Genomic DNA, 57671 nt, shown 5'->3' on the forward strand with positions numbered 1-57671 from the left:
ATGGCGTTTCTTGATTTTTTTAAATCGAAACAAAAACCGGTACGGAGCTACAACCTTGAAATCGAAATTCCTCGATACCCCCCTTTTGCTGAAGGCCTCCCGTATGCAACCGGTATTGAACTCTTAGCGACACAAAAAGAGTTAATAAACAAAATCAAACAAACAATCGGCCTGAATGATAAAGAATTCGCGACGGTTGTTGAGCCCGTTCTCTTACGTTACGCCGAGTATGTGCATTTGCTGCCCGCGAGTGAGAACCACCATCATCGCGGAGCTGGCGGCCTACTTCATCACGGACTTGAAGTCGCTTATTACTCTGCCAAGGCCGCGTTAGGAGTATTGTTCACCCAAGAAGGTACACCGCGGCAACGTAGAAATGGTGAACCTCGATGGCGCGTCGCTGCGTGTTTTGGCGGTTTATTCCATGACATCGGCAAGCCAATCACAGACGTTACTGTGACTGACCGTAACGGTACCAAAATTTGGAATCCACACACCGACACGTTATGCGAATGGCTGCAGAAGAACGAAATTGATCGATATTTTCTTCATTGGTCGAATGGTCGACATAAGCGCCATGAACGCTTTGCTATGCAAGCTATTGATAAGCTTCTCCCCAAAAAAACTAAGGAGTACTTGTTTGTCGATGGCCGCAAAGAAATTTACGAAGAAATGTGTGATGCAATTCTTGATGTTGCCGTCAATCCCCGTGGCGTAATAGGCAAAATCGTTGGGACCGCGGATTCGGCTAGCACGCAAAAAGATCTCAAGCAGAATCGCATTTCGACTGAATCGTCTGGATTGGGCGTACCGGTGGAGCGATACATTATTGATGCTATGCAACGCTTGGTAAAATCTAAATGGAAGTCCTTTAATACGCTTGAATCACCAGTTTGGATTCTCGACTCTGGAGTGTTTATCCAATGGCAAAAAGCCGTCACCGACATCAACGAACTTCTTGCCAAGGATGCTATTGCAGGTGTTCCGAAGGTACCTAATGCACTTGCAGACATTCTGATTGAAAGAGGGTTTGCACTTCATCGCGTGGAAACAAAGGACGGTGCCGTCAGAGAACACCGGTACTGGCAACTGGAAATTGATTTAGCTCAAGCTGACGTTAAATCAGTATTCAGTGGTATTAAGCAATTAGAAACCCTCCGCCTTGAGACAATGGAGATTCTTTACATCGAAGAACCGCCGATTTGCGGTTTTGCTAAGGTACTTGGCGAAGTGACTGTCTCGTTAAATATCGATGAAGAGACAGATACTGTCACTATGACAATGAGTCAGCAGGAGACGGCTTGCAATGGTCAATCGGTACAAATTGAGCCTGAGTCGTCAGCTTTACCTTTTGTAGTTATTGAAGATATCGACTCGACGTTTAATTCGGGGCATTCAGCAGGTGAAGCGAAACCTGACACAGCAAATCAGGGTACCAGCACCCAGGCCGATGGTGCCTTTGTTTTGAACCAAGAAGTTTCATCGCCTGGTGAAGCTCTGGATACGTTGTTGTCTGGATCGGAAATGGACGGTCCATTCTCGTTATCAGGCCCTATAGAAACTCAGCTACCAACAGTTCAGACTGCTACCAGCCAGGTTGCACAAGATTCGGTTGCCACCACGACCAAGGCATTGAAGGAAGAAGAATCGGACGAACTAACAAGTGGCGCAGCTGGTTCAGTGTCTTTTAATTTTGATGAACTACTACCAACAGCAACGACGGCGAATAAAAAAGACGGAAAGAACGTTGGAAAAAAAGTAAATGATCACAGTGCACAAACTAACTTTGAGGCTTTATTGCCGAAAAATATTGGCTCGGAGAAAGGGCAAACAGACACAGCGAAGGCCAAGTCAGAAAATCCGGCCGGTATTTCAATTGATTTCTCTTCCTTTCTTCCCGAGCAAAGTTTGAATATCGATCTGTTAAGCGGTGTAACTGAGACAACTGAAGCAACAGACAACCAATTAGTCGGAGAGGCACACAAAGCATCAAAGTCACAGGCTGACAGTAGTACCAAACGTAACACCAAAGCGCTGAAATGGCCCCGCTATAAGGAAGTAAGCAGCAACCTAGAGGCACTGTTCGAGGATATAGAAAAGGGAAATATTCAACTTGGCGATGGTGTCCAATTTATCAATGGTCAATTGGCCGTATCAGCCGATAGTGTTAGTCAATTGCTTCAAGTCGATGCCAAGCGGCTTTATGAACTAGCCGTGTGTATTCCTAACCAACATGGCCTCCCAGAGCATGAAGTAGAAGGCAGCAAGTTTGTCTTTCTTAATGAGGAAATTACCCGGTACGCCAAGTCCAAGTTGATGATCGACGAGTCATTGTCATTTGATGACAACACAGATTATGAAATCGAAAGTGGACCTATACAAGCTGGCCGTAAGCTCAACGACCAATTAAACAAAGAACAGGAGGCGTTTCCTGAAATCGACAAATTCCCGGAGCGAAAACCAGGAGACGTAATTGCTGATCTTAAGCAGCAACTGTTAGCTGGTTCTGGACCTTACATTAATCATCCGATCGAAGCTGTTCCTAATGGCCTACGAACGCATATTAAAACCATCGACGCGCTGTGCCTCCAACACCCACACATAACAAGGATGCAGTTCATTACGCAAATTGCGTTTAGTGATGATTGGCAAGTTGATCTAGACAGCTTACTTCTAAAGGTGAAGTCATGAAATATGATTCCATGGCGTATGAGATGCCTTGGCGCCCCAATTATGAGTTTTATAGCGTTTGTGGCTGGATGTCAGGTGCTGTTGGCAGTTACGCCATCCAATACTACACACATATGCCAGCAGACCCGTTTTATTGGATGAGCTCAATTAGCCTGGGTATGGGATTGACCCAATTGCCGTACTCCTACCGGCTATACCGATTGCATAAAAATCTTAAAGGGCGGCCACTAACGTTTATTTCTCAAGATAAGTTAAAGAAGACGATGAATAGCCTTGAGAATAGTTACTGGCTGGGGATGGGTTTTGCGTGGGAAAAACGTCATGCACAACGTTTATTTGAAATTACAAAACGTGATTGGTCTTCTTTTCAACCTCAGCCTTCTCTTTGGGAAACGCTTCGATCCAGAGTGACAGGAAAAAGAATATTCCCTCCGATGGGGGCAAAGTTCATACACGGCGTTGAGCCCGACGAACACTTGTTAGAGTTTCCGCTGGAGCATTCTGAAGGCCATTTGCTGATCATAGGCTCAACCGGGTCGGGTAAAACCCGTATGTTTGATTTGCTCATATCGCAAGCCATAGCAAGAAACGAAGCCGTAATTATCGTAGACCCGAAATCTGATAAAGAGCTCAGGGATAACGCATATCGCGCATGCAAGGCGATGGGAAAAGAGGACAAATTTGTCTATTTCCATCCAGCACACCCAGAATTGTCCTGGCGTATAGACTGTTTACGTAACTGCAACCGTCTAACCGAGCTTGCATCACGGATATCGGCATTGATACCGTCTGAAACCGGCTCTGACCCCTTTACTGCATTTAGTTGGCAGGCAGTGAACAATATTATTCAAGGAGTAGCAATAATTCATGTTCGCCCCACATTGATCCTGATAAAGCGCTATCTAGAGGGCGGTACGGCAAATCTCGTTGAAAAAGCTGTTGAAGCGTATGCAGCTAAAGTCCTGCCAGATTGGGAATCGAAAGCGGAGTCATACCGCACCGGCACTACAATCATGAAACGAGCTTATGGCATGGTCAATTTCTACTACCATGAGGTGCAACATCTCAAACCGAATCCGGACTTGGAATCCTTACTATCTATGTTCCAGCACGATGGTACCCACTTTAGCAAGATGGTGGCATCTCTGCTCCCGATAATGAATATGCTGACTTCAGGTGATTTAGGAGCAATGTTGTCGCCGGATCCGAATGATTTTACAGATGAACGTCCAATAACTGATAGCGCCAAAATTATAAATAACGGAATGGTCGCTGTTATTGGGCTCGATTCATTACCGGACTCGATGGTTGGATCGTGTATTGGTTCATTGCTATTAAGTGATTTCACGGCTGTAGCTGGTGACCGCTACAACTTTAATCTTGAAATGAATCGAGTAAATATTTTTGTTGATGAATGTGCTGAGGTCATTAATAACCCATTGATTCAGTTGTTAAACAAAGGTCGAGGGGCTCGAATCACACTGGCAATTGCGACACAAACAATAGCGGACTTTACGGCCCGCCTGGGGAGCAAAGATAAAGCAGTCCAAGTCCTCGGTAACGTGAATAACCTCATCGCACTTCGTGTCAAAGACAACGAAACGCAACAGTATATTTGCGAAAACTTGCCTCAAACTCGTATCAATTATGTGATGAGGACGCAAGGGGGGAACTCTGCCAGTGATGAGCCGATTCTACACGGTGGCAACCAAGGTGAGCGTTTAATGGAAGAAGAATTCCCACTCATTGCCCCCCAAATGTTGGGTATGTTACCCAACCTCGAATTTATAGCCAATATAAGTGGCGGAAGAATCTTAAAAGGCCGTCTACCAATTCTAATAGGTTAAGGAAAACTCATATGCTGAATGATGAACGAATCCGCCGTGATATTTTTAACCAAGTGAGCAAGCACAGGTCAAATCACAGTACCGTGCTCCTGAAGCTGTTAAAAGAAGATTGGCCGTCCTCAGAAGACATTATTGTACAAGTCTACAAGTTACTTTATGCCGCTGATGAGAGTGCAGCAAGTGACTTAATGCTGACGCTTATTGATGATTTTTTGGAAGCTTACCGTACAGCTGTGAACCCACCACAATCGTTTAAACATGATGATCCATACCGTTTAGCTGTGTTCATAAGAAGCGTCGTAGATAGCCTTGAAGACCTAATGGGAAGAAGAACCTGTTCTTCGCCTGATGTCCTGTCAGTTTGGGGGGACAGGGAGCGGGTTTACAAAAGAATAGCGTCGAGAAGAATTCAAAATATTATCAGGAGCAACAGTTATGAAATCGCCATTTTGGATCGTTGTGTTGATCTTCGTCCTTGAGGTTTGCATCATTCTCATTTTGATACCTGGTGATTACACAAAGCAAATGATTGTGGACGAATCTGCTCTGATTCAAAAAAATTTAGGTACAGAATCTCAGCGCTGGATTTATAAGCGAGCCAACGAATACTACCAAGCCTCAATTCTTGATTCGGGTTTTTATGAAGCAACACACCAATTACTTATCCCCACATATGAAGAACGGATGAAGTCTAAAGGGATGGAAACGATGGGGGCAGATTGGTTTATTTGGGTCGAATCCCGGTTAGATGCAAGCATGAATGTGGTGTACCAGTTCTATTCACGTGTAGCGATATTACAATTGTGGGCACCTTACATGCTTTTTCTCTTTATACCTGCGATTTGGGATGGGGTAATGACCTGGAACATCAAAAGGACAAACTTTCAGTATGCATCGCCATTTTTACATCGGTATAGCATGCGCTCGATGTGGTTAGTGGTCATCGGTACATTCATCGTTTTCTGCTCGCCTTTCACGATGCACCCGACGTTTATTCCATTGATGCTTATGCTCTTGGCTGTATCAGTAGGGGTGAATATAAGTAACATGCAGAAACGCTTTTAGTTAATGGTTCGACCAATCCTGTCCCAATTTCTTGACGCTTAACTACCTCAACTTTATCTCAACTCAGGGTGGTTGAGCGTCATGTCGGGAATACCGATTCTTGCTTGCACCTGTGATTTTGAAAAAAAACTCACCATTTAACCAAAATCGACAAAAGCACATCGAACATCTTGGACGCCCACGGCTAGGCTTAGCGATGTTATGAAATTGGGCTTAAAAATCATCAATGAAATGTTTTAACGCACCTCAGGTAATACCTGCCACCAACGCAATCAGTTATAAAGCATTGGCGTCGAATTTATTGAAAATATTTGGGCCATCGCTGTGGTGGGTAACCTGGTTTGTAATAGGTTTCGTCATGTTTATGAAGATGTTTATGCCCGAAATGTACTAGCCAACGTGTCTGATGTCTTTACGCTTTCTCGCGTGTCGCTAAGTTAGCCTCTTTTGGTTAATTTTAGCGACTTTTTTGTGTTAAATACGCCGTGGTCTCATGGTGACATCTCCATTAATAGCTATATTTTCCTGTTTTGGGCGGGTTCCGTCAATTACTCGCGCCCCATTTCATAGAAACTATTCAATATCAAAAAACTGCTTAGGAGTGCGTGTCCATGAAGCCTGTCGAAATACCGAGGCGAATTGACGATCCAATTCATGCCTTGTTATGGAGCTTGGACGAACTGTTGCCAATATCCATCGGAATGGTAGTTGGAGTAATGCTGGGGAAAGCCGCGATTTGTACACTTATCGGATTCGGTATTACCAATCTTTATAAACGCTTTCGTGATAACCACCCTGATGGCTACATGTTTCACTCGTTGTACTGGTTTGGAGTGATGGGGGGCAGTCGTTCGATGATTAACCCTTATATTCGGAGACTGTACCCATGAAATGGAAAGACTATTTAAAGACGTGGGAAGGTACCCAAAAGGAAAATATTTTTAATCGTTTCGTAATCCTTGCGCTGTCTATCGCGTTGGTTATCGCGATTATGGTCATGTCTTCAAAACGTCCTGTCGCAATCGTGCAACCTTTTACTTTAAAACAAGAAGCGTGGGTGGCTGAATCGAGTGCGAGCCAGAATTATATGGAGGCCATGGGACTTGCGTTTTCTTTGCTATTGGGGAATGTCACACCTGGCAGCTTGGATTTTATTAAGGAACGTATTGAACCATTTTTGTCACCAGAGATTTATTTTGATGTGGTGAACATCATTGACGACACTGCCACCCAAATTCGTGCCGATCGTATCGTCACTCGTTTCGAACCCCGCCAAGTGCTTTTTGAAGAAGAAACATTGAAAGTCTTCATTAACGGCAATTCTTTCATCCGTTCAAACAACTCGGACGAAAAGCGGGTTGAGCGGTCATATGAGTTTCACATCGAGGTAAATAACTACGTACCGATGATAATGCATATGGACACGTATACCGGTGGGCCGCGCACAACGAAAGTTCTGAACCGAATGAAGAACAAAGGTAAGGAGGAAAAATGAGACACGTACTGACTTACTTAATGTTCAGTTTGGTAAGTGCCGGGATCATTGCTGATGACAAGATGCCATCTGTACCTCTGCATGTTATGGCATCTAATTCTGGTTCAGCCTCGCCTTTGTCTGCAAACATTGCATCTAGTGCAGTAGTAAGTACGGATACCTCAATGACTATGCAGCCAGGGGTCAACAAGCTTGCAGCAATAGCATTGGGCCATCCAAACCGGATTGTTACACCATTTTCGACACCCGAAGTTACTTCCACCACTCTCGTGGCAGGTGAAAATGGAGAATGCGGGGAACTTTGTATCAAAGACAACGTGATATATGTAGCCACTGACAAAGAACACCCAGTGACTATGTTCATTACCGAAAAAGGATCAGAAGCTAATGCGCTGAGTCTAACATTGGTACCTCGCCGCATCCCGCCGAAGGAAATCAAACTCACTTTGAGTGGAAGCTATGCCGGCTCATTCACGGTTCCAAGCAAAAAGGCCCAGATGTGGGAAGAAAGCCAGCCTTATGTTGATACCATTCGCGATATTATGCGGGCTGCGGCACTTGGCGATACGCCACAAGGCTATACGCTGGGTACACCCGTACCAGGCATGACGTTGCCACGGTGTCTGCAGCCGGGATTAACCGTTGATTTCGCACGTGGCCAAGTGATGACAGGTCACAACTTCACCTTATACGTTGGCCTCGGGACCAATATCACCAATAAAGAAATCGAATTTGCAGAAAAAACATGTGGGAATTGGAATGTTGCCGCTGTTTCTTCATTCCCTAACTTTGTTCTGCAGCCTGGACAGCAGACCGAAGTATTTGTGTTAGTTAAGAAGGCCTCGAAATCTACACAGCGTTCCACTCGTCGCCCTTCTCTGATGACGGGGATACATAAATAATGCAATTGTTTAATAATCTTTGGGCGCGGCTAAACCCAAAACAAAAGAAACTCCTTGCCCTATCTGGTGCCATTGTCCTTGTCGTTGGGGTGATGAGTTTAACCTCTGGGGCGGATTCCAGCTCACAAACCTCAAATGCAAACAAATCATCGATTAGGCATGTGCTGACGGACTCGAACACACGTGAGGTCAGTATGGATGCCTTAAGCGCTAAGCAAAGGACGCAAGAACGTGATTTGGAAAATTTGCGCCGTGAGGTTTCTAGTCTGAAAAGCCGGGATTCAGGGAGGATGAACCCGAGCAGTGCCACGGACTATGAATTGGAGAAAAAATTTGACGAAAAACTAAAAGTCATTCAGAAAAAATTTGATGATGAACTTGAGAGGATTAAGAAAGAAAGTCAGCAGGATGACGGTAACTCAGTGGTGAAACGCCCTGGAACACCGGACGAAGGTCAGCAAGCGGATGATTATATTGAATCGGCTTCAACCACTAAACTTGCTAACAATCAGAGAGTGCCAAGAACAGCCGAAGAATACTTTGCTGATGCACCTTTACCGAGCAATAAGCAAATCCATCAGGCTCCACCAACCGACCCAGGTGTTAAGCCAGCAACCGCACCTGCGAATAAGTTAACGATTCGCACTTTCTCTCAAGCTAGTAATGAGGGTGATGCGGCCGGCACTGATACCAGCGAGGATAATGCCGTACATATACCCGCCGGTTCAATTTTAACAGGGGTTCTTCTTAATGGTATGGATGCCCCAACTGGCGTTAATGCGCAGAAACACCCATTCCCGTCAACTTTACGCATTCAGCATGAGGCGATATTGCCAAACCGCCATAGGGCTGACATAAGAGAATGTTTTTTGATTCTTGCTGGTTACGGTGACCTATCTTCAGAACGTGCATATTTAAGGGCTGAAACATTGTCGTGTATCACTGACGATGGCGGCGTCATTGAAGAATCTATTGATGCTTATGCTGTAGGGGAGGACGGTAAAGCCGGTATTCGAGGCCGTCTTGTGAGTAAACAAGGCCAATTGATCGCACGTTCTATGGTCGCTGGGTTCATGAATGCTGCCTCCAAGGCTTTCGATGTTAACCCAGTACCGGTAGTTAGTACTAATCCCGGCGATTCGGCACAGTATCAATACAACTTTGGCTCGGGTGCGTTGCAAGGCGCTGCGGTTAAGGGGGCCGGTGAAGCACTTGACCGGGTCGCAAAATTTTATGTCGAAATGGCCGAAAATATATTTCCAGTTATTGAAATTGACGCGGGCCGCCAAGTCGAACTCATTATCAAAAAAGGCGTGAAACTCACCGTCAAATAAGGGAATTCATAATGAAACGTCTATTTGCAGTTATTGCTATGACCCAATTGATTACTGGTTGCGCCGGGTTTTTTAACATCGGTGAAGAGGAATACGGATGCAGCGGGTTACCTGACGGGGTTAAATGTATGTCGACCCGCGATGTCTATGAGACGACGAACGATGGTAAATTACCAACTGCGTCGGGAGCTCCGCAGTCAACCGGTATTCCAAATGCCAATGATGGATTTGGCGAAATCAATGATCCTGTTATCAATACGTATGTTGCCCCGAATTTACCGGACAGGCCAATACCAATACGCACCCCTGCGCAAGTTATGAGAATTTGGGTAAACAACTGGGAAGATAAGGTCGGTGACCTGATGTACAGTGGTCATGTCTATACTGAAATTCAGCCAAGACGATGGGTGGTGGCTGAGCAACCAGCTACTACCCAAACATCCTTTGAGCCGTTGAAAAGCACAAAGCCTTATAGCAAATAACCACAATCGCAACGTCCATGAGCAGTCATTCTCCCAATACTGAGTAACCTATCTGTGGTTATAACCACGGAGAAATACAATGAGAAGATGGCGTAACGGGGGATTGGCGATAGCAATAGCGCTTGCTGTTGCCAATTCCGCCCATGCAGAGCTATTACAGTTGGATTACATCGGTGCTGATGGTAAACAACATTCACAACCACCAACAAATTTAATCTTCAATCCGCAAGGACAGATACAATTTGCCCTCAGTGCAGGCATAGACCGCAAAGTACGAGTGACACTTGTAGGCCAAGACGGTGAAGAAATTGAATCAGCGACCAGTAAGCTTCTGGGCTCGTCAGATCGCATCACCATAGAAGGTAAAAGCTACTATGGTTCATTTTTGAATCTCGGTAGCCCTGTTGATGGCACTTACTACTTTAAAGCTGAGATATTATCCGCCTCAGGTACAGTGGTACAGTCAGATTTATATCCTGTCGAAGTAGATACGGTGCGGCCCGTTATTGATAGCGAAATCAAATGGGTCAAAAACGGTTACGAGTACGGTTCGGTCGATTTGTTTACAAACGGCCACTCAGGTAAAGAACTACGTCTTGAACATGTTTATGACGCGAATGGACTGAAAGACGCTACCTTCTTTACGGTAGATGCTAATGGCGTACGTAGGGAAGCCCCAGCGCGGCTCGATCCCAAAGAGGGAACGGTCACGATTGATTTAAGTATTGCTGGCGGTGAGGCTGTAATGCCTCATGACCGAAGTGAATACACGATCGGATTCAAGGTGACTGACACGGCTGGGAACAGTCAGGAACGAACGCATGTATCGCAGGTTGATAGGGTACTTCCGGAAGTATGGCTGGATGTATATGACACTGAGAAACAGGCCTGGACTCCGTACGAAAGTGGCATGGTTGTTTATTCCAACCCTGTAAAACTAAGGTACAAAAGAAAAAAAGCTGATCACGTCGAATTTAATGGAAGCGATTTTGGGTGGATCGGTAACTACACAACCTACGATGATGAATATACTTACACCCCCAAGGATGTGTTGTTCCCTCAAGTGCGCTCCTATTTTCACTTTCACACCAAAGCTGGGCATTATTCAACACACCGCTACCCTGCTCTCCAATTCACCTATGCTGACTCGTTTGAAAAAGCGTCAACACCTACCGCGATTCACTACAAGTTAGCAGGTACTGATAACTGGGTAGAACATTCGACACCAAGATACAACAAGCCTTACGTTATTGAAAAAGTCCGGATGTTTGCGGAAGCGCGACCATTTCGACAACGTGCATGGATTAGTGTTAACGACGGTGAATGCTATATCGAAGTTGGCCAAACGTCGTGTGAAGCAGACGTAACTATCGAACGTTCAAGCGGGCGGGGTTATTCACCATATCCTTTTTACGTGGGACGTGAAAACAAATCTGACGGCGTGCATGGTGGATATTTGTATGTATATCATGATTTTACACCACCAAACATTGAATCGGTAATTATCGATTCTGAAAAATCAGTCCTTACAGGGCGTGTGGTAGATAACGATACTATGAATAACTGGCAAGCTTCGATGTGGCACACATCGAAGTTCAGTGCGTCGGCATTTGACCAAACTACGCAAAAGACTGTGAATCTGGAACAGCGTGATTTGATAAGTTCAGATTACCGGACAAAGTACGTTAGTTATGATCTGTCTGGCTTGGAAGATGGGAATTATCGGTTCACCTTCTCTGCCACTGACTCTTATGGCAATCAATCTGTAGAAACCTACCCCGAGATGGTGACGATAGATAAGACAATGCCTGAGTTAATGGTGCATGCCCCGAGTACGATCAGTTCACTCGATGATATCACCATCACCCTGAGTGACGGGGTTGACCCAGCCCCACAACTTACGGCGATCCGTCTTGCTGGTGGCCCCTCACTGGATGATGTCCAGTTGTCCTGGCGTAGTACCGGTACCAACACTTACATGCTGGAGTATCCGGTACTTTTCCCCAGCCTCAAAACGGGCCAGGAATATCAGCTGACGGCACTGGCCAGTGATGCCCAGGGGAACATCGCCGAGCAGAAGGTGACGTTCGATTATTCCCCGCCACGGGTTGAGCTGAGTTACGGGGTCGATGGCAAAGTCCTGATCCCTGCTGTAGCGCAGGCGGTCCGGCGGAATGACGGCACCAAGGTGATCACGTCGGAGCCATACCAAATCGGGTCAACCACCATCGGTGGTACCTACCCGATCACCGCGACCCTCTCCAGCGACACGGAAATCCCGCTGACCATCAACGGTGTCACTCTCTATCCGGGCGATACCCACACGGTTGACCCGGCCTACAACTTCGGCCGCAATGCTGGACGGCTGTCATTGGATGTCGCCCCGGTTGAGGGCGAACAGATGCTGGGACAAGCCAATATATTGTTCACCACCACGGCCCCGAACGCGCCGGTACTGGTGGCTAACGTCCAGACTTGGAAACCGGCCATTGAGGTGGCCACCAACAGCGACCAGATCCGGCAGGGAATAGATCCGGTGACCCTCACAGCTCGCGCCCTGCCAGCCAGCCAGTGTCGGGTGACCGGTGATCCGGCGGTGGCCATGAAGAGTGATGTCCTGCTCAGGCCTGTGTGTCTGGTGAAGTGGGTGAACCTGCCGCACGGCATGGCAGCCGACGCCAGCAAGGCCGAAGCCCACGGCAAGCTGGTACGTGCCGACGCCCATGACCTGATGCACGAGGTGTACCTGCTGTCGGGCAACGGCGATGAAATCCTGCTGGACAGCCAGCTGCACACTCTGCAGGCGCAGCCTGCCGACAACAGCGTAGTGATGGCTCCGGCCAGCCCCGAGCAGCTGGAGAAAGTGAACATGGTGATTCAGGATATTCTGTTTACCAACAAGGTCACCAGCGACGGGGCACGCTGCCGGATCACCTTCGATCAAACTGAAGCGGTCAGTGCGGCCCCGAACAGCCACACCGACAACCGCATCTGCCTGTTTGAATGGACCGCGATCCCCGATGGGCTGACCCAGGTTGATGACGTGCCGAGGCCTGAGCTGGAAGGCCGGATTACCGAGGCCGGCGTGTATCCGGTGTCGTGGCAGCTGACCCTGTTTGCCGACGCGCAGACCCCGGTGATGGTTGCCAAGCAGACGTTTGACCTGACGGTGGTCGAGCCGCCACTACCCAACATCGGCGTTAAAGGGGTTTTTCCGCCGGTAAACGAGGAAGAAGGGATATACCTGATGGAGATGGCCGGCGGCAAGTTTGCTGATGTGCTGATCGACATTGTGGGCAGTGCTTTTGACCTGTCCGTGCAGGTTGGCAACGAGCCGGCAGTGGTCGAGTCGTTCCCGCCGTCAACGGGTACCCGGGCCGTGTCCCGCCGGATAGACCTGCCGGAAGGCAAGCTGTGGCAGGCAGTGCCGGTGACGGTGACGGTGAACTACAGTGAGATCCCGTCGTTGAAGAATACCCGTGTCCTTCACGCCTATTACCAGTCGCCGGGCAACATTAAGCCGGTGATCATGACGGAGACCGACACGGCGGTGGACAACGCGCCGCTGACACTGCAGGTGGGTATCCGTGACAACTACCGCCAGCAAGACCCGTACAATCCCGACACCATGGGGGTATGGGACGTCAAACTGGTGCGTGAAATGAACTACAACCAGACCGAGGATGTCACGGACTGGACACCAGCGCCGAGCGGTGATGTCAGTTTTGATGTTGATACCTCCCGTTTCGGGGACTCCGCCAGTGTCCGCCTGGTGGCGATGGCCAAGCTACGTTCACCTCTGGAAGATGAAGGGTTCGAGCGTATCGAGCGAGGTCACCGTACTGCGTTTTTCAGTGTGCTCAAAGGCACCGCGGTAAACGGCGAGGTACAGGTAGTGCGTGAGTCCGGGGTGGCCCCGTTTACCGGAATTTTCAAGATCAAGCTGGAAAACTACAGCGATAACCGCGCCGCCGGTACGGTGGTCTGGGAGGTGTCGTCAGACGGCGGCAACCGCTGGGAGACATACGAGCCGGCCGACCGCTATAAGATGCAGTACCGGCGGGTCTTCGAGCGGGGCAGTTATCTGGTCAGGGCGAAAATCGTCAACGCCAACAGCGGCATCGAGCAGTACACGAACACCGTCAACGTGGTGGCGTATAACGGGTACGAGCTGGATGTTGAGGGGCCGCGTTCGTTGTTTGCCACCGCCACGGGCAAGTTCACGGCAGTCGCCAAGCTGGACGGGGTGGCAGTGGAGCCGTCCGAAGTGAAGATCGAATGGTCGCACGACGGCGGGAAGACCTACACATACAGCGGCCCGACCCATAGCATCACGAGCAATGAGCTTGGGCGCCTGAAATTGTGGGCGCGGGTGAGGGACATCAACGCGCCGGACGATGACCGGGGGGCCTGGCAGGAGTGGCGCAGCTCGGTGGAGTTCAACAAGTTCAAGTCACCACGGGTGCGCCTGAGCGGCGAGCGGGTGGTTGAGGTCGGCAAGACGTATACGTTCACGGCCCAGACCAGCCTGCCATACAACTACATGAGCGAAACGCTAGTCGGGCGGTTCACCCTGCCGGATGGGCGGACTGTTGTTGGGGAAAGTGTGGAGTACACGGTGCGGGAAGAAGACCTGCAAGACCGGTACCTGCAAATTGGGTATGAGGCGGAAATCGTCGGGTACGAGGCGCAAACCGCCACCACCGTGACGCACCGAGCCCGAGCCTGGCAATACGTCTGGCCCAACTTCAGCCTGAGCCTGCGCAGCAGCGCCGCGGTGTACCCGGCCACGGTGACCGCGAGCATCCGGCCGATCGGCTTCAGCGGCAAACTGGAAGATCCGAGCTATCGCTGGCAGTTGCCGGAAGGGGTGAAGATCATCGACCAGCGTCGTCCGGAAACGGTGGTGTTTGAGGTGAGCGAGGCGGTAGACGGAGAAATCAGCGTCCAAGTGGGGGATAGCCGCCTGCATGAGACGGTGAAGACCGAGCCGCTGGTAATCGGTGAGCCGGAGCCGTATCAGGTTGCCCTGAGCCTGCATGCTGACAACCCGTACATGCGAGCCCCGCTGGGGATCCGGCTGCGTAGCCAGATTGACGGTGGCCATCCGCGGGACCGCATCGCGCAGTATGTGTTTGCGGTGAACGGGGAGGAAGAAGTGGGCAACAGTGGCTGGAAGAGCCTGACGCTGCCCGCCGGTACGCACGACATCAGCCTGACGGTGCATAGTCAGATGGGCAAGGCCGTGACAGAAACGGTTCGGGTCGAGGTGGTGCCGAACCAGCCACCGGAGTGCCGTTTGGAAAGCCGGGAGTCGTTTGGCTCGGTGATCTCCACGGCGGTATGTGATGATCCGGATGGACGGGTCCGAAACTACGCATGGGAGGTCGATGGGATACCATCGGTGGTTAAGTCGAGCCGGCTGTCGGTGTCGCTGCGTAACCACGGCGGGGTAGTGCCGCCAATCTGTGTGGTGGCCACGGACGATGGCGGGGCCGCATCAGCAACCACCTGCCTGTAAGAGACGCAAATAATGGAAAAGGGGCCGAAATGGCTCCTTTTTTATGTTTATGCCCGAAAAAGGGAAATCCACTCACCATTAAAAGGAATCAGTCTGCTGAAATGGAATCATTGAAACTACTGGGAAACTATGATGCAAAAACCATTCTCGGCTATTTGGCTGACTCTTTTATTGAGTTTGACCACCAGCGCAAGCTTTGCTGCAAAACAGGAATATAAGTCGGAAGACATTGCTGGTCCATTTCGTTTGGTTGAAACCCAAAATGGGTTAGTCATGATGTCTACTAATGGGCGATTCGTTCTGAAAGGACAGCTGTATGATGCGTGGAAAAAGGAAGAAATAGAGAGTGTTGATCAATTATCACTGAATAATAGCCAGATACCCCTCCGAGAAATGAGTATCGATTTTTCATCCCTGAACTCGTTTTTAACCGGCAACGTCATGAAGCCTAATGTGGTTATCTTTGTCGACCCGCTTTGCCCTGCATGCCACCAGCTCCTTGAGCAAACAGAATCACTTAATGACGAATACTCATTTACATTCGTCGTTGTCCCTGCTTTGGGTGATAAATCCAACGAATTGGCCTCAAAATTTTATTGTGCGACAGATAAAAATGAACGTGTAACAGCATTTAAGAACAGCAGTTTAACCAACCTCATTCAACAAGTTGATTGTGATAAGTCCGGATATACGCAAACGTTAATGCTCGCCCAAATAATCGGTGTTAATGGCGTACCAATGATCATCGCGCCTGATCAAACAATAGGAAGGGGTGTACCAGATAACCTGGCCTTATGGCTAAAAACCCGAAGTTAAATCGCTAAGGAGAAAAAACATGGTTGTTAGTATAAGGCGAAAGCTTGATGAGGCTGTGATTGATCAGCAAGAACGTGCGGAAAGCTTATTTCCTCCACAAGCTTATAATGAAAAAGATCATTTATTCCTTTGTGATGATCAAACAATCGGGTTTGGTTTTGATTGCCAGGTATTGTGCGGGTGTGACAGTAAGACGCAAGAGCGGATTAATGCATTAATCAATATGAATTTCCCGCCAAATACTATTCTGCAAGTATGCAATTTTCGTAGCCCAGATATTGTGTCGCAACTCTATGCTATGCAGTCCATAAGGGATAAATACAATCACAAAATTTTGGATTCTGTTGTAGCCGAGCGGGTTAAGTATCTAAACCGATGTACTGAAGAGAAGCTGATTGCAAATTTACCCAGCGGTGGGAGTTTGGATCTTGGGTTGTTTCAGGATACCAAGCTGATCATTTCGGTGAAAATTCCAATTAATAAAATCAATAACCCTACCGATGCGGAAATCGAAAAGGCTAAAGATTTAGCCAACAAAGTAAAATCATCTTTGAAAACCGCACAACTTGCCCCACGTATTTTATCAGCTCAGATGTATGTCCGGATTATGCAGACAATGCTTAACTGGGGGCCAGACGCATCATGGCGTCACCATTACACGACATGGGACAAGCATGCCCCGTTGAGCGAACAAATATTAGATTACGGTACGGACTTTGAAGTCGATAAAAATGGCATTCGAATTGGTAACCAATATGTCAAACTGTTGTCTGCCAAAAAAGTACCCGAGGCTATGTATTTCGGTGATGCTATAGCCTATGCCGGCGATATGGAAGGGGCCAATAACGCTCTCAAAGAAAACTATATGGTTGTTACCAATATTTTCTTCCCTGAGGCTGAAAAAACAAAAAATGCTCTTGAAACGAAGCGTACCGCGACAGTGAACCAAGCCAGGGGCCCTTTGCTTACTTTTGTGCCTATCCTTGCTGATAAAAAACGTGATTTTGACATTTTATATGAATCGTTTAAGAACGGTGCCAGGCCGGTACGAATCAGCTACAGCTTAGTCATTTTTGGTAAATCAAAGGAAGAAGTAAACGCTGCAGCAACTGCGGCCACTTCTTACTGGCGAGAGAGCCAGTTTGAAATGATGGAAGACAAGTTTGTTTCGCTCCCTCTGCTCATCAATTGCTTACCGCTGTGTACTGACCTCAAAGCAGTCAAAGATCTTTGGCGGTACAAAACGATGAGCGCAACGCAGGCTGCCGTATTGATACCCATCTTTGGCGAATGGAAAGGCACAGGCCAATTTTACTGTTCTTTGATTTCTCGCAACGGGCAATTGATGTCTTTATCGCTCCACGATGCGCCTACCAATAAAAATTTTGTGATTGCGGCAGAGAGTGGAGCCGGTAAATCATTTCTTACCAACGACATTATATTGGCTTATATGTCAGAGGGAGCCCAAGTTTGGGTTATTGATGCCGGTAAGTCATACAAGAAGCTTTGCAAAACTTTTGATCAGGATAGCGAGTTTATCGAGTTTTCCGAAGAAACGGATATCTGCTTAAACCCATTTGAACATATTGAAAACTATGACGATGAAGAAGATGCCTTGGTCACTATGGTCGGTACCATGGCTTCAGCTAAAGGCCTTTTGTCAGAATTGCAAACATCTGGTCTGAAGTCAATCATGACAAAGCTTTGGAGTGAGCATGGGAAATCCATGAAAATAGACATGATCGAAGAGGCTTGTCTTCAAAGCGATGATCCCCGTATCCGTGATATTGGCACCCAGCTATTTGCTTTCACATCGAATGGCTCATATGGCAAGTACTTCGCCCGCAAGAACAATGTCAAATTTACCAAGCAACTTACTGTCCTCGAACTCGATGAACTACAAGGACGTAAGCATTTGCGTCAGGTCGTGTTGCTGCAGTTGATTTACCAAATTCAGCAGGAAGTATTCCTGGGGGAACGCAATCGCAAAAAAATCTTAATCATTGATGAAGCGTGGGATCTGTTGAAAGAGGGTGAGGTTGCGACATTTATGGAACACGCTTACCGAAAATTCAGGAAATATGACAGTTCGGTTGGCATCTGTACCCAGTCAATAAACGACCTTTATCAGAACGCTGTCGGCCAAGCGATAGCCGAAAACTCAGCCAACATGTATTTGCTCGGTCAGAAAGAGGACACGATTGAAAGCGTGAAAAATGAGAAGCGCCTTGCTTTAAGTGATGGCAATTTCAAACTGCTTAAGACCGTTCACACTGAGCCAATGGCTTATTCTGAAATCTTTGTTAAGACAAGCAATGGTATAGGAATCGGACGCCTGATTGTAAGTCCATTTCAACAATTATTGTATTCGACCAGGCCGGAAGATACAGCCGCAATCGAAGCTTATACCAAGATTGGAAAATCAGTGCCTGAGGCGATGAAACAGGTGCTCCTAGATAGGAATGAGAGACTGCAATGAACCGAACTTTAAAGCTCTTGATAGCTAACACTATTATTGTCAGCGCCGTTTGGGTCGGACTCATATATTTATATGTTCAACCAAAATTTGATGCTGTAGACATGGCGATTAATGATCGCCCCCCTGTTGCAGTTGTAGATTTCATCAGTCTGGCCTTAGCTCACGGGGGGAAGCCTCAAGAATTGGATCAATTCATGGTTAAGGGAGTAGAGGCTGTAGAACGGTTGCGGCTTGCCGGGTATCTCGTCATCAGTGGATCTTCTGTGTTGGCAGCTCCCGAAGCCATTAAAGTGACTGAAGATATGATAGAAGGACCAGTCAATGAAGCTGATAAATAAACGTATGAGCTGGAAGTTATATTTGTTGTTGCTGACCATTGTTTTTTTATTGATTTGGCAATTTTGGGTGTTCTTTCAAAATAATTATCGCATCGGTATTGATACCCAATTAGAACAAAGTCTTCCTGGATACCATGTATATTTGACCGACTTGAACGACAAAGAATTAGTAGTCGGCAAGGTGTACCAATTCCGGACAAAAGGTCTATCCCCATTCTATTCCGACGGGGAAAAAATGGTGAAGTACCTTCGTGCGATACCTGGTGATGAAGTTTCAGTCCAGAGCGGAACAATTACTGTCAACAATAAGCAAGTAGCTTGGGGACTTGCACAGTCAAACCGACTTGGTGTTGATGAAAGTCACTTTTATGGAAAAAAAATATTAGCAGCTGGGGAATATTGGTTTCTTGGTACGCATATGAATAGTTTCGATAGTCGGTATTGGGGAAGCGTAAATGAAGATCAAATTGTTGGTCGTGCTTATCCGTTGTTTTAGTACAGCGGCCATAGCAATGAACGCGGTATCCGCGTTGGCTAATGAAAGTACGAATCAAGAGGTGAGCAGAGAGTTGATTAACAGCGTAGTCGAAGCGGCCGCTGCAGGCTCAGGGTCTGTGAATACAAATATAGGCGCCCAGATTGACTCCGATGTCACGCTAAAAATGTTAGAGGACGTAAAGTCACAAGCAGACATTGCAGAACAAACTTACCATTCTGACACTGCCCAAATGGGGGATGACGCAAGATTTAAGTCAAATGAGCATAAAGACATTGCCAACCAGATTTACAAGAAAATGCAGGGACAAGTGGAAACACTTAATGCTGGGCCAGAGTATGCTGGTTTAATGAATGATCAGCCAACGACGGTGATTTTTGGCTCACAAAGCATGTCTGGTTTGCGGTCACTGCTTGAAATGGCATCGGGCGAAGACGATGTTCTTGTGATTGTGCGAGGCATACCAGAAGGGACAGATATTCCAACTGGCGTTATGGGCATTCAGAAAATGGCAGGTGAATTCAATCCTCCAGCTAAAGTACTGTTGCTACCGAAGTTATTTGAACAACACTCAATCACTCAGACTCCGGTCATTATGCGGCTTGATGGAGATCCAACCTCACCGAACACTGAGCCTAAAGTGATCGCTCGTGCTGATGGTATATCGAACCCAATTTGGCTGAAAGAGCAAATTACTTCCGGCAAAACGGGTCATTTAGGTGTTTTCGGACCTTTGGAGGAAATCAAGGAACGAAATATCAAAGATGTCATGAAAGAGCGAGCAGCACAAATAGACTGGGCTGCAAAAAAGGCTCAAGCCTATAACCGTTACTGGGACAAAGCGAAATTTACAATGCTGGGATCGGCACCAGTGGACAGGGTAAGGTTGCTCACCCCCACTATTCGTGTGAAGAAAGATATATTGGATCACAATGGCACCATAATCACCCCCAAGCAAACAATCAACGCGTTGGAAAAAAGACCCTTTACACAGGCGTTGCTGGTTTTTAACCCAACGATTAAAGCTGAAGTTGAGTTCATAAAGCACAAAATTCGTCACTATAAATATCAGACTAATATTACCCGCGTCGTTGTCGTAGCAACCGAAATAGACCGAGATCAGGCTTGGGATGGGTATAAATCTCTAAATGACTACCTTGATCATCATGTTAATTTGCTTACGCCAGACATTACAAAAAGTTTCAATATTGAGTACACACCAACGGTGGTGACGGCAGATAACGAAAAAAAAGAATTTGTTATTTCCGAATTTGCAATGATTGGAACAATGAAAGGGGAAGAGGATGATTAAGTTCAAAATGACGATGTTCAGCATAATACTTCTGTTTGGATCGTCGTTTATGACGAAAAGTGCCTTGGCAGATACTCCTGGGTGTGTCGACACGCAAATTCTTGGCCCTAAATTGATAACGGACGTTTGCTGGGACTGTATTTTTCCTATACGTGTTGCTGGGTTTGATATTTCTGGTTCTGCTAACAGTGCGCCGTCTAACGCGTCTAAAGGATGGGTATGTAGCTGTGAAGGAGATGGAGAGATTCCCAGAATTGGAGTACCGCTAAGTATGTGGGAGCCAGCAAGGTTGGTTGAGTTTCAAAGGGTGCCTGGCTGCATGGGGGCTTTAAATGGAATGACTATGGATGGAGCCTTTGACAGAGTGTTTCAAGGCGTCCACTCGACAGGCGAAACAGATACGGGGGATTCGTCGTTTACGCACTACCATTGGTATGCATTCCCATTGTTGATTATGCTGGACATGTTTGTGAATCGTGACTGTTCATCTGACGGCTATTCGGATTTTGATGTCATGTATTTCTCGGAGCTTGATCCGACTTGGCACAATGAAGAACTAGCGTTTTTCACACATATGGAAAGTGCTGCGGTGACTTCAGTTGCAGCGAGTGCTGCGTGCGTTGCTGATGCCGCAGCATCAACCGCAGGAAAACCTATCCAGGCGCTGTTTTGGTGTGCGGGGGCGTGGGGTAATCTCTATCCGATTGCTGGTGTTGATGCGGCACATAATGGTGTCCTCGACTTCACTTCGCTATACAAGTCACGCGTTTTAGCTGCATTGCATCGTAGAGGTTTGGCGTGGCGAACGATGGGGTCGGATGCCATGTGCCGAGGTAAAATCGATGTCATATTGCCTAAAACCCAGTATAAATTTACTTTGTTTCATCCAATTCCTGAAACGAAATCGTCGCATGTAATGGGCGAAAGTACCATTAGATGGGGAATCAACAGGACGATCCCTTCAGTTGGGGAAGACCCGACATATATGGTTTGGCGATGGAATGAGTGTTGTAATACTTAAAATGTCTGATTCATAGGCATCCTTTCATATGCTGGGTGCCTATGGAGCCAGTTCACCATGCCAATATTCCCTGCTTCGCTCTCTTGTAACTGTTGCTCAACAGAGCAAAGGCCTTGGCACAACTTAACAAGCAAGGTGCATGTTCTCTGGTCGTAAATCACAGCAGTAAATTTCTGAAGTGATTCTTTAAGGTGAACGCTACGACTTTTTCAAGACAAAGAATTAAAATAACTCGATTTTCTTCACTTTCCAAACCAAATCTAATGGATCTTACATGTGATTCTTTGGCATAGTTTCAACAGATAAAAAACTCAAAGCGACACCAAATGTCGCCTGCCATGTCAGACTAATAACGCAACAAAAAGAAATGGCCCAAGCACCGGGATAGAAAATGCCAACACAGCTGCCTTCTCTGCGCACAATGTGGCTGGAGAATAGCCTGCCCACCTGCGGGAGACGTGCTTCTGGGTGTACCTAGTCTGTGCCCACAGTGTGGTAACTATGACTTGCCATTCAGATGCTCATCTCTTCTGGATCCAGCTCGCCGAGTCCTGACATCTTCATCAAAAAAATAATATTGCAGAGGTACCCATGGCGAAGAATATTGCCAAGCCCGCGTTACAGGAAGAACTGTTGTATCAGGCACAAGACATAGAAGCCCTGTTACAACGCAATGAACTGGGCACTGATGCCTTTATCAACAAAGTAAATGAAGCGAAGCACTTCACTGTGCGTATTCCCCTGGTTGGAGCTTTCAGCAGTGGTAAAACGTCTCTCATTAATGCGCTGCTGGGGCAAAAATATTTTGCCGTAGAAGTAAACCCTGAAACCAGCCTGCCGGTAGAGCTGAGCTACGGTGAGCAGGTGGCCTTTACCGGTCATGGCATTCAGGGCAATACCTTAACCTACACACAGGAAGAAGTGCTGCAGCAAGCCTACGATGCCATCCTGCCCGATGGCTGGCTGGAGGCGCAGTTGCCTGCAGAGCAGCTTGCTCACTTTCCCTACCTGACTTTGGTAGACATGCCAGGCTGGGATTCGGGCATTAATCAGCACTCCAACGCCATTGACAGCTACCTTACCCGCAGCCTGGCCTATGCCATTGTGGTGAGTGTTGAAGAAGGCACATTACGTGAATCCATTCGAACTTTTTTAAAGGAGCTTGCACTCTTCCATATGCCAGCACTGCTTATTGTTACCAAAACTGATAAAAAGCCGGCTGAAGACATTAGCACCGTCGTTGAAAAACTGCATGCCGAAGCTACCGGTTTGCTTGGCCAGCCTCCTCTCGCCTTGGCCGTGGTCAGCGCTCGTAAAAAAAGAGTGGCAGAGTTTTCAGTAGCTCTTGCCAGCGTGCAAGACAAAATGGATGAACGCTTTCAGCAGGCCATATTGGTGCCGGTAAACGATCAGCTAAGGCAATTAAGCATTCGTCTGGAGCAGCTCAGCAACACAGAGAACCTGGACGCCGAGAGAGTTCGAGCAGAGCAGCAAGAACTGGATCAGAAAGCCGAACAATTCCGTCAGCGTCTGCAGTTGCAGGAGCAGCAACTGGATAAGGATCTGCAACAGGGCGTTGAACGTGTCATTGGCCATGTGCGCTCCCGACTGCTTAATAACACTCAATGCTTGGCCAATGATCTTATTTATGCATCTGGCCTTGAAGGCAACATTATGACCATTGTTCGGCTGGCATTGGCAGAAAGCGTGGAAAAAGAGTTTTCCGGTCACATCAGTCGCTACCTAAACAATGTGGCCAATGATGTTCCTCAGGGAATTACCGTCAGCAGCCAGTTCAATGCCAGTACCGATGGCTTCAAGATCTCCGACGATACATCCAACAACTTCACCACCACTCTGGTCAGCATGCTGCCGCTGATGATTCCTGCCATTGGGCTGCCAGTAAAAGTGCTGGGTGTAGTGGGTGCGCTGCTCACCGATATGGTTCGCAGCTTTTTTAACAAAACCAATAAAGAGCTGGAAGCAGCACGCAAGCAGGAAGCCGCCGAGTCCCAGGTTCGCAACCAGTGTATTCCCGCTGTCATGAATCAGGTGGAAGCTCAGCTACGCCAGCAAATTCAGCAGCAAGCCCAGAACATAAAAGAACAGGTTGCCAGCGAAACCAATACGTTTATGCAAAACAACCAAAACACTCTGAAAGAGTTGGAACGGCAACTACAGCAGGGTGAGGCGGCCTTTGAGCAGAAGCGTCAGCAATACCTCACCGACCTGGCCACCGTGAAGCAGTGGATAACCCTGTTTAGTACCAAGAAGAACGGCCAATGAGTTTTTCAGAACTTGATCCCGCCACGCTGAGCTGCCGATATCAGTTGCTCTGCCGCGCCAGTCATACTGATCCCGATGAACATCCGCTGCCACCGGCTATCAAGCAGGCGCTGTCGCAACTGGATGACCTCATTCATCAGGAGTTGCCGGAGCTGGCCCGCAAGGGCAGCCCGCATCACATTGCCGACCTGCTGGCCAACATGAGCCGGGAATATCAGCGTCTGGCAGCCTTTTGCGAGTTTCCGGAACTGGGCAGCAAGGTCGTCGTCGGCATTGGCGGTGCCTTCAGTACCGGCAAGTCGAGCTTTATTAATACCCTGCTTGGCGGCCCCAAACGACTGGCCACAGAAGTGGATGAAACTACTTCCCTGCCCAGCTACCTGATGTGGGGCGAACAAGAGCAGATCACGGCGCTAAATCTGTTTCATCGCCGGGTTGGTCTGAGTCAGGAAGAGTTTCTGTCGCTCACTCATGAAGAAAAAGTTCGTTACGGCAGCCAGGTAAGCGCCTTGCTGAAGTCAGCGTACCTCACCCTGCCTGAGTTTCCCTGGCGGAACCTCAGCCTGCTAGATACTCCCGGCTACTCCAAACCTGACGACGAGCGCGGCCACCTCAGCAGCGATGCCAACATTGCCCGCAGTCAGCTTAACGCCTGCCAGTATATTGTCTGGCTGGTGCAGGCCGATGCCGGTGTGATCAGTGAGAATGATCTGGCCTTTCTGGCCACTCTGCGTCGTGATATTCCGCTGCTGGTGGTCATTAGCCGGGCCGACAAAAAGCCGGAAGAAGACATTCAGGCTATTACCCAGCTGGTGCGCGATACTCTGGCTGCCCGGGGCATTACCGCCCTGGATGTGCTGCCATTCTCTAGCCGCAAAAAACGGCTCTATCCGGTAGAGCCCATTCAGGCCTGGCTGGAACAATGGGAACAAAGTCCTCAGGCTCCCACCTTTGCCATTAACTTCAGCAAGCTGTTTTTCAATTATCGTCTGTTCCTGGATCAGTGGCGTCGCCATGCCGGCCGCCTGCACAAAATTAACCGCATTCTGGCACTGGCCGACAATGACGTGCTGATAAAAGACGCTCACGATCTGAAAAGCATGGCTCAGCAAGAATGTGACCAGGCCGAGGAGCTGGGCAAAACCCTCACCGATATTGAGCGTCGCTTGTTTCAACAACTAAGGCTGGTGGCCGATGTGCTGAACATGTCCATGCCCGAGCCTGGTGCAATGGATTTGCTTCAGCCTGTAAATCAGGATCTGGCCGCCATGTTGCGGGAGCTTCGTGAACGCCGTGACTTGCCCGAGCTGGATTTAAGCAATGTCCTGCACGATTTGACCAAGGCCAGCACATTGAGCAATCTGGATAAGCTGCTGTTGCGCACCCAGCCTTATCCCGCCTTACAGGAACTCACCGAGTCACAGCCGATAACGCCACTGGTCGAGCAACTGCGGCAGCCAGCTTCCCCTTCTTCCATTGAAAATCTGTTGCCCTGAGGTGTTATGAACGCTCCCCTGCATCCACTGGAACAAAAACTGAACAGCATCAAACACCAGCTGTTTCCTCTTCGCCAACATGCGGTTACTTCAGATAATCCTGCTGTTATTGAGGCCTACTCCACCCTGTTAGCTGCTATTTTGCGTGGCCAGCCAAGTATAAGCCCTGAGCAGGACATGGTGTTCCGTCGCCTGTTGCAATCCATGAACCTGGATGGTCAGCAAGCACAATTATTAGCTAAAGGTGGCCAACTTAGTGCCAAGGAACTGCTTGAGTGTATCGAGTTGGTTAAACAGTCTGATAAAAAAAATGCTTTAGTACTGGACGCTCTTATTCTGTTAAGAATAAACAGACATCTTTCAAAACCGGAGCTCAGTCTTATCTCTGAGTTGTCAGCCGCCCTTTCGATTCACGAGCAGAACTTCAAGATGGTTCAATTTTGGCTAATTGAAATCCTGGGAATAAATAAGAGCACATCAAACTACGAGCCAGTAATAAGAAAATACGAACGACCATCGGAATGGGTCTCAGGACTATTATCTATACGCTGTGAAATCACAAAATTAGACAAGGATTATATCGAGAGAGGTGAGGTTATCATTGACTCAACAAAGACTGAATTTCGTGAGTATGCAAAAACATCGGGAATTGTACTAACAAGCAACCCTAAGTTCATTTACATCATTGCATTCCCTCGTACCTTTTCAACATGGATCGACTTTATAGATTTCAGTAAATTAACAGGCAGAAAGAGTGCATCATGAATGCGCCAGTATTCCTTTGTAAGTAACTGAATATTAATAATATATTTGGCCATCTTGATAGCTTCATGTAAAAGACATCTCTCTTGCTATGGCATGCCATAGCAGAGCTAGCGGAGCACGACAGAAAGCTATATTTCTGTCTGCTATCGCTGTTGTTGCTGACTGTGACTGGCGGGATTATCAGTGCCAATAGCACCGCTTGCTTCTATTACTGTTATCAGCCATGGGACTAGCTGGCGTTACCAGTACCTTTACTGCCGATATACAGGTGTTACGACGATCTGCCCCATATCAGGATTAGGTCAATCTGTTTGAGCTGGTAGCTTTGCTTGAGTCACATCAGGCAGATATGGAACATCTGGCTAAGGCCACACCTTTAATCCTCGGCCAGCGCCAGGCTGGTGAACAGGCCAGCGACTTTCACCTAGGGCTGCTTAAACTGAAATGCGGGAAAGAGCTTTGGTATAAAAATGACTTCGGAGCATTTGCAGCCGGTGCCCATAATGTTTACTGGCTGCATAGAAAACTGCTTTTTAGAAAATTCAATATAGTCGTTATCAGTAGGATACGGACATAAAAACTGTAACTTCAGTTCTACCATCGATGAGCATGAGATATTTGAACAAGAGTTCATAAATTCTGAATATGAAAAGCAACACCAATCTTGGTGGAACAACTTCTAATCGCGAGCACAAGAATGAATATCAACTTAAATAATCTTCAGAGTAAAGTCGCCGACCTCTGTATGCTGTTCTCCAAACAAGCCAATGGCTTCACCGAAACCGAAAACCTGCTGGAGCTTAAACAGGAATTGGCAGATAAGATTTCTCGTTTTTCCAGAGAAGAACAATGCCTTAGCATTGGAATTATGGGGCAGGTAAAAGCCGGAAAAAGTACCTTTTTAAATGCTTTATTATTCAATGGCGAGCCGGTACTTCCCGAGGCAGCCACTCCCAAAACCGCCAACCTGACGCGCATTACCTACGGCGAAGAGCCTAGACTGGAGGTGGAATACTACAGTCTGGAAGAATGGCAGGCGCTGGAAAAGGCCGCCGCTCAGCCGGGCGACAGCGCCCAGGCCAAGGTAGCCAGAGAGTTAATAGCGCTGGCGCAACAAAACCAACTGAACGTGGCCGAAAAACTGCAACACGGCAATATCGAAACCCTTTCTGCTGCCAGCAATGAAGAGTTGTTAACCCTGCTTAATCAGTATGTGGGTGAAAATGGTCGTTATACCGCCCTGGTCAAAATGACGCACCTTTACCTGCCCCGAGAAGAACTGCGGGGCTACGAGGTAGTCGATACTCCCGGCATGAATGACCCCATTCAAAGCCGTACTCAAAAAACTAGGGATTACATGGCTGAGTGCGATGTGGTGTTTTTCCTGTCCCGGGCCAGCCAGTTTCTCGATCAGTCCGATATGAACCTGCTGAGTGAGCAACTACCTGGTAAGGGCGTCAAACGCATGGTGCTGGTGGCCGGCCAGCTCGATGGTGCCATTCTGGATGATGGCTACAACAGAACCTCGCTTGCCGAAACGGAAGAAAATATTCTTACCCGTCTGGGCCGTGGAGCCGAGAAAAAGATTCAGGATCTGGTAAATCAGCGCGAACAACGGGGCCAGACAGAAATTGCCGCCATGCTGAGCGCAATGAAAAGGCCGGTATTTGCCAGCACCTTCGCTCATGGCTTTGCCTGCTTGCCCCAGGAAAAATGGAATCGGACCATGCAGCACAGCCACAACGAGCTGACCGAGATGGCCGAAGATGAGTGGAACAACTATCAGTTTACTCAGCAAGACTGGCTGCGCATTGGCAACTTTGCCACCCTGCAAAAAGCCTATGAACAGGCCCGAGCCGATCGCCAACCCCTGCTGGATGCCCAACGCAACAGTATTGCCAGTCACACTCAGGAAGAGTGGCAATACCGGCTGCAGTTGCTGAAAGAAGCGGTGGAAAGTCGCCATCACAAGTTGAAGACAGGAGACATCAACAGCCTGCAGCAGCAAAAAACGCAATGTGAACAACGAATTGGCAAATTCGATATGCTGCTAAAGCAACATATTCGGCAGAATATTCAGCGTATCAACCAGGCCACTGCCGAGTTAATGCAATCGCTGGAGGAACAAGCTGCGGATTATAAGCAGGTACATACTCAGACTGGTACCAAAACCATTCGAACTTCCAGAACGATCAGTACATCTTCTTGGTATAAGCCATGGACCTGGGGTGATCGGGAAACTGTCTGGGATACCGAATACGAAATATATCAGTTTGCCAGTAGTGCCGATGCCGCCGAGCAGGTTCGCAAATATGCGCAACGCTGCAAACAGGATATCGAACATAAATTCAATCAGCTGATAAACCCCAGCACGCTTAAACATGAGTTGAAAGCCAGCCTGATTAACGTGCTGGATACCAAGAGTGAGCACTTTGACCCTCAGAGTTTTCGTACCATTCTGGATCACAGTATCGAAAAGCTGAGGCTACCCGCACTGGAGTTGGAAACCGGCAATATGGCCGACATGATCAGCAGTAGGTTTCAGGGAGAAGTTAAAGGCAGCGACGTCGACTCATTACGCAGCACTCTGGCTGACACCTTGCGCCAGGTATTCCAGCGGCTTGGGCAAAGTGTGCGCCAGGGCGAAAAGCAGCTGTGCGATGCGCTGGACACGGTTTCCGCTACGCTGACCAGCAGTCTGACCCAGGATCTGCGCAAAGAGCTCGACAGACTTGAGCAAGACTTCAACCAGCGCGAGAAACAACTGGATCACTATCAGCAAGTGCTGCAATTGATTAAAGAGCACAAGCATGTGTAACGCTTCGACTGGCTGTGACTCAGCTTTGAGTTCAGCCCTCACAACAGTAAGGAATGAGCACATGAAAAGCCTTGGGCCTGGCGCTCACTTTACTCAGCGCATCAGCCTTTGCTGACGTCGGTGTCACTCAATGACGGGGTGAATCGCAGGGATCTCTGATCCCTCGCCATCCCGATTGGTATTCTTGCATCCCTGACTCCCCAAGTACAAAAGGGTGTGGCTTACCGGTAGTTCAAGGTACTAGGTGCAGAAGGTGGCCAGCACATCAAATAACTCCGGGTGAACAGCGCATTTCTCATGTGGGTAGGGCTGCGGTGGGCTAAGAACTCAATAGTGCTTTTTCCGGCTCGGTTGGCAGTAATATCTACAGGACGTTTGTGGTGGAATTGGTTGCGCAACATATACAAGATGTCATGCGCGTTAGCGATAGCCTTCATCTGTTTGTGAAATCAGCCCAAAATACCTGATGTTATTAACTTGCCGCCCGTCTTTCAGATTTCATTCATAACAGAATCCTTTGAACTATTGGCTTTCTTCCAAGTGATTAAATACTTGAAGCGGATACCGCCAAATTAAAGAAATCATCAAAACCACCTAAGTACGGAATTTTGATTACCTATCATTGCTTTGGCTACCAAAATACCCAAAACAGTCATTTCTATAAGCAAGGTACAAGTCTATAGATCGCTAAGATAACCCCAACAACAAGATGCGGGGTTAACATGAGGCATTTTTTTAACGCGTTTATTTACTTATTAAACTTTGTTCTGGTGGTCACACCACTTTATGGCCGTGCAGGTAGCCCCGGTGATGTTGGTCGTGAGGCACAAAATTTTGCTGAAGGACAAGTTTCGCTATGGAACAACCTTGGTGACTACAGCAACGGTAGTTACACTTTTACCACGCCTGATGGTGAGACGTTCTCATTATCTGCTGACGACGCAGCAGGAAATAACCTATCAGAACAAATCTATCCGGATGGAATGAATGTCGATGTCGGGGCACTGGAAGGGGCATTCAACAGTGATTCAAAGATGGGAGAACTGGGCAAATCAGCCAAGGAAAGTTTGTACACTGACGCAGCAAGTGATTCACCAACATCCATTTCAGGAAACGCCTACAAGGTCCTGCTGAGTAATGAGGAACGCAATAAACCAGATTTACGAAATGACCCTGTATTAAATGGGGTGCGCAATCAAGTCTACGATCAGATAGACGTCTGGGATAACGCTTTCGCTGATTGTACTGAAACTGTCAATGTTAAGACAACTACTAACGGCCTGCACCTCCCTGACTACAAACAGTGTACTCGCTTGAATAAGCCTCAGGGTGGTTGTGACATAGTCCATACCATTGATCTATCTGTTGATCCAGTTGACATCGTTTTCGTTATCGATAACTCAGGATCAATGAAACCTGTCATTGATGATTTAGGGAAAAACGTCCGTGCGTTTGCCAATTTGTTAACCAATAGTGCGGATAACTATCAAGATGTTCGTATTGGCGGTGTCCTGATGCGTGACCGAAGTCGACGATTTGAATTGGCTCCGGATATATCAGGATTTGAAAGTTTCATTTTTGGTATTGGTATCGATAAGGGTCCCACATATCCGTTTGATGATGTGGCAAAAGCAGCGAATACGTTTGGATGGCGAAACGGTGTTCACCGTCTGATTATACTGATAGGTAACGATGACCACGGTGGTAATCAAGCCGCTGCTGTTAATGCTATCAACGCTAAAGGCATTACTCTCTACATATTCCACAACAATCACCTAACCAAGAGTATTGGTACTCACCTTGGTGATCATTTCAATGGTTCGGCCTTATTAAAATTGGCCCAGTTTCTAACAGTGGTATCCGACCGTTGGGAACCTCAAAGTTGTATTGAAGATGGTAAGGCGACCTTAGAAGAATTCTGTTCGGGTACTTATGAAGCAACGCCAGCGAATGACGACGCATGCGTTAACATCAGTGGTTTTGAAGTGTGTCCTGGTGATGGTATCTACAACCAGCTTAAGCCGCCACCTTTACCGAACGTACCAAAGCAAGCAGAACGAATTACGGTGGGCGCCTTAGATTGTTCTTTCAATGCGGGTACTGGTTCATGCTGGTATAACACTGCAGGCGAAAAAGTGTGTGTGGGTGGAGGTGACGGTAGTGGGGAGCCGGCAGATAGTTGCGAAGTGTATGAAGCCAATACATCATGTGCATTTATCGAGTCAAAGTGTGTTGATGATGGTGCTGGCAGTGCTGGGAACTGCTATGTGTTTTCAGATACCTACGACTGCGGATACGATGTAGACGCTCCTTCTCATGAAATCAACGTTGGTTATAGTTGTGATGGAGAACTGGCGTGCTTGGGCGAAGAGTGCCTTGAATTTGACCGGACTTCAAGCCCGGACTTTGGCAAAGCTATGGGGTTGTTGAATGCAGCTCAGTTTATCTCTCAGGACATGAACTGTGCCGACCTGACGGGGACAGGAAATGTGTATTGTGAAGTCTTTGCTGGTGAACCCATGGAATGCAGTATCGCGCTGGATGATTCTGTGAGTAATGCCGTAGGGTTTACACAGAACTGTTGTGACGTGCCCACGGGGATATCTTTAGTAGATTACATGCGGTTGGTAATGGCTGTTCCTAAAATTGATGCGGCCATACTCGGGTTGGGCCAGGAAAACCTGCTTTCAGGAGCCTACCAGGGGCTGCGAAATCCGGTGATGTCAGGTTGGACGGAAGTAACAAAGCCGTTTACTAGCTTCACCGAAAATGTCTCTGGCTATGTCGATACTATGACAAAGCCGATTAAGGATTTTGCACAGGAAGCACTCCAGCCGTTGAAAGACGCTATGGCTGAAATGTTTGGTAATGCTGCCGGATCCGCCAGCTCTTCAGCATCGGTTGCCGCAGGTGGTACCGCAACTTCAGCACAGGCATCAGAACAAGCCGGTAAAGATATGATGACCGAAATACTGGGTACCGAACTTTCCGGCCTACTCAGTGGAATTATGACTGCATATGCTGTTTACAGTTTCGCATTAATGGCAGTGCAGATTGTCTTTGCTTGTGAAGAAGAACATTTTATGTTGGCTTCGAAAATTGAGATGAAATCATGCACATATGTTGGCTCTTACTGTAAGACGAAGGTTTTGGGATCATGTGTAGAAAAACGTAAAGGGTATTGTTGTTTCAACTCGCCATTGTCGCGGATCATACAAGAAGGTGCACGACCACAGCTGGGCATGTCGTGGGGCAACTCAAAAAGTCCAAGTTGTGAAGGGATTCCGGCGGAACATTTAAGCAAAATAGACTGGAATTTAATCAACTGGGAAGAGTGGATGGCTATATTGGCCGCGACTAATCAATACCCAGAAGTGGATCCAAGCATGCTAAATTTTGATGACGTAACGGGACCTGGTAGTGATTTTGATGTTTTCGATTATGAACGGTTAAATACACCTGACCGGACCATTGAGCGAATGGAAGGCATTAATGTCGATGACAAACGTGAAGAGGCTCGTGACAAAGTTAACTATTCGGTTGGAAAACCGGATGAGTAAGGTGACACGGTTGGAATATTCTACGCAAGGTTATGTTGTCTCTAACATAGTGAAAATCAAGGTTATATCCAGTTTCAATAACTGAATTTAACACGTGAAATTACACAGTTTTGCGATTGCAATAAAAAAGCGGATTCAATGAATCCGCTTTTTTTGGGGGGCTGTCAGAATGTCATCATGCTACTGCTGTAGCTGAGGACGTTTCGTTTTCTAAGTCAACGTCATCAGTCATATCTGGACCAACGGCTTGAATGACAGATTCTTCCAGTCCGTCTTTATTGGCGTTAGCACGGGCTCGCTTTTCCAATTGAATGATTTTAGTGGTCAATTTGAAAACACGAGATTTCCATTCATGGCTCATTTGAGTGCGCTGCTTATTGTCAAAGTTGCCATTCATCCATAATGAATCAACCATTTTCATTAGCTCATCAAAATGGGAAATGATGTTGGCCAACTTTTTGACCTGTGGTGAAGAAACTTCAACGATATACAATTGGGGCAATGAGTAGTCGATTGTTTCGTTGAGATTTGCTTGCTTCATCACTGCTTCAAGTTGCAGGTGTAAATTTTCAAGTGCTTTAGCTTCTTCATCTAAATAGCCGTTAATTATTTTATCCACTTCATCAATATTATCGTCGGTCTTTTTTTGTGATTGGCTGATGATTCGTAGAATAACGTCGATCGAAAAGAGTGAGAAGCTGGCGCGACGGAATGCCCGAGCCATAATGTGCTGACCGGATTTCGTATCAAGCCTGACTTTTAGTTCAAAGAATGGGTTAGAAATAGCATCAGTAGTGTGTTTGATGAATATAGGTGTCAGTGTCTCTTCGTTGTTCAGAGATCCGTTCATAGATGGTGCTGTAGTCATGGAAAACTCCTTTGTCGTAGTAAATGACGTCATTGCACCATTAGTGTAAAACTCGCATTTAAATCAAATGTCGGTCAATCCTCCCATAATGGGTAGATTGAGGTCTTTTAACCAAAAATGTCATAACCGGACATTAGTTAGCTACACCTCGCTGCAGATGGACTGGCTATTTACTTAATTCAACATGTGTCATATAGTTATCGCAATGGCTCTGCCATTTGAGCGATAGCTGGTCGCCTTAAACAATCAGCACTTTCTAATCTATCCGTCACAACGGGGCAATGACCCGTTGAGGGCATTGCTCCTTCCAATCAGGAGATAAACAATGCTCGAAACTACTTTGACCTACTCAATCACTGCCATTATCGCTTATTTAGCTTTACGTTTAGCGATTGACCTTATCCAACGTCTCGTAAGTGGTCTATTCCATTTTTTACGTCGTCGCACGATTCGGATACGGTTTAACGCTTACTTAATCCCGTATAAGTTGAAATGGTCATTACAGGCTTTTCTCAAAGGCATATGGGTTGGAATTCGTCGACTGCTTTGGTGTGCTGCGTGGCCATTCGCAAAGCTCGCAATAGCCATCCTGCCCGCCCCCGTACAAGCAAAACCTCAGATGAAGTTCCGTACTGTTTATGCGTCTGACAGTAGTGAAAATATCAATAAAATTCTTGAAAAACCGACGTTCATTAGGAAAGGGATTATTATTTAATCCTCCGCTTTAATTAATTGCTGAACTAACCCATTAACAGGCACTTTCCAGTAGGGAAGTGCCTGTCTTTATTTACAAAGAAGGAAATACCATGAAACAGAATTCTATGATCAACAAGGACTTCGCATTATTCCAAACGTTCAATCTTCCTATTGAAACGGAAGACGAAAGAAATGTGGTGATTGGCGGGTTTGAGCCATCAGACAACCCTTATATTCCACGTACCAGTGATGACTATCACTTCCGAAAAGATTTTATTCGAGAAGTACGAAGTTTCCTGAAGGCACCGAATGGCGATGCACTTTACATTGCAGGGCCAACCGGATCAGGAAAAACGTCTGGTATCACTGAAGTCTTAGGGCGATTAAATTGGCCTTGTCAGCAAGTGACAGCGCATGGTCGAATGGAAGCTGATGATTTAATCGGCCACCATATGTTGGTGTCAAGCAAGCCTGGCGAACCTCCGGTTATGCGATTTCAATATGGACCACTAGCACGCGCAATGCACTTTGGTCATGTGTTGCTGATCAATGAAGTGGATATGATGGAACCAAGCGAGTTGACTGCCCTTAACGATGTGCTAGAAGGCAGGCCATTAGTCATTGCACAAAATGGTGGTGAAGTTATTCAACCACATCCTAACTTCCGTGTAGTAGTCACAGGAAACTCCTGCGGAAATGGTGGTAGTGAAGCCAATATTTATCAGGGTGTGTTGATGCAAAACATGGCGTCATTAGATCGGTATCGCTGGCTTATTGTTGATTATATGAGCGCTGAAGCGGAGCTGAAAATGCTAAAGTGCGCTTCCAGTCTTACTGAGGACATCCTCAGTAATATGGTGAAAGTTGCAAATCTTATCCGTACTGCATTTAAGCAAGGGACAGATCAACAACTAACACTGACAATGAGTACTCGTGTGCTTAAACGTTGGGCCAGGCAAGCTGAAGCGTTTCGTTCTGCCCCCAATCCCTTAGCTTACGCGTTGGAAATCGCAATTTTACGGCGTGCCGGTGAAGTAGAACGAGAAATCGTGACACGATTTTGTCGTGATGTTTTCGGGCCGCAGTGGAAGTAATCATGAGTATTTATTGGTTATTTGAGGCACAGCCAGAGAACCGTCAGGTCTACAGTGGCTACTTTAGTGGTCGCTGCAGCAGGGCGATGGAGCTGCTTGGTTACGTCGAGCAAGACTCTAGTCAGTTATTTCACTCTACGCAATTTACTCTTATTTGGAGTGATGGTTATGCGCCGAACACTATCCATCCTGAGTTACTTAACGGGGCTGGCGAATTTCAAATCACTAATTTAACAGCTTTAGCTGTTATGTGTTATTTGAATGAAAGCATGCCACAAGAGAAAAAGGGCTCGCCCTTGACGTTCAGCAATGGCGACGGCGAACAGTACGCGCTGGCCAGTTATGATGATCTCCAGGCTTTAGTGAGAAACACACTAAGCCAAGATCAAAATGACCAGCTGTTAGGTCTTTGCATCAAACTCGGACTTACACAACCTGTTGAAGATCTGGTTGGCCTTCAGGAATTAGCCAGTGTCATAGATGATTATTTTTAGCCTGAGTACGGTTGGCATGTTTGCTAACAGCACTCATTGAATGGAGATTACTATGTTAAATAAAGTCATGCTAATAGGTAATTTGGGTGATGACCCTGAAATTAGCTATTTACCAAGCGGTACACAGGTGGCTTATTTCTCACTGGCAACCAACGAGTCGTATCGAGATCGGGAAACCGGGGAAATGAAACAGACCACAGAATGGCATCGCATTAAGATGTATGGTCGCCTTGCTGAAAGAGCTGAGCAATATTTAGGTGTGGGCCAAAGGGTTTACCTAGAAGGTAAGAACCGAACCCGGACCTATTTGACAGAAGACGAATCGGAGCGTCAGGTGACGGAAGTAGTCTGCCATCTTATGTCAATGCTCGGTGGGCGAAAGAATACTGACGGTACTGGTTCAGATCTCATCCCTGATGAGGTGGGCGGTACTCCTACCGATGATGAGGGAAAAGTTGAACCGCCTGTATTAGAAGATATACCGTTCTGACGGTTACCAGAGACCAACTTTAATGATTTAACTGAGAGCACCTGTCCTGACGGATGGGTGTTTTTCTTTGAAGGAGATAGAAAATGAATGAAGTCAATGATTCTGTAATTAATCGTTTTGCCTCGCGTTATTCAGTTGAACCAGGGAAACTGTTCGACACATTGAGAGCCACGGCATTCAAACAGCGTGAAGGCGAACAACCATCAGATGAACAGCTGTTAGCGTTGCTGGTGGTAGCGGATCAATACAACTTAAACCCATTCACCCGTGAAATTTACGCAGTACCGGATAGAAAGAACCAGACGATTATACCGGTTGTTGGCATAGACGGTTGGTGCAGAATTGTGAACGAGCACCCGCAGTTTGATGGTGTGGAGTTTCACTATTCCGATAACACGGTTCAAATGGAAGGCTGTAATAAGCCTGGTTTTGAGTGGATTGAAGCGGTTTTTTATCGCAAAGATCGTAAACATCCGTTGTCTGCCAAGGAGTTTTTAGATGAAGTATATCGTCCACCATACGTGGGAACTGATGAGTTTCACCAGACCTACACTGTTCAGGGACCGTGGCAGACACATATAAAGCGGCAACACAGACATAAGGCATATATTCAAGGGGCTCGTATAGCATTTGGATTCGCCGGAATTTATGACCTGGATGAAGCACTGCGTATTACTGAAGGTGGCACTGAAAATGCGGTTGATATATCTACCCAGAGCGATGAAGTCGTCAAAGCTCCGGATATGGAGGTAGCAACTGATGACAGCGCGAAAGCTGACGTATCATTAGTGTCGCAACCGGACAGTAATGAATCAGCGCAGGTTGACCTTAAATTATCTGACTTACACCCTGAAATGCGTCAAAAGTTGGAAGACAATTTGAATAATTACGTGTCCCGAGCCAAATCGTTAAATTGTTGGCCGCAGGTCGCTGCGTACATTTCAAATAAATATCAGGGTCAACCTCAGATTAAACGTTTTCTGCTGACCAAATTAGAAGAAGCTGAGAAAGTGGGGTTGGACAGTACGGACAACAAAGCTGCTTAGCCACATTTACCCAAGTCGGGCTCCATTTGCCCGATAGGGCCCGACGTTATCTGAGAAAAATAGGAGTGACTATGGAACTGGAGCGTCGTGGATATGAACTTGAGGTTATTGGATTCAGTCATAGCTGCCAAACAAGCGATATAGGTTTGTTCGTAAAAATTACTGAGCCAACTGATGCAGTCATTAAGACTGCGGTGGAAACGGTAAAGATGGATCAAAATATGATCGTTGCGCTTGTACTTTTATACAAGGATGGCGAGATGGTCAAGATTGTTTAACTAACTGGATGTTGTCCTGAGGGGCAACGGACATTACTAAGGAAGTGTTATGAATGAATTTATTTTTCATGAAGATCCGTCACACGGCTGGTTGGAAGTGACAATGGCTGATTTACGACGGCTGTCGACGCCCGAAGTAATAACTGGATTTTCATATATTAGTGATGATGGCCAAACCGTGTACCTGGAAGAAGACGATGATATGGGAACTTTCATCGCGTCGTTGCAAGCCCAAGGTTTGGAATATCAATGGCAGAAACGTTTTTACAATGGCGATTGCTTCATTCGGAACCTACGCCCTTACAGCTATAAGGGGGAGTCATGAACGTAGTCAACCTAGCTCAAGGCAGTGACTCCTGGTTGGCATGGCGTAGAGATGGAATCACAGGAACAGATGCAAGTGTTCTGGTTGGCCGGTCACCTCATAAAACGTTTTGGAGGCTGTGGGCAGAAAAATCTGGATACTGCCAAGAAGTTAATTTGAGCAACAATCCAATAGTCAGGCATGGACTCCAGAACGAGGCAAAGGCAAGAAAATCGTATGAGGATGCACACAACGAAATGTTGTTGCCTTTATGTGCAGAGTGGGACGATGACCCTTTGTTTCGGGCATCATTTGATGGTATCCGACTTGACGATGTACCAGTCGAGCTGAAATGTCCTCATGAGACAACATGGGGACACGTTACCCGCTTTGGCATCAACAGTGAACCGTTCCGTCTTTATGAGCCACAGGTACAACACCAGATGCTTGTGACTGGCACAGACCATGGGATATTGGTTTTCTGGTATGAAGGTAACAAGCGCGAGTTTGTAATCCAACGAGACCAAAACATGATCGATGAGATTCTTGCTCGTGGGCATGAACTGATGACGATGGTGAAAAATAATACGCCTCCCCAAAAGGATGCTGAGAAAGATATCTTCATACCTGATGAAGCACAACTGCGTGATTGGAATTACCACTCTCTTGAATATCGTCACCGGCAAGCTCGGATTGATGTGTTACAAGCAGAGTTGGATTCGTTAAAAGGCGAGCAAATTCCACACAAAGAAGCGCTGAGTAATATGATGGGTATCTATCGGCGTGCTGATTGTTCCGGCGTTCTGGTTACCCGATACGTTCAAAAAGGGCGTGTAAATTATGACAAAATATTAAAGTCCTTAGACTGGGATGGTGATACTGCCAAGTATCAAGACCCACCTACTGAAAAAATACGAGTGACATTAACAGACTCTGCGGTTCCAAAGGATGTCATAGAACCCGACGTCATTGCCTTGTTGGAAGACATACCCCTGCGGACCCAAAATGATTTCTTTTGATGACACAAGGAGAATTGGGGTAGTGATACCCCTTTTCATATAACTTAGGGGTAGCAATACCCCTTTCTCTGCATTGTTGAACAGACAGTATAGAGAAAGGGATTTTGCTCATAGAGCAATTGAGGTTAGCTGGACCTTTCAAATCAGCATTTTTAATCGCCATGGGCACCCTGCCTATGGCTGAGGTGCCTTCTATCGAACGGGAGGCACTATGCCATCGAATCTATCTGAAACAACCCTCGAAAAACTGGCATCCGGTTTTGCCGATCTGATCGTACTACGACAAATCGTCAATCCCCGGTTGTCCACGTTAACACTTTGGCTTCAATTCAATCTCAAGAATTACGTTTCGCCCCCCCAAGTTTTGACTGACCACCAAGTCGATCAAGTCTGGGAGCGGTGGCGTAAGTATCTTGAGTTGAATGGATAATTTAATCAGTTGAGTTACTTCCTCGTGGGGATGTGGCTCACTTTATGGAGGAAACAACATGTCATCACTTAGACATTTAGAAGAACTGTGTTTAGTCAGCCCCATTTTTCATATTTGGTCAGGCCAGACAAAATTGGAAGCTGACGATTTGAAATTGGGTGATGGTGGGCGACTACCACCGGACAAAGTTGCGCAGTTGGGCAGCAAAAATATCTGCGATCCGAAATTACTTACTGAGTTCAACACAATGAAAACGGCATGCCGTCGTAAGTTGTTGAGCTATGGGATGAAATTCCTAGGATCATTCATCGTCCCGATTTCAAAATTGGACGATATTATTAGTGAGTTGGAACGTATTAAAATTGAATTCAACAATTCCAAACAGACTTTTTTGTCCTGCTATTACGATGCTTTAGAGGAATGGATTACTGAAAACAAGGAATTCGAGTCAGCGATTCGTGCAGGTTCTTTATCTGTCGAAGAAGTGCAAAAACGAATTTCTTTCGATTATCAGATCATCACTGTCGCGCCGGCTCCAGTAACTGGTAGTAAAGAAAAGCTCGAAAGTGCTGTCGGAGGCCTCGGTGAAGAATTGATCAAGGAAGTAATCAGTGAAGCTAATGATTTTTACTACGGGCTCCTGAAGGGTAAGCAAACTTGCGCGGTGAAGTCGTTGGCCAGACTGGCCAACCTCCGTAATAAACTGGATGGCTTGTCTTTCCTGGATAGTTCATTTAGGCCGCTGGTGGACATGCTGACCAACACACTGTCATTGATGAAGAAGTATGAGGACAAAAAAACGATTCCCGCACCTGATGTTTACATCATCCATGCTGCGGCTTTGATAATGTCCTCTCGGGACAGTATTGAAGCGCATACAAATGGTGATCAGACTCTGGTTGGGCAAACAGCTGAGTTATGCGATGACACAGCGTTATTGACGACTTTAAGGCAAAGTCCGGTACAGGCAGTTGCCCCATTATCGGAAAAGCCTGCAGTTGATTCTTTACCGGCGGTTGATTTGCCTAGTCAGGTTCAACAGCTGGAGGAAGGTATTAAATCACCTGTTTTTGATGTTAACAGCGTCGGGGATGATTTTGATGATCTAGATGCTTTCCTCGCACAGCAAGGTATTGAGGTCATTCATGAGCCTGAAACTGAGTTAGAAGATACCAGGAGCTCAGTATCGAGCTTTGACCCAGATGAGACGGATGAAGATGTGGTCAATTCGATGCCAATACTTGGCGGAACGATTGGCGACTCGTTAAGTGATTCCGATTTTGGCGGCTCTAGCATTTCTGACGATAGCTTTTTTTAAGTGAACTAATTCGCTCCCTACAGGGAGCGAATAGTTAAACGATTGAACTTAGGAAGGTGTCTACTTGAATTTAGGTAGATTCTTGTGTTTGCAAGCATCTCAACCCTGAGGGGCGGGCATGCTATTAGTAAGGAAATAACATGAATAGAAGAAATACGATTTATACGGCATTACCAGTGGTTGCAGCAACATATGCTGAAAATTATGGGGTCCGTGTTGTTATGGGACATGATGAAGCCAGTACCGACGGCAAGACCATTGTGATTCCTAATGTGCCAGAAAGTTATCCGCATTTGGATTGCCTTTGGGGGTATTTGTCACATGAGGCAGCACATTGTCTTTTAACTGACTTCTTGACGTTGGAGCACATTAAAAGCCCACTTGAGCACAGATTATTCAATATTTTTGAAGATACAAGGATAGAACGAGCATTCATTGAATTGTACCCGGGAGCTGCTTACACCCTGCACGAGACAGCTCGGTATATGCTGAGTGCCGGTCATTACGAAGAAATAACTGAAGATCACCATCCGGCATCGGTGCTTGATGGATACTGCTTGTATTGGCTGCAATGCTATTTGGTTGGTCAAACAGTTTTGGAACCAATGGTAATGAGTGCTGATAAAGCGGCAAAAGCAGTCTTACCCGTGGGTGTTCGTACACGGTTAGCTGCACTTCTACGCAAAGTAACTGAGTTGAAGGACAGCTGGGATACATTAGCTTTGGTTCACTCCGTGATTAAAATGTTGAAAGATGAGCAAGAAAAAAGTCAGGGTCAATCCCAGGGCGATGATGGTGATCAGCAAAGTCAGGGTCAACCCCGTGACGGTGATGGTGTTCAGCAAAGTCAAGGGCAACCCCAGAGTGGCGGCTATAGTAGTCAACAGAAGTTGTTGCAAACTATCATGGATGCTCAAGCTGACGATTTAACGCATGACGTTTATCAGTCACTTGCACATGACCTGGAAAGCAGTGCGATACATGGCGACAATTCAGTCAAAACGATCCCGGTACCGAAACAGCAGAAGGGAAGTGGTGGCGCAGATTTGTTATCAGATGTTAGAACAGTTTCGTCACAGCTGAGTCAACAACTGTATGGTTTAGTACAGGCTTCGCAACAGCGAAAGTCTCGAATCGGCCGGACAGGGAAACGGATCAGTGCGAAACGTGCTACCCGTATTTTGACTGGTGACACAAGGGTTTTCGAGAAGCGTGCAGCTAAACGTGAACCTAATACTGCTGTGCATTTACTTATTGATATGAGTTCATCGATGAATCAGGGGCATGGCCCCAAAAGCCCGGCCCAAATAGCAAGGGAGTCATCATTGGCATTGGCGCTTGCTTTGGAAAATATCAAAGGGGTAAACCCTGCAGTAACGTTTTTTTCCAGCACCGCTAAGCAGCCGGTGCAGCAGGTTGTCAGGCATGGTGAACGTGTGCTCCAGAAACTCGATCATTTTATGGTCCCTGCGACTGGTTCGACGCCTATGGCTGAAGCTATATGGTTTGCTGGCTATGAATTGAGTCGTGTGAAAGAAGAAAGAAAGTTGGTCATCGTTGTCACAGATGGAGATCCTAACAACGCCTTTGCAACAAGAAATGTCATTGAACGATGTGTCAATGGAGGTTTTGAGTTCATTGGAGTGGGTGTTAAGTCCAACGCTGTAAAGAAATTTTTCAACAACAATATAGTTATTAATGATGTACAGGAACTCAGAACAACGCTCTTTAGCCTAATGGCGAGCAATCTGAGTATTATGTGATGCTGTTGGTGGCCTTACCGGGCCACCAACACTTCCTTTACACAATGCCATAGCATGCATAGTATAGGGATAACGGTAGCTGGCCAAAATCAGCATCTTCCTTTTTGTAATACACATTTCCTCCATTTGAAATACCTCTCTTGTACCGCGAGTGTCCTATCGTGAATTTTTCACGATAGCGCATTTGTGCGTTTGGCTAGCTGGGCTAACAGCATTTTTAACCAAAGGAGAATATTTTATGGCATTTGGAAATTCTGTTGTTTCTTACCCTGTGCGGGGAGAGTTTGGGGATAATAAGTATCGTGGTAACTGTTCCGGGCATCTTATCCGGGTCTTCCTTGAAAGCTACCATCCATCCAAAAAGTCATTGTTTGCTGATCCCAGCATTGGTGGTGGGACGACACGTGATGTAGCTACTGCTTTAGGGGTTAGATTCAAAGGCTCGGATTTAAGAGACGGTTTCAATCTTATACGAGATAGTCTGAGTGAATTTTTAGGTGAGAAAGCCGATTCAATCTTCTGGCATCCGCCTTATTGGGACATGATCAACTACAGCGGGAACCAATGGGGTAACGAAGCACATCCGTATGATCTAAGCCGGATGAAGTTGGAAGATTTTTGCAACGCATTGCAGTTGTCATTACTCAATATTCATGAGGCGACGGCTGTTGGAGGTCATTACGGCATCCTTATGGGGAACCTTCGCCGTGATGGTACTTACTTCAATTTATCTTCACTTGTTGAACGGGTAGCACCAGGCGTGTTAGTTGATGAAATCATAAAGATTCAACATAACTGTTTGAGTGGCAGCAAAAAATACCGTGGAAAGGTCATTCGGATCGAACACGAAAAATTGCTGGTTTTTCGCCGGACGGAATCACGTGCAGCTCTTGAAATGACAAACATTGTTTATCGCCGTGGTTTGGCACAGGAGAATGCAGTTTGGATTAATGCAATCAACTTTGTATTGTTGTCGGTCACTAAACCTATGTCAGCCGATGAAGTGATAAACGCGATTAAAACTGTTATTAAGCCAGAGAATGAATTTTGGGAAGATTTTGTCCGTGAACAACTAAAAATGAACGAGTTGTTTGTCGAGCAAAATTGCGGTGGATTCATTTTGAGAGATGAAACCAAAAAAACGAAGGAGTAACGATAATGTTTTATTACTACCATGAATCTGTTGAACCCGATATATGGGGGACGTTGGTAGATTATTTTCAAGATAAGGCTACCCACTATATGGGACAAGGTGTTTCTGTCTATGACTATAATGGAAACCGAATCAGTCAAACACATGAAATTGCCAGTATAGATAGTGACGGATGGATCAAGTTGTTTTTCAGTGACCGAGACGTCGGGCTTTTTGTGGAAAATAAGCCAGGATCATTGTCTCAAACTGAGATAATGGTGCCAACGCTAGTCAACCTTAGTACCAAGGAAAAGCTATTTTTTTGGGAATTGGTTTTGGGAATGAAGTTCATTCTCGGTAGCCGGTTTGATTACTCCACCGAAGGTGAAGAACTGGCGTTAATAACGGTAGCGTTGAACAATGTGGAAAGCTATTTTCCAATTTACAGAAAGGATACAACTTCAGAGAGTTATTTTTTTAACCTGATCGAATGCCCCCGGAAGGGGAGTGAGGTCATTAGGAGAGACATGAATAATTCAAATACAAGCTGAATTTATATGACTATCGCCTTGCGGGCACTTCCCCGCAAGGGAGGGCCCGCCGACTACGAGTGGTGCCCTTATGGATAATCTAATGCAACTAAATCATGACTTTGAACGGAATACATGGTCTGACAATGATGTCATCAAGTTAAGAAGCAAGATACTGCTAAATGCACTAGCTCATCTAGCCAACAGCAAAGTAAGCCAGCAAAACAAAACGGCAATACTTCGTTGGGTACGATCAGAGCAGGTTCTACCCTTTAGTTTTGTAACTTGCTGTTATGCGGTCGGCCTCAATCCGGCCATATTGCGTACCGGTGTGATGAAAGCATCCCGGTAATAGACCCACAGGGGAACCTCTCCTGATGGGGGAGGTTTCCCCCAAAGGAGAGGCAAATGAACGAAAATACAGAGAAGCTACTTCGCTATTTGGCATACTCATATAGTAAAAAGAAATACGAGTTACATACAACAGTGATATTGACCAACGTTGTTACCTTCAGCGCTGATGGTTTCACAATCGGTTGTGTCACTTTTGTTCGCCCGCTATGTTATTTACATGAATATGTTCACGGCATTGACTTGTTTATGAGTAGGTTCAAGAACCATCTCAATCGCTGTGGTAAAAGACCGGTTGCCTACATAGACAGGGGAAACTTTGAAATTGAGTTTTTCCGTGATGGTCTTGCTGAACTTCATCTTGCACCGAAGATTCATCATGAATTGGAGCAATGTGCCAATCAACTAAACGAGCGTTTTTAATCGATCCACCAGCCATCATGGCTGGTGGATTAAAATAGACGACTTGTTGCATATTGGTTGGGTTTGATGTTTACTAACTAAGAGCTGCTATCGAAATGAGAGTATTTAGCTGACGGTTTGTGAGCTAAAAATTTTTGCTCATAGAGCATGAAAGTAGTAACTGGCTACTAAAAATAATCAGTATTTTCTACCCTCGGGGGACAACCCCGCATGGGTTGCCCCCATCAAACAGGAGCAACCTATGAATTGTGTAACCTTCCCTGCCGGTTTTACTTCTTACCCTGAGGCCCTAAAGGCGTCAGCGGTTGTAGAATTACCAAACGCTATATCGATGCCAACTTGTACAGATGACTTTTTGGTTTCATTTCTAACAAGCACCACCACTTTGACATACCTATTACTGCAATCATCAGGCAGTGCTGACCGGTGTATTGGCATCGTTATCAATGATGTTTTCTGGAGTATGGAATCACTCATAAACTATGCCCAGGAGTACGGTGTTCTGCCAGACCATAACTTTACCGAACGTTGCAAAATGATTGCGGCAGATTGTGGCAAGCAGTGTGGCCTGAACTACGAGTTATTTGTACAGCGCTACCGGAAATCTATTCATGAGTTGATTGATCATTTGCCAATGGACATTCAAAGCCAAGTAATTATGTTGGCCGAGAAATATGGTTATCAAGATGATTGTGAACAGGAGCAGATTGATGGCTTTTGTATTCACAGCTTCCCTGAAAACTGCTGCCCAATGGGCTGTGATGACATTTAATTAAATCTTTTTTTAACGGCGCAACCACCCGCGGGTGATAACGCCTTTTGGTATAGGAGACCACCATGAAACACCAACTAATGATCGTTATCTTCATTCTTACTTCTATGTTGCCTGGTACCAGTGAAGCGACCTTATGCGATAGCTACAACAGTATCGCGGCTAATGATCTTTTCTTCGATTACGAGAAAGGAATGATGAAGGTGTATCTGCCAAAGCAGGGCCGAGAATATTTTGTGACCACATACACGAGTGAATTACGTGAGATCTACACATCTCCTGTACGTGAAATTGAAATATGGGATGCAAGTACCGGTACTGTGTTGTGCTATCGCCAACCGCTACAAGAAACGGTCCCTAGCTTGATGGATACTCAATATGCCCTAGGCGGTACTTTTCGCTTATAAACAGTGGAGGTAACAATGAATAAGTCAATTGTTGAACTGCAAGCAGAAAAAATTCACCTGTTGCAACAACGGGTCCAGGAACTGGAAAAAATGGCTATTAATGACCATCCCCAGTTTGAATCTTACCGGCAGAGCGTTGATTACATAATTGATTGCCAGCAGCAAATCATTAATGAATTACAGTCTGGTGGCAAGGTGCGTCGACGTATTCATTAAGATTTTGGTCGGTGGAGATTACCAGATGCTAAATGTAGCTGAACGAATCTCCGAGTAAATGATGACCGCTTTCCTTGTAGGGGGAGCGGTCTTATAACATGAGGAAACGACTATGTTGAACGAACTTGCGAATGAACTATCTGCTGTCCTGGTTGAAAAAGATAAGAGTCATATTCTTGAAGGAAAGGACTTTAGTCTTGAAATCCATGGCGTTGGTATGTCGAAATGGAATTACCCAAAATTCACTGAGGATGCCGAGAGAGTTCGGGTAACGTGTGCGCCATTATCAATGCCAGACGGCCGAGAGTTAAATGCGCCAAATTCTCTTACGTATTCAGTAAAGCGTGGTCCTAAAGCTATCGCTAACAATGTGTGGAAACTGCTGGTGCCTGCAGCGACCGAACTCAAACGTAAGCACGCAGAAGCCGTTGCTATGCAGAATAAGTTGAATGATGCATGGAAAGCTTTTACGAGCGAGCTAGCAGGTTGCCGCAGTGATAACGTAAGTGTTGAACTGAATGACAACAAAATACGGATCTTGGTTGAAAAAACATCGAAAAGAAATCAGCTTTTCAGTGTCGAGTTGATCCGGGCACAAGAAGATTGTGATGTGACCTTGTCGGCTAATCAGCTTTCCGTCGTCGCTAATTTGGTTGACGCTGAACCTCATAACTTTCAGGTTACAGAGATTCGCAGTCATAGCCCATATAAGCTCGGTTTTGGCCGTATTCAACTAAGTGTTGTTTCCAAGCTTTGGGAAATCTTTGCTATTGAAAACGGACTGGAAATTAACTAAGTCTTCGTCAAGTCCTGCGGGGTCCGGCGAAACAGAAAGGAAGTTACTATGAAACAATATTATCTCCATTGCAAAGTACATTGGCAAAACGGTACCACAAGGTTGGTTAACCACGTATTTCTGAAATGTGGGGCCCAAGGACTTACCGTTGCGGAGAAAAATCAATTTTTGATTGATTCTTTCTTTGCGATGCCGGATCTAGATGACACTGGTCTGAGTAATGGATATGTATTGACTATTGATAACGCAGCGGTGGTACTTTTTGAAGTGGTCCACGATGAAAGTGGACGACATGTAGATGCATTGAAAAATGCCAGTGAACTACAGGGCTTCAAGCTTTTGTGTCCTGAAATGTACCATGAACTGTAAACCATTTAAGAAAGCGCCTTCGGGCGCTTTTTAATGAGCTTCTACCGGAGCTGATTAAAAAGCGTTCGCGCCGATACTGCCAGCTGAGCAGTCTAATAAATCAGTATTTTGCCACTGGGCTTTCTCTGTCCTGTTGGGGCGGAAAAAGCCCACAACTACACAGGAGGAAGCTCAAATGATTATTAATGTTCGACCAGTACATCAAAATGAAATGGGTAAAGCGTTTGAAAATGTACGTTGGTGTCTTCGGCACAATGAGACACTAGCTGGCTATCCATTCCATGATGAGATTTTTGCCGACGGTGCTTTTGTAACTCTGTACTTGCCCTTCGGCAGTACGCCAAAGCAGTGCAAGTCAGCTGTAGAAGAAGTAAGACGGTCTCGGGACTTGATCAACCATCAAGTAATCCTGGTACCAAATCACTGGAGGGAAAGCTTAGGAGGTAATCATGCTTGTAAAGTTTAAGAATCCTGGTTTTAAGGTGGTGGTTATCCATCTAATGTGCTCCGGCTCTTTGTTGTGTGTGGAGTTTGTTTCACGATTGGCCGCATGATGATAGTGGCGCTGCTCACTATAACTTCCTTGAACATTCAATATGCGATGGTAATCAACTTACTGTGGTTTGCAGCCATGTTGGCTGGCTTTCATGTACGTTTTGGCGTGTTGTGCACAGTACTGATATTCGCAATTCTCGAAATTTACTACGTCCGCCCAGCTTTCAAAGTTGGTACGATTTTGTTTATGGCATGACTTCCTGTTGGGAGAGTGCCGGTTTACTGGAGAAAGAAGATGAAAACGAAACAAATTGATTTACTAGGATTGTTATGTCCGGAGCCTCTAATGGAAATACGTAGGACTATTCGCCATATGGAAGTCGGGGATAGGCTTGAAATACTTGCTGATGACCCGAGCACAACACGAGATATTCCCAGTTTTTGTCGTCATATGGCCCATAGGCTGGTGGATCAGCAGGTGGAAAATCCACCATTCACTTATCTGATTGAAAAGGGCGAATGATGGGTATTAAAACTGAAATGATGACTAGCAAATGGCGTGGATTGAGTTCATCAACAGAACTCTATCAACGCATCTTCCATGATTTATATTCCGTTTGACGAAATTTATTGGAGTGTTGAGGGGATCTTGTCAGAAGAACGGCAACTGACTTTTTCAGTGGCTCTACTTCAACGCACGTGACAGCCTTGAACATCGTATTCTGAAAGACATCATTGAAAAAAAGCTGTGAAGCCAGCGATCAGGCGAGAGCTTGTCAATTATGCCCGAAAGGAGCATGGGGCAAGCCTTCGCGTAGCCTGTCGCGCCGTTGGCATCAGTGACTCAGTCTATCTATCGGTATCAACCGGATACCCATAGGGATGATCACGTTATCCTGACGCTGCAGGAAGCCGTTGAACAATACCCCGCTTATGGCTTCAACAAGCTGTTCAAAATCCTGCGTCGTTGGGGACACAACTGGAATCACAAGCGTGTTTATCGGCTATATTGCGAGCTGAGTTTGAACAAACGGCGGCGAGGCAAGAAACGTTTGCCAACACGCTGTCCAGAACCGTTAGCGGTTCCTACAACAGCCAATGACTGTTGGTCTATGGATTTTATGAGCGATAGCCTGCTCTGCGGCCGATGCTTCAGGACATTCAATCTCCTTGATGACTTTAATCGTGAAGCATTAGCGATTGAAATTGACCTCAACTTACCGGCAAAACGAGTTATTCGTGTATTGGAACGAGTGGTCGCCTGGCGGGGTTACCCCAAAAAACTTCGTATGGACAATGGTCCTGAGTTTATTTCTACTGTACTCGCAGAATGGGCTGAAGCACACCATATCCAGCTTGAATTTATACAGCCCGGAAAACCGACACAGAACTCATATCTTGAGCGCTTCATAGAGTAGCTGGCTCCTAACAGCATTTTTAAAATTCTAACCCACCAGAGCACCTTCTTGGTGGAAGACGCCTTCATGTCCTTGGAGGCAACATACCCCCCATCAAGTGGTTATCTCTTTCTCAAGAGAGCCGCCTACCCATGAACCTAATGTGTTTGATCAAACCAATTAGCCATTGGCTGTAAATAGTAACTGCTGAGCTTGCTCGTTTGAGCGGCCGGTCTTTTGCCTGGAGCGTTCCTATGGTGACCTATGTTCTTAATGAATCAACGTTACTTATGCTTGAACAGCTCGAAGCACAGGGTGTAACAACCCATGCTCAATGTCGTGCTGGATTTTGCGGAGCTTGCCGTGCAGTCATTGTAAACGGCAAAGCTGAATATCTTACTGAACCAATAGCGGCCTGCGCTGAAGGTGAGGTCATTATATGTTGTGCCCGATCCAAGGGTATTACGATCGATTTATAACGTAGCTAGCCCCCGAGGGTGAGTCTGCTGATTTTATGGAGATTATTATGATAGATTTAACTTCATTTTTGAGTACGAAATTGTGTGAGTTTGGCTATAAAGGCGAGTTTCAAGTGGAATACTCGTTTAATTATACCCAGGGTGACGGCTGTCGTTTCATTGGTATGCTTGATATATCACCAGAGATTATTGAGCGTTTTATCCAAGAAATGAAGGCGACTTTAGGTACAGGATTTGTACAGGAAGTGAAGGCCCCTCGCTATCGGCGAATCTTTTCCGAGTTGTATTCGTTAATTCAACAATGGGGAGATAACCATTTATCAATTGAAGCGAATAGCCACCGTTATTTCCATGAAAACACCATGTATTTAAAGTCAGGATGGGACATCGCTAGAATTCAAGAGGATGAAATAAATCTGAACACCGCTGCAAACATAAATGTACTCGAAAAAGTTCAAGATGAATTTATTCATTGGCTAAGAGAGGACATCAAATATGTGTCCCGTCAGCTAACACATTTCGGGTACAGCATACTCAATAATCGAGTAACAGATGAGGTGCTTTGGTCTTTCAAAACTCAAAACTATGAATGGGTTCTTGAGGCCATAACGAAAGATCAAAATATGGAAAGCGACTTTCTAGATGCACGCACCTATACCTGCATGCTTGATGGTAATCATCACTATGGCGATTTGCTTTTAACGCTATTTGATAGAAACACAGAGCAAGAAAGTAGGCTCGCTTCCGCTTCGGCTGATGATGTTATTTGGAATAAAGAAGACCACACTTTCGCGGGTATTCGTCGAGCTTTAGTTCAGGAAATATCCTTCGAATTCGTCAATAAATAAACACGATCTTTAATCCTGCCGGGCTAGGGGTCATTATGCTGAGGACCAAAAATGAAAGATGAACTTACGACAGCCGAGCTGTTTGAAGAAAAGTTGCTGGGTTATAACATTCGCAAAATCGGTGATCTGGCAACGTTTGAAAAGTGGATTGCATCGAAGGGTGTCAAATCCCCCTTTGCGATCGAAGAAGCATTAGAACTTGGTGAAGCTTATTACGCGAATTGGCTAGACCTTACCATCAATGAACTAAGGGAAAGTGCCGGAGAGTGGCCTGAACTTTTGAACGCTGAAGGTACTGGACTTGCTGTAATTTTGCCAGATCCATCAGGCAGACAACAAGTAAGGCTGAACTACTACAAAGCGTATGGTCCGGTTTACCATTTCTGCCATGCTACATTTAATGAAGCTATGGTTGCAGCGGTAAAAGATGGTTATAAGTACGTGGCCACCGGTACGCTTGATGAATGGAGTTCAACTCAAGTTTGGCTCCGCGGTGTTCTAGTGTGTCATCTCCTTCAACAAGGTTCCGGACGAATATTGCAACGTGATATTCGGCGGTTGCCTGGGTCCGAACAGGCTTTGTTTGAGATAAATTGTTACCCCGAAGATTAGCAGTGGGATCCTATGGTCGTTGACATTGGGACTCTAAGGTAGCTATATTCTATGCAATTGCTCCAATATGGGGTTATTACAGATAGCTGGTCTGACAAATTACAGCATTTTTATTGACTCGTTAATGCTCTATGGGTGTTCTTGTCATTGCTAATCATTCTAGATTCACGCTTAAATCATGGCTATCTCAGCATGATTCCCCACAATCGACAGCTTGGTGCAATTGTTGGTATTCCCGACATTTCGATCAAGACAGCAGCATGATCTTCGTTTGTCCTGTCAGCGCATTAGTGCTGAAAGCAAACGCTCACCGTTACATACGTAAATGATCCACTTTGAGTACTAGAGCATAACATCGTTATGCTCTTCTCACTTTTTCTATTAATTACCCCACTTTGTTGGCCAGCAGGCCCCAAGGTGATTTTGCTGAGGATAAAAAATGGAATGCTATATGACTTGTGCTTTATCAACAGGTGTTTTGTCAAAGAGTGACATTGAAATTCTAAATCGCTACAGCGAAGAAGAGCTATCAATGGTTGCTTGCCGAGACACCTGTTATTTTGTCAAATTGGTTGCAGAGCAGGAAGAAGTCATGCAATCAGATCATCACCTTGCTAATTTGACGGAAGGCACGAAAGCAATATTGCTAAATGCTGTAAAACTTGGATTTCAGTGTATTGAGTTCGACCGAGACGCTGAGGATATTGAACTTCCATCAACCGCGCCGTTCCTAATTGAAATAAACAATAGTGAGTACGAAGCCTTGCTGGAACCAGGTAAAGGTAATAGTGTGATCGCTTTTGGATGGAGTTCCAGCACTTTTAGCTTTGCGGAAGTGATTGCCAATTTGGCTGGCACGGCAGTGGGTTTACGGTTCAGTTCGAATGAAACAGATTTTAAGAATCGGTGCTTTGAAATTCCTTCGTTAATCAAAGCTGAAAAGTAACGCATTGAAATTTTAGCTGCTAAGGAAGGCAGCTTTTCAGAATGGTAATGTCTACATTGGCATGCTGAAAAGCTCTCTCGAGCATAATGGAGAAAGCTGGACTCCTAAAATATACAGCATTTTTATTTTAACCCATCCGGGCATCAATCCCGGCGGGGATGGTGCCCTTAATGCTAAGGAGCACCTACATGAAAGATAAATCATACCTCGTTATCAGTAGACTTAAAAACTTACTCCGGTCTGGTTTTAGCCTGTCCTGCTCTTGTTCATTCGGCAAAGATTCAACATGTGTTCTTATCTTATTGCTACAGGCAATAAAAGAGATGGTTGAGGACGGAGAACATGTACCGCAATGTTTTTTACTTACTGTAGATACCAGGAGAGAGATGCCGCAAATGTCGCAGTACGTACTTGGTGCCGTGGCTAACTTACAGGTATTTGTCGCCAAGAATAGACTGCCACTTGACGTCATTGAAGTGCAGCCACCTATCAGCGGAAGGTTCACTTGGACCACTCTTGGAAGGGGGAAGCTGCCTCGCTATGTCGGTATGAGCCGGGACTGTGCTGTCGATGAGAAAATCAATCCGAGTCAAAAAATCTTGAAGCAGTTCGAACAGCAAACGTCTGGAAAAATAATTGCTTTGGTTGGATCGAGGGTGAGCGAGAGTAACGCAAGATCAACAAACATGAACCGGTTTCAAATGGATGAAGTAACAATATCCATAGTTGATAACTTGCGAACATATGCACCGATCTCTAACTGGACTATCGACGATGTGTGGGGGTTGCTGGTTGCATGTCGTGAATCGGAGAAACGTCCACCATTATTCGACACATACGTGAAGAACATGGACGAACTAATGGAATTGTACCGTTCGGCTAACGAAGGAACCTGTGGCCTTATTATCGGCGACAAGGGTAACCGTACGTCGTGCGGTTCAAGGTTTGGATGTGCCTGGTGCTGCGCCAGTGGTTCTGACACGGATAAATCATTAAGTTCCATGATTAAGGAAGACCCTGAATCGTACGGCTACATGGAAGGGTTATTGCAATTCCGGAACCTTCTTATTGCATACCGATTTGATATGAGCCGTCGGGATTATCGAGGTCGCCATATTTCAAATGCAAATCATATGAAAGTCACCCCAGATTATTTCAACGGACACACAAAGAGGGAGTTGTACCGATATTTATTGACACTCGATGCAATTGAGCAAGAGCGGGCCGCACGGCACGAGGAAGCATATTACTCAGGTAAGATTCCTCAAACACCGCAGAATTACTTGTTAACTCAACCTATGTTTCAGTTCATTAGCTGGCCAGACCTAATCGGGATCGAATTCCAGTGGTCGTTATGCCGTGATTTTGATGAGGCAGCACCAGCTGCAAAGGACTGGATAGATGTACATGAACTTGGCATTCGATACCACATGCCTAGAGTACCTGAAGCACCAAGGGTGCCGATACCTGAACACCGGTGGTTCGATGTATCCGAGGCTGAAGATGTTGTAGGGCTTTTCCATCCAATGGAAGATGGCAGACCGCTGAAAGTCGCATATTCCAAAGAACTAGAAGTTCAAGATGGGGCAGGGTTTGATTATCTCACGCTTGTTCGGGAGAACTATTATAACCTGCATAAAATTGATACTTCTGAAATGGCTAGGATCATCATTCACCGGGGCTACCTTAGACCGCGTAAGGCCGACTACACGATGTATGAAGCTATCGCTAAACGGCATGATTACATCTATCGACAGATACGACGAAAAAAACCAATCACTGAGAATGTTCTGACTGGTGAAGATAAATTGATGACAGTTAATGAGTATTTACTTGAAAACAGTATCGATAATCAAACTCATAATGAGCTATTAGCCGATTTGCGTAGAAAGGAACTGGAGTCACTAGACCAAGTGGATTGGTTGGGTGTGGATTCTGTTCTGGAAATCGAATCGACAAGCAAGAAAACGGTTGTGAAGAAACATGACCGGGTGACTGGTGAGAACGTGCACATGTATACCCCAATGGGGCAGCAATCAACACTTTTTTAAGCTGGTCATCTGTCTTGATACTGATTTAACGGAAGGAAATGCATTATGAAAGGATATATCCAATTAATAGACAAGCAGACGAATGATGTTTTAGCTCAGAGAGTTGGTTCACCGGAAGACGTTGATTACATGAAAAATGTAGCTTGGCGTGTTGATGGAGATAATAGCAAGAAAGTGGTTTTTTCCGAATCAACCGATGTTGCTGACCCTTTGAAGGTATTTAGACCTGTTCCTAAGGACACCATACTGCATATCTACGATGACTATCTTGATGACCAAATGCCAGTGGGAAAAATGCCGGTATGGTCTGGGCCTGCTCATGAGTTAGAACGGTCAGATGGGGGCATCTATAGCACGGTAGTACCTAGTGATACATGGTCAACGTTTACTGATGACGGTGAGTTTATTGGCACCTCAGAGTTCTAAGTGATGCCATTGTAATAAAGTCGCTAGCAGCGGCTTTTCTAAATCATTTTCAGAGTGATTTAGAAAAGTCTTTGCTCGTAGAGCACTGTGTGAGGTAGCTGGCCTCCACAAAACAATCAGCAATTTTAACTTGTTAATCAAATTTTAACCCACAGGGGCTTACCAATGTCCCGACGGGCATTGGTAAGCCCGTTAGCAAATAGGAGATTGGTATGTCTAAATATAATTCTGACGATGTATTCAAAGCGGCAAACGGACGTTGGTTAGAAGTGCTCGATTCGTTATCTTCGGTTTTAGGTGACGCTATTGATGCGGCACCTAAGCATGTTGATTGCCCATTTCATGGCGGGAAAAAGGATTTCAGACTTTTTAACGATAGCCACGAAACTGGTAGAGCAATATGTACATGTGGTAGTTGGGCAAACGGTATTGCCCTGTTAATGGAAGCTGAGAAATGGAGTTACAGTGAAGCTCTTGATGAGGTCGGTGATCTGCTTGAAGTAGAGCTACCACACGAACCGAAACAAGATTTTGGAGACCCTGATTTCGTTTACAAGGGAGAAATCCTTGAGATTGGAGATGCACCGTTCAAAAACAAAGCTGGTAATGATCAATGCCGCTTTGTGAAAGTAACAAATCGCAAGGGTGAGCGGACTTTTTGGTCCCAAAGTTTTGTTAAGACATTAGAAGGATTCAGCGTTGGCAACGTTGTGCTTCTAAAACGCTTCCCAAAACAAACTGGCGTGTCTAAAAAGCATGGCGCATTTGCGTTTGTACCATGGACTGCTGAACTGGCTGGGGATAAACAGGGAGCACCAAAACTGTCATCTTATGAAAGTGATGCTGGTGGCAAACCTAAGCCAATACCGACCGAAGGTACTGCTGTAGGCAAACCTAAGCCATTACCGACTGAAGGTACTGATGGTGGTAAATCTCTCGGGAAACCGGAAATCAGTGACAGAAGACAAAAGTTGATTGAGCGACAGGAGCGAATGGCTGCACGCCAGCAGAAACGCATAGAAAATGACCGTCATCAGACGGCCAAAATGCAGGAACTGTGGCGACGTTGCGTACCTTTTGATCAGTGGTCACTGACAGACTCATTGCGGAAATATTTCGTAAACCGGGGGTTAGTTTTTAAGACATCTGAGGTTAGAAAAACAGACTCACTGAGATTTCATCCTGAGTTGGAATACTACGATGAAGATGAAAATGGCAACTTTGTGTGTAAGGGCAAGTACCCTGCAATTGTATGTGCTATCCGTGACCAGAAAGGAGAACTGATCACATTGCATCGTACTTACCTAACCAAAAATGGAAAGAAACTGAAAGTCGAAAATGCAAAAAAAATGATGCCTGTGCCAATGGACAAATCCGTAACTGGTGGATCTGTTCGCCTTGGTAGCCCCACGAATGGAGTATTGGGACTGGCCGAAGGTTTGGAGACGGCATTGTCTGTATTTAGGGTTTACCCAGATATACCATGTTGGTCTACGGTTAACGCAAATCTTATGGCATCGTTTGTACCGCCGTCAGGCGTACATACTGTCATTATTTGGGCTGACTTAGATAAATCTCGAACAGGAGAAGATGCTGCTGAAATTTTGAAAGAAAGGCTTGAGGCAGTTGGTATCCGAGTTATTATTTGTGTGCCAAAAGTAGCGATACCACCCCGCAAAAAAGGCGTTGATTGGAATGATATCCTGACAACTCAAGGGGTATATGGGTTCCCGCGACATCTACGTGAGATTTTACTTGCTGCGTAACATTGGTGATCTAACTGATACAGATATGATGAAAAAACCAGCCTACCGGCTGGTTTTTTTTGCCAGAAAGTAGGAGCTTGTCATATTGACTAATTTTAAATTAATCATATTGGGCATATTGGGCATATTGGGCATATTGGGCAGGTATACCCCTTGCGCATATGGCTGAAATTGATAGTTTACTAATTAACAAGGAAGTGACAGGTAATTATGGATGAAAACATTGATAGCAGCGACACCGGCAATCCTGAATGCGTTTATTCAGAATGAACTAGACTAAGAATACAGAATTCATTGCCAATTTTTTCGGGCTGATGCCCTGTTTGTGAATTATGGAAATGTGAAGATTGCCAACATTTATTACTATGATCTGCCGCACGAATCACAAGCAAAACATTGCAATTAATTGATGTTGCCCAAATTGGGGAAATACAGGCACTCCATACAAAGTAAAGCTAAATACAATTTGGCAACATGTGAAATGGAGTGCATACATCATGAAAAAAACGTTAATTGCAGTAGCTGTTTCTCTCTCTTTAGCTGGTTGTGGCGGAGGTGGAGGTGATGATAGCAGTGGCTCAGGTAACAGTGGTTCTGGGTCAACGGGATCTAAAGAAACACCAAAAATTGAAATTCCACGTACTGCATCATTTGCTGAACCCTCCTCCAGTGAAAAAGAGTACACGCTCCGTCTCAAGATTAGCCCCCGGACTACTCAAGAGTCGAGCATCAGATTGACGATTTCAGATGAAACGGCGAAATTCGGTGAAGACTACACTGTTGCTCATACAGACATAAAAATTCCTGTAGATACAGCAAGTGTTGAAGTTCCAATTGTGGTGCTAGCAGACAACATCTACGAAGGAGATCAGACCTTTAAGATCACGCTGACAGACCCGAAAAACATGATATTGAAAAGTGGGTACATTGAGTCGGTGGTGACTATTGCGGATCGCACCAAAAAACCGAGTGTTACGTTCTCTTCCGATTTCGCCTCAGTAAAAGATGGCTCTGGTGCATATTCGATTGCTGTAGCCCTTTCGCATCCATCGCAAGTTCCCCTTGAAGTCCCATTTACCATAGGGGGGTTGGCAACCAAAGATGTTGACTACAAACTACTGACAACTGCGC

The 57671-nt window shown here is 46.0% G+C and carries 51 protein-coding genes and 1 pseudogene (1 of these 52 running past the window's edge); 51 read left to right on the top strand and 1 reads right to left on the bottom strand.

Translation table 11 applies throughout. From position 1 onward, the window contains the following. The 22 genes from mobH to traN all read left to right on the top strand — a co-directional run bounded on the left by mobH (nucleotide 1) and on the right by traN (nucleotide 32724). Complete coding sequence (gene mobH / locus FH974_RS25190) at nucleotides 1-2691, top strand: MobH family relaxase (protein ID WP_207104361.1); 2691 nt, start codon at nucleotides 1-3, stop codon at nucleotides 2689-2691. Further along, nucleotides 2688-4538, top strand: coding sequence for a conjugative transfer system coupling protein TraD (gene traD / locus FH974_RS25195; RefSeq protein ID WP_207104362.1), 1851 nt, complete (start codon nucleotides 2688-2690; stop codon nucleotides 4536-4538). Before mobH ends, traD begins: the two co-directional genes overlap by 4 nt. Nucleotides 4539-4549: 11 nt before the next feature. Then, complete coding sequence (locus tag FH974_RS25200; RefSeq protein WP_207104363.1) at nucleotides 4550-5017, top strand: hypothetical protein; 468 nt, start codon at nucleotides 4550-4552, stop codon at nucleotides 5015-5017. Beyond that, a complete protein-coding gene (locus tag FH974_RS25205; protein ID WP_207104364.1) occupies nucleotides 4974-5603 on the top strand; it encodes an IncC plasmid conjugative DNA transfer DtrJ family protein in 630 nt (209 codons plus the stop codon). The genes FH974_RS25200 and FH974_RS25205 overlap by 44 nt, the downstream gene beginning before the upstream one ends. 611 nt (nucleotides 5604-6214) lie before the next feature. Further along, nucleotides 6215-6493: a type IV conjugative transfer system protein TraL gene (gene traL, locus FH974_RS25210; RefSeq protein WP_207104365.1), complete on the top strand. Its 279-nt coding sequence runs from the start codon at nucleotides 6215-6217 to the stop codon at nucleotides 6491-6493. Continuing rightward, entirely contained in the window at nucleotides 6490-7098 is a 609-nt protein-coding gene (locus FH974_RS25215) for a TraE/TraK family type IV conjugative transfer system protein (protein ID WP_207104366.1), read from the top strand. Before traL ends, FH974_RS25215 begins: the two co-directional genes overlap by 4 nt. Then, nucleotides 7095-8000: a TraK domain-containing protein gene (locus tag FH974_RS25220; RefSeq protein WP_207104367.1), complete on the top strand. Its 906-nt coding sequence runs from the start codon at nucleotides 7095-7097 to the stop codon at nucleotides 7998-8000. Before FH974_RS25215 ends, FH974_RS25220 begins: the two co-directional genes overlap by 4 nt. Then, entirely contained in the window at nucleotides 8000-9334 is a 1335-nt protein-coding gene (locus tag FH974_RS25225; protein WP_207104368.1) for a TraB/TrbI/VirB10 family type IV secretion system protein, read from the top strand. The genes FH974_RS25220 and FH974_RS25225 overlap by 1 nt, the downstream gene beginning before the upstream one ends. A gap of 11 nt (nucleotides 9335-9345) precedes the next feature. Next, entirely contained in the window at nucleotides 9346-9816 is a 471-nt protein-coding gene (locus tag FH974_RS25230) for a TraV family lipoprotein (protein ID WP_207104369.1), read from the top strand. A 79-nt stretch (nucleotides 9817-9895) separates the two neighbouring features. After that, nucleotides 9896-15337, top strand: a complete 5442-nt coding sequence (locus tag FH974_RS25235; RefSeq protein WP_207104370.1) for an Ig-like domain-containing protein — start codon at nucleotides 9896-9898, stop codon at nucleotides 15335-15337. 132 nt (nucleotides 15338-15469) lie between these two features. Next, nucleotides 15470-16153 carry a thioredoxin fold domain-containing protein gene (locus FH974_RS25240; protein WP_207104371.1) on the top strand — a complete coding sequence of 228 codons (684 nt, stop codon included), beginning with the start codon at nucleotides 15470-15472 and terminating at the stop codon, nucleotides 16151-16153. A gap of 19 nt (nucleotides 16154-16172) precedes the next feature. Beyond that, entirely contained in the window at nucleotides 16173-18632 is a 2460-nt protein-coding gene (gene traC / locus FH974_RS25245; RefSeq protein WP_207104372.1) for a type IV secretion system protein TraC, read from the top strand. Next, complete coding sequence (locus tag FH974_RS25250; protein ID WP_207104373.1) at nucleotides 18629-18970, top strand: hypothetical protein; 342 nt, start codon at nucleotides 18629-18631, stop codon at nucleotides 18968-18970. The genes traC and FH974_RS25250 overlap by 4 nt, the downstream gene beginning before the upstream one ends. Further along, on the top strand, nucleotides 18954-19466 hold the full coding sequence (gene lepB, locus FH974_RS25255; RefSeq protein WP_207104374.1) for a signal peptidase I: 513 nt from the start codon (nucleotides 18954-18956) through the stop codon (nucleotides 19464-19466). Before FH974_RS25250 ends, lepB begins: the two co-directional genes overlap by 17 nt. Continuing rightward, entirely contained in the window at nucleotides 19426-20778 is a 1353-nt protein-coding gene (locus FH974_RS25260) for a TrbC family F-type conjugative pilus assembly protein (protein ID WP_207104375.1), read from the top strand. The genes lepB and FH974_RS25260 overlap by 41 nt, the downstream gene beginning before the upstream one ends. Beyond that, on the top strand, nucleotides 20771-21799 hold the full coding sequence (locus tag FH974_RS25265) for a TraU family protein (protein WP_207104376.1): 1029 nt from the start codon (nucleotides 20771-20773) through the stop codon (nucleotides 21797-21799). The genes FH974_RS25260 and FH974_RS25265 overlap by 8 nt, the downstream gene beginning before the upstream one ends. A 591-nt stretch (nucleotides 21800-22390) precedes the next feature. Further along, nucleotides 22391-24085, top strand: coding sequence for a dynamin family protein (locus FH974_RS25270; protein WP_207104377.1), 1695 nt, complete (start codon nucleotides 22391-22393; stop codon nucleotides 24083-24085). Then, nucleotides 24082-25581 (top strand): dynamin family protein, encoded by a 1500-nt coding sequence (locus FH974_RS25275; protein ID WP_207104378.1) that lies wholly within the window; start codon nucleotides 24082-24084, stop codon nucleotides 25579-25581. Before FH974_RS25270 ends, FH974_RS25275 begins: the two co-directional genes overlap by 4 nt. Nucleotides 25582-25587: 6 nt before the next feature. Then, complete coding sequence (locus FH974_RS25280; RefSeq protein WP_207104379.1) at nucleotides 25588-26346, top strand: hypothetical protein; 759 nt, start codon at nucleotides 25588-25590, stop codon at nucleotides 26344-26346. Between the two features lie 349 nt (nucleotides 26347-26695). Continuing rightward, nucleotides 26696-26923, top strand: coding sequence for a hypothetical protein (locus FH974_RS25285; RefSeq protein ID WP_207104380.1), 228 nt, complete (start codon nucleotides 26696-26698; stop codon nucleotides 26921-26923). A 120-nt stretch (nucleotides 26924-27043) separates the two neighbouring features. Further along, complete coding sequence (locus tag FH974_RS25290) at nucleotides 27044-29164, top strand: dynamin family protein (protein WP_207104381.1); 2121 nt, start codon at nucleotides 27044-27046, stop codon at nucleotides 29162-29164. Nucleotides 29165-29886: 722 nt separating this feature from the next. Then, entirely contained in the window at nucleotides 29887-32724 is a 2838-nt protein-coding gene (traN, locus tag FH974_RS25295) for a conjugal transfer protein TraN (protein ID WP_207104382.1), read from the top strand. Between the two features lie 175 nt (nucleotides 32725-32899). Here traN and FH974_RS25300 read toward each other — a convergent pair whose 3' ends face one another. Continuing rightward, nucleotides 32900-33592: a hypothetical protein gene (locus FH974_RS25300; RefSeq protein ID WP_207104383.1), complete on the bottom strand. Its 693-nt coding sequence runs from the start codon at nucleotides 33590-33592 to the stop codon at nucleotides 32900-32902. Nucleotides 33593-33917: 325 nt separating this feature from the next. Between FH974_RS25300 and FH974_RS25305 the strand changes: the two genes are divergently transcribed. The 29 genes and pseudogenes from FH974_RS25305 to FH974_RS25445 all read left to right on the top strand — a co-directional run. Continuing rightward, nucleotides 33918-34307 carry a hypothetical protein gene (locus FH974_RS25305; RefSeq protein ID WP_207104384.1) on the top strand — a complete coding sequence of 130 codons (390 nt, stop codon included), beginning with the start codon at nucleotides 33918-33920 and terminating at the stop codon, nucleotides 34305-34307. 91 nt (nucleotides 34308-34398) lie between these two features. Next, complete coding sequence (locus tag FH974_RS25310) at nucleotides 34399-35382, top strand: AAA family ATPase (protein WP_242551993.1); 984 nt, start codon at nucleotides 34399-34401, stop codon at nucleotides 35380-35382. A 2-nt stretch (nucleotides 35383-35384) separates the two neighbouring features. Beyond that, on the top strand, nucleotides 35385-35876 hold the full coding sequence (locus FH974_RS25315; protein ID WP_207104385.1) for a hypothetical protein: 492 nt from the start codon (nucleotides 35385-35387) through the stop codon (nucleotides 35874-35876). Between the two features lie 52 nt (nucleotides 35877-35928). Continuing rightward, on the top strand, nucleotides 35929-36366 hold the full coding sequence (locus FH974_RS25320; protein WP_207104386.1) for a single-stranded DNA-binding protein: 438 nt from the start codon (nucleotides 35929-35931) through the stop codon (nucleotides 36364-36366). An 83-nt stretch (nucleotides 36367-36449) separates the two neighbouring features. Next, nucleotides 36450-37412, top strand: coding sequence for a recombinase RecT (locus FH974_RS26415; protein ID WP_207104387.1), 963 nt, complete (start codon nucleotides 36450-36452; stop codon nucleotides 37410-37412). 71 nt (nucleotides 37413-37483) lie between these two features. Continuing rightward, nucleotides 37484-37690 (top strand): hypothetical protein, encoded by a 207-nt coding sequence (locus FH974_RS25330; protein ID WP_207104388.1) that lies wholly within the window; start codon nucleotides 37484-37486, stop codon nucleotides 37688-37690. A gap of 49 nt (nucleotides 37691-37739) precedes the next feature. Continuing rightward, the gene (locus FH974_RS25335; RefSeq protein ID WP_207104389.1) at nucleotides 37740-38015 is read left to right on the top strand and encodes a hypothetical protein; all 276 of its coding nucleotides are present in this window, start codon (nucleotides 37740-37742) and stop codon (nucleotides 38013-38015) included. Then, complete coding sequence (locus FH974_RS25340) at nucleotides 38012-39013, top strand: YqaJ viral recombinase family nuclease (RefSeq protein ID WP_207104390.1); 1002 nt, start codon at nucleotides 38012-38014, stop codon at nucleotides 39011-39013. The genes FH974_RS25335 and FH974_RS25340 overlap by 4 nt, the downstream gene beginning before the upstream one ends. Nucleotides 39014-39501: 488 nt before the next feature. Then, on the top strand, nucleotides 39502-40761 hold the full coding sequence (locus tag FH974_RS25345) for a DUF3150 domain-containing protein (RefSeq protein WP_207104391.1): 1260 nt from the start codon (nucleotides 39502-39504) through the stop codon (nucleotides 40759-40761). A gap of 140 nt (nucleotides 40762-40901) precedes the next feature. Beyond that, complete coding sequence (locus FH974_RS25350; RefSeq protein WP_207104392.1) at nucleotides 40902-42524, top strand: VWA domain-containing protein; 1623 nt, start codon at nucleotides 40902-40904, stop codon at nucleotides 42522-42524. Between the two features lie 238 nt (nucleotides 42525-42762). Continuing rightward, a complete protein-coding gene (locus FH974_RS25355; RefSeq protein ID WP_207104393.1) occupies nucleotides 42763-43677 on the top strand; it encodes a DNA adenine modification methylase in 915 nt (304 codons plus the stop codon). Between the two features lie 5 nt (nucleotides 43678-43682). Continuing rightward, nucleotides 43683-44207, top strand: coding sequence for a hypothetical protein (locus FH974_RS25360; RefSeq protein ID WP_207104394.1), 525 nt, complete (start codon nucleotides 43683-43685; stop codon nucleotides 44205-44207). Between the two features lie 387 nt (nucleotides 44208-44594). Further along, entirely contained in the window at nucleotides 44595-44960 is a 366-nt protein-coding gene (locus FH974_RS25365; protein WP_207104395.1) for a hypothetical protein, read from the top strand. Nucleotides 44961-45201: 241 nt separating this feature from the next. Further along, nucleotides 45202-45732, top strand: a complete 531-nt coding sequence (locus FH974_RS25370) for a hypothetical protein (protein ID WP_207104396.1) — start codon at nucleotides 45202-45204, stop codon at nucleotides 45730-45732. Nucleotides 45733-45797: 65 nt separating this feature from the next. Beyond that, a complete protein-coding gene (locus FH974_RS25375) occupies nucleotides 45798-46139 on the top strand; it encodes a hypothetical protein (protein WP_207104397.1) in 342 nt (113 codons plus the stop codon). A 15-nt stretch (nucleotides 46140-46154) separates the two neighbouring features. Further along, complete coding sequence (locus FH974_RS25380; RefSeq protein WP_207104398.1) at nucleotides 46155-46355, top strand: hypothetical protein; 201 nt, start codon at nucleotides 46155-46157, stop codon at nucleotides 46353-46355. A gap of 112 nt (nucleotides 46356-46467) precedes the next feature. After that, a complete protein-coding gene (locus FH974_RS25385) occupies nucleotides 46468-47151 on the top strand; it encodes a hypothetical protein (RefSeq protein ID WP_207104399.1) in 684 nt (227 codons plus the stop codon). Nucleotides 47152-47199: 48 nt separating this feature from the next. Continuing rightward, complete coding sequence (locus FH974_RS25390; protein WP_207104400.1) at nucleotides 47200-47520, top strand: hypothetical protein; 321 nt, start codon at nucleotides 47200-47202, stop codon at nucleotides 47518-47520. Between the two features lie 175 nt (nucleotides 47521-47695). Then, nucleotides 47696-47986 carry a hypothetical protein gene (locus tag FH974_RS25395; protein ID WP_207104401.1) on the top strand — a complete coding sequence of 97 codons (291 nt, stop codon included), beginning with the start codon at nucleotides 47696-47698 and terminating at the stop codon, nucleotides 47984-47986. A 324-nt stretch (nucleotides 47987-48310) separates the two neighbouring features. Continuing rightward, nucleotides 48311-48538, top strand: coding sequence for a sulfurtransferase TusA (tusA, locus tag FH974_RS25400; protein WP_207104402.1), 228 nt, complete (start codon nucleotides 48311-48313; stop codon nucleotides 48536-48538). Between the two features lie 181 nt (nucleotides 48539-48719). Continuing rightward, a pseudogene (locus tag FH974_RS25405) lies at nucleotides 48720-49424 on the top strand (IS3 family transposase); the annotation flags it as partial. A gap of 242 nt (nucleotides 49425-49666) precedes the next feature. Continuing rightward, complete coding sequence (locus FH974_RS25410) at nucleotides 49667-49891, top strand: 2Fe-2S iron-sulfur cluster-binding protein (RefSeq protein WP_207104403.1); 225 nt, start codon at nucleotides 49667-49669, stop codon at nucleotides 49889-49891. A gap of 47 nt (nucleotides 49892-49938) precedes the next feature. After that, nucleotides 49939-50739, top strand: a complete 801-nt coding sequence (locus FH974_RS25415) for a hypothetical protein (protein WP_207104404.1) — start codon at nucleotides 49939-49941, stop codon at nucleotides 50737-50739. A 51-nt stretch (nucleotides 50740-50790) separates the two neighbouring features. Beyond that, nucleotides 50791-51351, top strand: coding sequence for a hypothetical protein (locus FH974_RS25420; protein ID WP_207104405.1), 561 nt, complete (start codon nucleotides 50791-50793; stop codon nucleotides 51349-51351). Nucleotides 51352-51790: 439 nt separating this feature from the next. Then, nucleotides 51791-52297: a DUF5983 family protein gene (locus tag FH974_RS25425; RefSeq protein WP_207104406.1), complete on the top strand. Its 507-nt coding sequence runs from the start codon at nucleotides 51791-51793 to the stop codon at nucleotides 52295-52297. Nucleotides 52298-52485: 188 nt separating this feature from the next. After that, entirely contained in the window at nucleotides 52486-54348 is a 1863-nt protein-coding gene (locus FH974_RS25430) for a phosphoadenosine phosphosulfate reductase domain-containing protein (RefSeq protein ID WP_207104407.1), read from the top strand. Between the two features lie 45 nt (nucleotides 54349-54393). Further along, nucleotides 54394-54774: a hypothetical protein gene (locus tag FH974_RS25435; protein ID WP_207104408.1), complete on the top strand. Its 381-nt coding sequence runs from the start codon at nucleotides 54394-54396 to the stop codon at nucleotides 54772-54774. 212 nt (nucleotides 54775-54986) lie between these two features. Then, nucleotides 54987-56540, top strand: coding sequence for a DUF7146 domain-containing protein (locus FH974_RS25440; RefSeq protein ID WP_207104409.1), 1554 nt, complete (start codon nucleotides 54987-54989; stop codon nucleotides 56538-56540). Between the two features lie 497 nt (nucleotides 56541-57037). After that, nucleotides 57038-57671: the beginning of an Lcl domain-containing protein gene (locus FH974_RS25445; RefSeq protein WP_207104410.1), read on the top strand. It continues 974 nt past the right edge of the window; only the first 634 of its 1608 coding nucleotides appear in the window; its start codon is at nucleotides 57038-57040; its stop codon lies beyond the right edge, outside the window.

It is taken from the genome of Photobacterium ganghwense, from assembly GCF_017329545.1.
Taxonomy (GTDB): domain Bacteria; phylum Pseudomonadota; class Gammaproteobacteria; order Enterobacterales; family Vibrionaceae; genus Photobacterium; species Photobacterium ganghwense.

Bases quoted from the DNA above. Each gene is read 5' to 3' on its own strand.
- mobH (WP_207104361.1), top strand. From the start codon at position 1: ATGGCGTTTCTTGATTTTTTTAAATCGAAACAAAAACCGGTACGGAGC.
- FH974_RS25440 (WP_207104409.1), top strand. From the start codon at position 54,987: ATGTCTAAATATAATTCTGACGATGTATTCAAAGCGGCAAACGGACGT.
- FH974_RS25370 (WP_207104396.1), top strand. From the start codon at position 45,202: ATGAATTGTGTAACCTTCCCTGCCGGTTTTACTTCTTACCCTGAGGCC.
- traN (WP_207104382.1), top strand. From the start codon at position 29,887: ATGAGGCATTTTTTTAACGCGTTTATTTACTTATTAAACTTTGTTCTG.
- FH974_RS25390 (WP_207104400.1), top strand. From the start codon at position 47,200: ATGAAACAATATTATCTCCATTGCAAAGTACATTGGCAAAACGGTACC.
- FH974_RS25355 (WP_207104393.1), top strand. From the start codon at position 42,763: ATGGCATTTGGAAATTCTGTTGTTTCTTACCCTGTGCGGGGAGAGTTT.
- lepB (WP_207104374.1), top strand. From the start codon at position 18,954: ATGAAGCTGATAAATAAACGTATGAGCTGGAAGTTATATTTGTTGTTG.
- FH974_RS25285 (WP_207104380.1), top strand. From the start codon at position 26,696: ATGGAACATCTGGCTAAGGCCACACCTTTAATCCTCGGCCAGCGCCAG.
- FH974_RS25230 (WP_207104369.1), top strand. From the start codon at position 9,346: ATGAAACGTCTATTTGCAGTTATTGCTATGACCCAATTGATTACTGGT.
- FH974_RS25340 (WP_207104390.1), top strand. From the start codon at position 38,012: ATGAACGTAGTCAACCTAGCTCAAGGCAGTGACTCCTGGTTGGCATGG.
- FH974_RS25305 (WP_207104384.1), top strand. From the start codon at position 33,918: ATGCTCGAAACTACTTTGACCTACTCAATCACTGCCATTATCGCTTAT.
- FH974_RS25290 (WP_207104381.1), top strand. From the start codon at position 27,044: ATGAATATCAACTTAAATAATCTTCAGAGTAAAGTCGCCGACCTCTGT.
- FH974_RS25300 (WP_207104383.1), bottom strand. From the start codon at position 33,592: ATGACTACAGCACCATCTATGAACGGATCTCTGAACAACGAAGAGACA.
- FH974_RS26415 (WP_207104387.1), top strand. From the start codon at position 36,450: ATGAATGAAGTCAATGATTCTGTAATTAATCGTTTTGCCTCGCGTTAT.
- FH974_RS25415 (WP_207104404.1), top strand. From the start codon at position 49,939: ATGATAGATTTAACTTCATTTTTGAGTACGAAATTGTGTGAGTTTGGC.
- FH974_RS25345 (WP_207104391.1), top strand. From the start codon at position 39,502: ATGTCATCACTTAGACATTTAGAAGAACTGTGTTTAGTCAGCCCCATT.
- traL (WP_207104365.1), top strand. From the start codon at position 6,215: ATGAAGCCTGTCGAAATACCGAGGCGAATTGACGATCCAATTCATGCC.
- FH974_RS25215 (WP_207104366.1), top strand. From the start codon at position 6,490: ATGAAATGGAAAGACTATTTAAAGACGTGGGAAGGTACCCAAAAGGAA.
- FH974_RS25260 (WP_207104375.1), top strand. From the start codon at position 19,426: ATGAAGATCAAATTGTTGGTCGTGCTTATCCGTTGTTTTAGTACAGCG.
- FH974_RS25240 (WP_207104371.1), top strand. From the start codon at position 15,470: ATGCAAAAACCATTCTCGGCTATTTGGCTGACTCTTTTATTGAGTTTG.
- FH974_RS25360 (WP_207104394.1), top strand. From the start codon at position 43,683: ATGTTTTATTACTACCATGAATCTGTTGAACCCGATATATGGGGGACG.
- FH974_RS25320 (WP_207104386.1), top strand. From the start codon at position 35,929: ATGTTAAATAAAGTCATGCTAATAGGTAATTTGGGTGATGACCCTGAA.
- FH974_RS25315 (WP_207104385.1), top strand. From the start codon at position 35,385: ATGAGTATTTATTGGTTATTTGAGGCACAGCCAGAGAACCGTCAGGTC.
- FH974_RS25385 (WP_207104399.1), top strand. From the start codon at position 46,468: ATGTTGAACGAACTTGCGAATGAACTATCTGCTGTCCTGGTTGAAAAA.
- FH974_RS25235 (WP_207104370.1), top strand. From the start codon at position 9,896: ATGAGAAGATGGCGTAACGGGGGATTGGCGATAGCAATAGCGCTTGCT.
- FH974_RS25425 (WP_207104406.1), top strand. From the start codon at position 51,791: ATGGAATGCTATATGACTTGTGCTTTATCAACAGGTGTTTTGTCAAAG.
- FH974_RS25335 (WP_207104389.1), top strand. From the start codon at position 37,740: ATGAATGAATTTATTTTTCATGAAGATCCGTCACACGGCTGGTTGGAA.
- FH974_RS25280 (WP_207104379.1), top strand. From the start codon at position 25,588: ATGAACGCTCCCCTGCATCCACTGGAACAAAAACTGAACAGCATCAAA.
- FH974_RS25250 (WP_207104373.1), top strand. From the start codon at position 18,629: ATGAACCGAACTTTAAAGCTCTTGATAGCTAACACTATTATTGTCAGC.
- FH974_RS25420 (WP_207104405.1), top strand. From the start codon at position 50,791: ATGAAAGATGAACTTACGACAGCCGAGCTGTTTGAAGAAAAGTTGCTG.
- FH974_RS25395 (WP_207104401.1), top strand. From the start codon at position 47,696: ATGATTATTAATGTTCGACCAGTACATCAAAATGAAATGGGTAAAGCG.
- FH974_RS25270 (WP_207104377.1), top strand. From the start codon at position 22,391: ATGGCGAAGAATATTGCCAAGCCCGCGTTACAGGAAGAACTGTTGTAT.
- FH974_RS25350 (WP_207104392.1), top strand. From the start codon at position 40,902: ATGAATAGAAGAAATACGATTTATACGGCATTACCAGTGGTTGCAGCA.
- FH974_RS25310 (WP_242551993.1), top strand. From the start codon at position 34,399: ATGAAACAGAATTCTATGATCAACAAGGACTTCGCATTATTCCAAACG.
- FH974_RS25435 (WP_207104408.1), top strand. From the start codon at position 54,394: ATGAAAGGATATATCCAATTAATAGACAAGCAGACGAATGATGTTTTA.
- FH974_RS25365 (WP_207104395.1), top strand. From the start codon at position 44,595: ATGAACGAAAATACAGAGAAGCTACTTCGCTATTTGGCATACTCATAT.
- FH974_RS25220 (WP_207104367.1), top strand. From the start codon at position 7,095: ATGAGACACGTACTGACTTACTTAATGTTCAGTTTGGTAAGTGCCGGG.
- FH974_RS25380 (WP_207104398.1), top strand. From the start codon at position 46,155: ATGAATAAGTCAATTGTTGAACTGCAAGCAGAAAAAATTCACCTGTTG.
- FH974_RS25205 (WP_207104364.1), top strand. From the start codon at position 4,974: ATGAAATCGCCATTTTGGATCGTTGTGTTGATCTTCGTCCTTGAGGTT.
- FH974_RS25275 (WP_207104378.1), top strand. From the start codon at position 24,082: ATGAGTTTTTCAGAACTTGATCCCGCCACGCTGAGCTGCCGATATCAG.
- FH974_RS25410 (WP_207104403.1), top strand. From the start codon at position 49,667: ATGGTGACCTATGTTCTTAATGAATCAACGTTACTTATGCTTGAACAG.
- FH974_RS25430 (WP_207104407.1), top strand. From the start codon at position 52,486: ATGAAAGATAAATCATACCTCGTTATCAGTAGACTTAAAAACTTACTC.
- FH974_RS25200 (WP_207104363.1), top strand. From the start codon at position 4,550: ATGCTGAATGATGAACGAATCCGCCGTGATATTTTTAACCAAGTGAGC.
- FH974_RS25265 (WP_207104376.1), top strand. From the start codon at position 20,771: ATGATTAAGTTCAAAATGACGATGTTCAGCATAATACTTCTGTTTGGA.
- FH974_RS25225 (WP_207104368.1), top strand. From the start codon at position 8,000: ATGCAATTGTTTAATAATCTTTGGGCGCGGCTAAACCCAAAACAAAAG.
- FH974_RS25330 (WP_207104388.1), top strand. From the start codon at position 37,484: ATGGAACTGGAGCGTCGTGGATATGAACTTGAGGTTATTGGATTCAGT.
- traC (WP_207104372.1), top strand. From the start codon at position 16,173: ATGGTTGTTAGTATAAGGCGAAAGCTTGATGAGGCTGTGATTGATCAG.
- tusA (WP_207104402.1), top strand. From the start codon at position 48,311: ATGAAAACGAAACAAATTGATTTACTAGGATTGTTATGTCCGGAGCCT.
- traD (WP_207104362.1), top strand. From the start codon at position 2,688: ATGAAATATGATTCCATGGCGTATGAGATGCCTTGGCGCCCCAATTAT.
- FH974_RS25375 (WP_207104397.1), top strand. From the start codon at position 45,798: ATGAAACACCAACTAATGATCGTTATCTTCATTCTTACTTCTATGTTG.